We start from the raw sequence: 57,671 nt of genomic DNA, 5'->3' as shown, positions 1-57,671 counted from the left end.
GCAAGCTAATTAATAATGAGACCAGCCATCCAAAATGTGTTGTCAGGCCAAATACCGCTAAGCAGAGCGCTATGACATAACCCAACCAAGCAGGCATCTTAGGAATAGGTTTAACGGTAAGTCTCTGTCTATTAGAAGATAAATAGCTAGCAAAGCATCCAAGCCACAATAAAAAAACACTAACAAAAATCATAAAACGACCAAAGTTAATACAAATGATAATAATTTGTATTAATTATCGTAAATAGGTTATCAGATTACAAGATGATTATGTTAGCATCGCCGCAATTAAAAATAACAACCATTATCACTTGGACGATAAAACATGCGATCATCTAACTTAACCCCTATTGCCAGCGCAATTCGCTTTGGTTTACTTCTTCCGGCCTCACTAACCTGTTTATCTGCTGCAGCAGATAATGCTACCGATACCAGTAATATTGAGCGGATCATGGTTACTGGCCAGAAAATAGCCCGTACTGTGCAAGAGACCACAACCAGTGTTGCGGTGCTTACTGAGAAGCAGTTAGAACAAGAAAATATTAATGATTTTCGTGATGTAATAATCAATACCGCTAATGCTCAAGTCACAGGTAATCGTAGCTTTAGCATTCGTGGTATTGATGGTTTTAATGTATCTGGGGGTGGCAACAGCTTTTTGGCCAGTGTTTATGTAGATGGTGCACCTTTGCCTGAGCGTATGATTTATGGCGGCGGGTTTTCAACTTGGGACGCTAAGCAAGTTGAAATATTGCGTGGCCCACAATCGACATTGCAAGGCCGTAATGCGTTAGCTGGCGCGGTCATAATGACCACTCAAGCACCAACCCAAGACTGGCAAGGAAAGTACCAGCTAACTGTCGGCGAATACGGCCAACGAGAAATTGGCGTCGCCATTGGCGGTGGCCTTATTGAAGATGAGCTTTCATTCCGCTTTAGTGGTGAAAAGAAAGAGACTGACGGCTATATTGACAACTTAGTTCGCAATGAACCTGCCGATTATCGTGACGACGGCACTTATCGATTAAAGTTACTGTATCAACCATCGGCACTGCCTGAGTTTTCAGCTCAGCTTGGCTATACCCGCAGCAATAGTGATTATGGCCATACCGCGGTAGAAATTGCACAAGGTCAAAACCCATTTGAGAATCGCTATGTCTACAATAACGATGAAAGAAAAGAGACCGTCGATGCCGACATTCTGGTACTGGAGCTAAACTACGACTTAAACGATTATTGGTCGCTAGGCTCATATACAACTTGGTCTAGTGTCGATACTCGCTTTACTTGGGATTCTGACTTCTTAGAGATTGAAGGCAGTCAATTCCCTGAAGATACTGGCAGTATTTCTAACTACAAAAATACCACCGACTCACTAAGCCAAGAGCTAAGACTGACTTTTGAATACGATGACTTTAGCGGTATTATCGGCGCTTATTACTTCAATACTGATGTCGACGACCAGTCTAACGGCTTAAGTAATTTGAAGCTAAACCGTTTAGGCCTCACCAGTGATATATTGCAAGCAAGATACGGTCTCAGCCAACCTATTGCAGATTTAGTGGTTGGCCAATATGCCGAGTTTAATCCTGCTCACACAAGCGCATTAACCTCGTCACAGCAGACAATTTCAAGTTATGCGTTATTTGCCGATGCGGTTTGGAATATAACGGAAAAGTGGGACATTTTTGGTGGCATTCGCTTTGACCATGAAAAACAACAAACACAAAATGATGCGCAATACATCATCTTGAATGCAGATAAAATACCCGATCCAGCCAGTTATATTGGCACCCCTTATGAAGGTATCGCGCCGTTAATCGCAGGTATTAATCAGCAGTTTTATGATTTAGCCGCCAGTGCTTCATCAACCACCCCCAAGATTGAAAATGACTTTAATACTATCTTGCCTAAGCTAGGTGTGAGCTATCATTGGACAGAAGACTTCATCACTAGCTTTTCATACCAAAAAGGCTATCGCTCAGGTGGCGTAGGCATAAATAACGCTCGCGGTGATGTGTTTGAGTACGATCCTGAATACACTGATAACTATGAGCTATCGCTGCGCTCTACTTGGTTAGACGGCGACCTCGTTGCCAATGCTAACCTGTTTTATGTCGGCTGGCGTGACCAACAAGTGAACGTGCAACTCTCACCTAACCGTTATGACAATGAAACCGTCAATGCAGGTCAATCAACTGTGCAAGGTTTTGAGCTTGAGCTGAACTACCAAGTCACTGACGAACTCACCTTATATGCTGCTGTGGGGCAGTCAAAGACCGAGTTTACTGATTTTGTGATCACAATTCCTACTGAAACGACACCGATCGTTAATGACTTATCCGGCCGCCAATTTACCGCACCAGAGTGGACAGGTAATGTTGGCGCTACTTACAGCGCTGACAATGGTATTTTTGCTAACGTGAATGCCAACTATGCCCAAAGCGCACCGGTTAAGGTTGATCCATACCGCGAAGGTTACAAAGAGGGGGATGAACTATTTGACCCTTACAATGACAGCCGCACTCTGGTCAATATGCAGATTGGTTACGAGTGGCAAACAGTGGGAATTTACCTGCAAGGTAAGAACTTATTTGATGAAGAGTACATTACCAATAACTTTACCCGCACCCCGGCTTTAGGTGAACCAAGACACTTTGCCTTAACCTTACGTGGTGAATTTAGCCTATAAAACTACGCAATAAGGCCAGCTAGGCTGGCCTTATTTAATTAATTAAAAACTGGAGGCTGTTTTGCTAGCACTGGTAGGATTTACTGCGATTTTGTTTTTACTACTGCTAACCTTGTGGCAAGTGTTAGCTATTTTGCAGCAGACTGAATATTAACTAACTTGTCTGGGTAATATTCGCTAATCACACTCACTTTAACCTGATTTCTACCCGCCTTTTTAGCCGCGTAAAGCGCCATGTCAGCACGTTTTACCCACACTTCACTTGTTTCATTAGCGATTGACTGAGCAATACCTATACTGAGCGTAACTTCAGCGATTTGCGGACACTGTATAGCCAAGCCTGCAATGGTTTTATTACGAATATTTTGGGTAACTGTAAGCGCACTTTCTTGCTTGGTATTATCAAACAGCAATAAGAACTCATCGCCCCCTAAGCGAAATAGTAAATCTGTTTGACGACTATTACTGTTAACCAATTCAACCACAGATTTTATCACTTGGTCGCCAACATCATGACCATGTAAATCGTTCACCTTTTTAAAATAATCTATGTCGATAATCGCAATACAGGTTTGCTGACCAAGAGCCGCTTTACGAGTCGCAGCTTGTAGGCTGATCTCCATTTGATGCCGGTTTAGTGCCCCAGTTAATGAATCTCGAGTCGATAAATAACTGAGTTTAGACTGCAACTGACGCAGGGTTTCAACCACGCAGTGAGCAATAGAAACACTAAACAATAGCGCTAAAACAAAGCGTAGCGTCACCGTGGGCTCTTGGTGAGGGATAATCGTGAAAATACTACCCACAATAATCACGCCGTTGGTGATTAATGCCAGTTTTCGAGGAACTAAAAACACCACTGTGACCACCACAGGAAATACCCAGTAAGTACCTAAAGTGCCAAAGCTATCTACCGTCAGCACCATTGAGATACTCAAGAAAAACAATGACGGTTTATACCTCCAAAGGCTGTGCTTTAAGCGCAGCACCGCAATAATTTCAATCAGTAACACCAATTCGAAAGCGACCAAGAAACAGGCAAGTAACGTTTCACCAATCACGAAATTTTTGATGCTTAAAGGCAGAAATGTTATTAGCGACACAATGAGGATAAACTTCAACACTCGCTGGCGACTATTGATATCAAACAGCCCTTCGTCTTGGGGTTTTACAGAAAAATACTGTCTATCCATAAGCCGCCTTTGTCGTCGAATATTAGAGTAGCCTTACAATACCAAGCTACTTAGCTTAAAAATAAAATCAAGTAATTACTCTAACAAAACCGTAAAAACTGCTGTTAACGAATTTAAAATTGGTTGAATGTGACAATTTAATTATAGAGGATTTACAAGCAGCGTTATTTAGGATGGCTCTGCGATCATGAAAAAGGCTGCAAACTGCAGCCTTTGTGATGACAATCATTCAATCATGTCTAGATGTAACACCCAGCTCTCTTGTCAGAGGCTGATATCAACACCTATTTAAAGGGGAGATCTCAAAGCTATGGCTGACTAACCGCTTTACGCTTATTGTGCGCCATAATCAGTGCAATCAAACATACAATACCCACGGCGATGCCAACAGGTTGACTCAGTGATTGCGGTAACCCTAAGCCAATGCCTGCAGTGACGATATAAGATACCGTAACGCAAGTCCCCACAATAGCAGGTAAACTCACAATCCAATGGAAGGTGCCCCTGTCAAACAGGTACTTAGTCGCTAGCCACAATACGCTAGTTGAAAGCAGCATGTTTGAGAACGCGAAGTAGCGCCAGATTAACGAGAAATCAATCTTAGTCATAAAGTAAGCGATGATTAAAATTGGGATCGCTAAGAACAAGCGGTTTTTCAAACTTTGCGGGATCTTAAACGCATCAATAATCGTTAGACGTAAAGATCTAAAGGCTGTATCGCCAGAGGTAATAGGGAAAATCGCCACCGCAATAATCGCCATAATACCACCTGCAACACCAAGGTAAGTTGTCGCAACTTGGTTGACCACAAGCCCTGGGCCGCCCGCATCTAAAATGCTTTTCAGCTCAACATAACCACCTGGGAATGCTGCAATACCGGCTGTTGCCCACACACATGCCACGATGCCTTCAGACATCATTGCGCCATAATATACTGGACGAACATATTTCTCGTTAGTTAAACAGCGCGCCATAATAGGTGCTTGAGTTGAATGGAAACCACTAATTGCGCCACAGGTAATGGTGACAAATAATAAAGGCCACACAGGCAAACCGTCTGGGTTTGGCTCTAGCAAATCGTTGTTGTAATGACTATGGTCAAAGTAAGCAAATATATCGCCCATTTCAGGTAACTGCGGGGCGCTAATTAGCAGTGCAACTGCAATCGACACTGTCATAACAATCATTAATAAACCAAATATTGGGTAAAGCTTAGTAATGATCTTATCGATAGGCAGCATGGTTGCTAGGAAGTAGTAACCTAAAATCACCAATACCCAAAAGGTATTGTTGGCTAAGATTGTACCTTCAAAGTAATCAAGGTTACTCAGCAGCCCAGCTGGGCTCATAATGAATACCACACCAACAAAAAACAGTAGCATGGCAGTAAAAATCAACATCACCCCTTTAAAGTAAACGTTAAAATAATGCCCTGCGATTTCAGGCAAGCTTTTACCGTCTTCTTTAATACTCAACACACCAGAGAAGTAGTCGTGAACCGCCCCTCCAATGATGTTACCTAGGACAATCCACACCAGTGCAATTGGACCATATAACGCACCCAGAATTGGCCCAAAAATAGGCCCAACACCGGCAACATTAAGAAACTGAATTAAGTAAGCTTTAACCGGGTGAACTTCGACATAGTCGACACCGTCTTCAAATCTTGCTTGTGGGGTTTTTGCATTTGGATCTATTCCAGCTTGGCGTTCTACAAAGGGACTGTAGAACTTGTATGCTAGCAGTAATGCTGCAATACAAATTAAGAATATTAGCATTTTTATAATCATCCATATTTGTAGGGTATATGTTGAGCATAGAGTGTTGTTCACTAAAGGAATTTGGTCAAGTAACAACTTGTTATACCAAGGTCGGGCTTGCCTCCAGTTTTATCTTTATGCAAGGAAGACTTATGCCGCAGTATCGCTGTTGCCTCGCTCAAAATATGCGCCCCAAATCACAACCCTTAACAAACAACATAACAACATAACAACAGCGATAAAAGATATAACATCAAGCACACAACAAACCATACATAAACATGAGTAATGGATAAGATTTACATTCAAGCTGAGCAGACGAGTTGTAATCGTTAATAGCAGGAGTCTGGTAGAAAAAATATTTCCCTCATTGCCAGTGCAATGGGGAACGGTATCAGCATATAACTGCAAATAACCACAAATGAAATGAAAAACTTCCCTATCATGATGAAACTCCCTGATAACTTTAACCAATAACGACATCCATGCTAATTAAGCTTATCGTTATTACAAATTTACTCGCAAAACTAGTAGCAAGTCATAATCGGTAACCAACCTTTAGCTGCCAAATAACCATTTTACGCAATTGTTTCATCCATTAACCAACGGATTTAGTCTAACTAATAGCCAATGAGTGCAATTGGTTACTCTATTAAGGATTGCGTGACACCTTGCATATAGGCTTCATCTGCAAGGGCTAGCATGGCTAAGTCTTCTTTAGTATCGCCATAGGCGTATATGTAACTGTAATCTTTAAGATTAAAGCGCTCAGATACCTTAGACGCCTTAGCCTCACAACTGCAGTCGCCTGCAACATAGAATCCTGTGTAACGGCTATTTTTCGGTTCTTGATTTAGTTCTTGATTATGCGCTTGTATCTGTTCTTGTTTAGCCACTTGCTCGGTTGCCATTTCACTGCAAATCAGCTCTAACCCCATAATCTGACACCAAGGCTTAAGGTAGAGATCTAACGAGGCAGAAACCACAACGATGCTTGCGCCTTCAGCTTGATACTGTTTGAGGGTTTGTTGCATTTCAGGGCGCAGATAGCGTGGAATAATTTTTGTAGCGTATTCAACACCAAGCCGGTCAAGAGTCTGCTTGTCGCGACCAGCAAACGCACAGTAACTTACAAAAGGTCTAAGCTTGCGGGCTGGAATAACACCCATTTTGTAAAGCAGGTATAGCGGTGACATAAAGATAACACCCAACGCCAACCGCATAGGCGTGGCAGAGAAAAAGATAAACTTAGTGAACATATCTTTGTTGGTTAAGGTGCCATCAAAATCAAATAGAGCCAACTTCACGCTTATTTATTCAACCTATTAACTGAAAACCAGTATTGTATCAGCGCTAACAGTTGCTGTCGGCTACATCAATATTAAGCAATTTCTTCTTCAATTATGTCCACCAGCTTTAACTGCTCGTCGTGACCAAAAGGCGTTTGATCTGCATTAGAGACTAAAAATACATTTTCAGTGCTCTCGCCTAAGGTACTAATTTTAGCGGAATGAATACTGAGATTGCGCTCTGATAATAGATTACAGATCTGCTCTAAATACATAGGGTCGTCCAACGTATTAACTTTAAGCAGCGCGCGGTTTTTCTTGGTGGTGTGCAGCACTGTTACCACAGGTGGGTTATCGAAGTTTTTAAGTGCTCTATGTGGTAATAGTTTTCTCGGTTTATCTTTTTGATCGATGGCGCGATGAATACGCTTAACAATTTGCTCTAACCTTGGCTCATCATCAATTGGCTCATCTTTGTGATCCAATATTTTGATGATCTCTAACACCTGACCATTTTTGGTCTGCATCATCTGCGCATCCTTCACCTTAAGCTTAGAGCTAGCTAAGGTTTTAAATAGGTCGACAAACAGTTTTGGTCTGTCTTCGGTATACACAAAAATACTGGTAAAGCCGTTATCGCCGTTTTGCCCTATCAGCACCCGAGTCGTACCCGGCTCGCCTTTTAAAATGCCCGCGGTTATTTCGACAATATCTTCAACCGAATTACCGCTGAAGAAATTATTAGGCAAACTTTGCCAAAACTTAGTTAGCCGCTCGGCATCAACACCTGAGGCTAACAATGCGGCTCGCGCATCCGTTTGGTTTTCACGAATAACGGTGCGCACCTCAAAGATATTTTCAATCCCTTGTTTTAACGTTTCGCGAATAGCCATATAGAGTTGAGTTAATTGGCTTTCTTGCCAGTCATTCCAATAGCTTTCATTCGTGGCCATCATATCCGCGATGGTAAACAAAAATAGCGCATTAAGCTTACCTTGAGAGCCAATCAGCTTTGCCAAATGCTTAATTACATCAGGATCGTTAATATCCTGAGTTTGAATCGCGCTGATCAATACATCTTGGTTAGCCACCAACCAATAAATCAATGTAGTGGTTGAGCCTTTCAATAAATGTTCATCAGCCAACTCTTTAGCTTGAATCGCACTTAATTCGCTGTTCTCAATCGCCTGCTTACCTGACAAATGGTGACACAAGGTGGCAAACACTAAGGCAAAGCGATTGCCCAAGTTTTGATAGATACTGTAAGTGAGACTGTTTTTCTTATTTAGCGCAAAGCTATCAATGTACTGAATCGCTTTAAAGGTGTGCTCATCGACCGTAAACGCATTGTGCATATCAAACTGCATTTGCCCTTCGATCGCATGCCACTGTGAGCAGTATGCGGCTAACACACCATAGCGATGCATTAAGCCTAACGACTTACGCAGCCCCTTAGGGTGCGCCAAAATTGCCAAAAACTCTTCACGGCAACCTTGATAATCTTGTAACTCACCTAATAAACGACGCCTTGTTTGTCGCAGTAATCTAAGGGTTTGCGGCGCAATACCAATGATATTGTCGTTTTCTGCAATCAACCTAAACATGCGTATCACTTGGCGTTTATCAATAAAGGCCTGAGTAAATTTAACCTCAATTAAGCCATTACAAACACTAAAATATTTATCAAGAGACTGCAGATTTTCACGCTCGGTTTCATTAAGCGTATCGAGCTTGAAGGAGTCACAGATAATCTGGTTTAGCTCGCGCACTCGAGTCATAGCCCGAAACAGCTGACGCATCATACGTTCAATAGCTAACTGGCTATTATCACCTTGGCCAAACTGCATAAACTCAGCCACTGCCGCTTGGTGCTCAAACAATAATACATCTTGCGCCGATTGTGTGACGCAGTGTAGTGCCCAGCGAACACGACAAATAAAGTCATAAGCCTCTAACAGCTCGTACACTTCATCTTGCTGTAAAAAACCAATGGTTTTTAACGCATTGGCATTTGCTAGTGAGAAATGTTTTTGCGCTATCCACATAATGGTGTGCACATCGCGCAGGCCACCGGGATTATTTTTTAAATTGGGTTCTAAATACAGCGCAGTGTTCTGCGCTTTATTGTGCCTGAGATCTTGCTCTTCCATCTTGGCATCATAAAAAGACAGGCTAGTCCAAAGCTCATTTTGATAAAGCTGCTCTTTAATCACTTGCGAATGTTTTTTAGCGCCAACCAGACAACGAATATCGAGTAAATTGGTAGCAATGGTAATGTCTGTTGCGGCAGCGTCGATAGACTCAGGTAGGGTTCTAACGGTTTGGCCAATATCTAAGCCAAAGTCCCAAAGGCGGGTAAGGAAAAGCGATAATTGTTCTTGTTGTTGCGGGGTTAACTCTTGCTCAATGATGATGGCTAAATCAATGTCAGACCTAGGATGCAATGCCCTTCGGCCATAACCTCCAACAGCATTAAGCGACATGGGAGTTTTATGTAATTGGTAAGTCTTCCATAACGATACCAACATTTCGTCTATATGCTTAGCCCGCCTCTTTAATAGCGATTGCACTGGCAGCGTTAAAAACTGCGCATTAAGCTTTTCGTCGAAAGATTTGATATGAAACTTCAACTCCTCGAGAGAATTCAGTTCCAAAGTATTAGACATAATTTAGGGCTCTTTATCGCTAAACAACAGATTTACACTAGCTCGATTTCCAATATTAACGTACCCATTTCCATACTAGGTCGCCAAATTAGAGCATTTTAAATAGGGCAAAAGCTCTGCTCCTATCGACATAACCATAACAATCAAAAGACTTTTTTTCAACAAAACCCAAGACTAGCACTTAGTTACATAGCAGTTAGAACACTGCTTTCACTCAACTTTTAGCGTAAATATTGCAGGATATTTGCAGCCTTTAATGGCCCGCCTAAACCAGATAACAATCTTGAATAATAACAAGTTAGCGGTATTTAGCTTGAGTCTCTGCTAGAGTGTTGCTCAAGGTAAATTTAACTTAACTGTTTTTAACTAAATTCATCTTTCACTAATATGTAACTCATACCAGAGTTGCACGTGAGTTGAAGCAAGTTTTCTGTTTAAGGGCATTGAATGAAACAAAAAGTCGTATTTGTAAAAAGCTATTTCGCTAAAATTGAAACGGATAAACGCGAGCAGATGTGGGCAGCTAAGCCAAAAACATCAGAGTTTGAATACTCAACTTGTAAAATTGATAGCGAAAGACTTAATGCCGATCTTGAGCAAGCAATCACCGCCTTGAATCAGCAAGGCTATAAAGTTGTGCAAATTACCCCGGTGACCTCTGGTGATTTCGCCTTTAAAGATCACTTTAGCGACCCGCACTTATTAGGTAATGGCGTGAGCACTGAAGGCGGTTACGGCTATGGTTTTTCTTATACCGACAGTTTAATCGTGTTAGCCGAGCAAGTTACCCAGCCTGCTGCGGATACAGCAGATGATATCGAGCTGGAATCGAGTATTGCTAACGCTGAATAAGACCGCTAATTTAGACGACGAATAGGCTGAATTACTCTTTAATAAACAAGCCACTAATTTACGATTAGTGGCTTTATTTTGAGTGGATTAAAGAGTTGCAATTGCTAGAGGTAAACTGACTAATATTAACAAGCTAGATAACCCAAAAAGCATCATGCAGTTAAACATTTTGAAATAGCACTTCTAATGTAAAAGTGAATACGACTTGGTTAATTCGCTCAGAAAACTCATCTTCTTTACTCCAACGATATTCAGGAGTAATTGCAAAAAACAACCAATCTCGGGCAAAATTTTGTCTATAGGTCGCACTAATACTGGCCTTTTTAACATAGTGATAAGGCTCATCTACGCCATAAATACTCGCCTGATAGCTTATCGCCTGTTTATTATTAATGTATTGGTATAGCGTCGCGCTTGAACCAAACTCCCAGCCATTATCGCGACTCTCGTATTGCGCAACAGCACTCCAGCGGCCAACAAACTCTTCGCTAAATGCATGCTCGATATCGAACTCTGTAGACTCACCAGTAACCTTCTTCTCTTGATACAGCTTCTGCGTCAAACGGGTTACTGTGCGATCAGAAATTGGATAGGTATATCGCCATCTTGCCTCAACCTTAGGTTTGAAGTTGGCTTTAATATTAAAGCTGACTCTATCCTTAGCGTACCAGTCGTATCGCAAACCAATATCGCGCTCATTATCGTCACCTAAAGATTTGATAAATCCAAAGGGATCATCTTCGCCGGTTGAATCTAAAATGAGTTTTAGTTTTTTAGTCACCCCAGGTAAATTTAAACGCGCATTCAAGTTAGCTTTATATTGAAAGCCCTCTTTTTCATAGTAAGCGAAGTCGTTATATAGACGCACGACCGTCGCTGCATGGGCATCATCTTCAATTCTGTCGTCAACAAAAAAACTATCGAACCAGATAGCAGGCTGACAAAACTTGGTAGTGAGATAGTCATGCGCCTTGTCGATGGCGCTTTCCATTTGTGAATCACTGTAGCAAGGGTTTCGTTGTTGCTCTGTTTCTGCAGCTTTATTTGTTGGGGCTGTTGTATTCGCTGGAGTATTCGCTGAAGCAGTCTCTGTGGCGGTGTGCGTGGTACTGGATGTTGTGGCGGCAGCGGCATCAAAGCCTAAGCAAAATACCAAGCTAGAAATCAAACCTAGCAACAACATCTGATGTTTAAACAACAAGTTGACCACGCAATAAACAAAACCAGTAATGCCGCAATAGTATCATCTTTACAGCTGCACTACATAAAGATTACATCAAGATTGCAACCCAAAGTGCATCTCGCTTTACTCATTTAATCTGCAACTCTTTGAACGCTAAGCACCATCGTTAGTTAAAGCTGCTGACACGATGAAATACGCTAAAACAGCCTCCTCAGCCCTACGATGGCGACGCCCTGAAACGAGTACGCGTTTTATTAACATGCTTCGACATTAACTTCACATATGCCTCAGTAAGCTATTGCTAAAACGCCAAAGCTTTGTTTGCCAACCATACTCGCTCACCTATTGCAAAAGGCAAAAATAACAAAGTAAACCGCGATAAATCAGCAATAAAGGCCAAATGGATTAAGCAATCTGACTTAGTTCCCAATAGCCATTTTAATGAATTCAGGCAATGACCATATGACTCAGCATACAAGCTCCAATAATGAGCAAAACACTGACCAAAAGATTGACCCCAAAGTAGAGCTAACAGCACAAGACAGCAAACAAGATAGAAAAAAAACGCCCAAGCACAGTTTCGAAAGTGCGAGTAAATGGCCTGCGTTTTATATCGCGATGATAGGCATTATTGGCTGCACACTTATTGCTATGACCGCACCCGCTACCGCGGTAAAACCAGAGGTCAGCAACACGATCAATGTCAATACCATAAGCATTTACCCTACCAGCTTTACACCGAGCTATAACGCCTATGGCACTGTTATCGCAGACAACAAACTGACCCTAAGCGCTCAGGTTGACGGCCAACTTGATTACCTCAGCAGTAACATTGTTGAAGGTGGTGTAGTACTTAGCAACGAGCTTATTTACCAGCAAGATAGCAGCGATCTCAACGCACTTTTATCTCAACGCCAAGCTCAATGGCAAATAGCGTTAGCTCAGTTATCGCTAGAGCAAGGTGAACAACGAATCGCGCAAAAAGATTACCAAATGATGCAGCAAGATTTTAAAGATAATAATTGGCAAATTGATATCGACTTGCTATTGCGTCAACCACAGCTAAGTCGCGCTAAAGCTGAGCTTGATATCGCTAAAAATGCCTTGGCAATCGCAGAGCGAGACCTTGAGCGCAGCCGCTGGGTTAGCAAGCAGCACTACATTGTTGAGTCTAAAAATGCCACTCAAGGCGACTACCTCAATAAGGGCGACAAAATTGCCTCTTTAGTTGATATAAGCCAACTTAGAGTGCCATTTTATCTACCGCGAGATCTCGCGCAGCAATTACAACTAGGGCAGAAAATTACCCTTTCACAACCTGATACCAACCAAAGCTTTGAGGCCACTATCAGCCATATTGTGCCGTTTTTAGATGGCAGCTCGCAGCTGCAAAAAGTATTCGCTCACTATCAGCCATATTCATCAAAGCCCCATCTAGAGCAGGCTAAAGGGCTTATTATCGGCGACTTTGTCAAAGCCAAAGTCGACTTTAAGACGATACAAAACACCGTAAAGCTGCCTCTTGCTGCAATTGATGATGCAAAGGTTTGGTTGGTAACGCCCGCAAACACACTGCAAAGCAGAGCAGTGAATATTGTGCATCAAGATGAAGGCCACGCGATAATAGCCAATGTATTTACTCCGCAAGAGCGCATTGTTACCAGCAAGCTACACCGCCCACAAGTTGGCCTTAGCGTTAATGTTGTGGAGTCTTTCTAATGCAATATTTAGCCAATATCCCTAAGCCAATACCCAATGCTAGCAGCCAAACTGACTCCACTTTACAGCGGTTGCTCGCTTGGATGATTGATAACCCAATTGCAGTTAACTTGTTAACCTTGGTTTTTATTGCCATCGGCATTTATCGCTTCAATGACATTACCCAGCAAACTTCTCCAGCTTTCAAAGTCGATGAAATTGCCATAACAGCAAGCTTTCCTGGCGCAACAATTAAGGAGATGGAACAAGGTATTATTTTACCGATTGAGCATCGCTTGAAGGAAAATACCCGTATAGACCGTATGCACGCTAGCGCAACAATAGGCGAAGCCGTAATCACCCTAAGCCTTAATGATGGTGTTGATGTCAATAACATGCTTGCCGATGTGAAAAATGAAGTCGACAGCATTAGTGGCTTTCCAAGCGGAATGGAGCCAATGCAAATTAGTGTGGTTGAAGAGTTAGAGCCATTAATTGAACTGGGATTATATGGAGACTTAACTGAAACCGAGATAAAGACTGAAGCCATCAAGCTCAAGCATGATTTGCTATCCAGATTTGATATCGCACAAATCAAATTTGAGGGAACCAGAGACAGTGAAGTCGTTATTGAAGTCAGCCAAGATAAACTAATGCAGCACCAACTCACATTGGCACAAATTACCGAAAAGGTTGCGCAATCGGTTGATGACACCTCTGCAGGCAGCATTAGCACAAGCGCTGGTAATATCGTGATCCGCACGCTGGGCCGTAAACAGCAACTTGAACAATTTCGTGCGATAAATATTTATGCAGGGGCCTCCGGTGCTCAGTTAACCTTAGGGCAAATTGCCGAAGTGAATTGGGGATTCTCGCAACAAGAGCAGCCCTTTAATGTTAACGGCAAGCCTGCGGTTATGCTGGTTGTCTATCAGAACCAACAAGTTAAACCCATAGAGCTGAGCGCTGAGATCACTGATTACATCAACCAGTATCAAACGTTATTGCCTAACAATAGCCAATTAATTGTGCTCGATGATCAAGCCCAAGCCTATCAAACTCGCAGTAATTTGTTGCTCAATAATGGCTTAATCGGCATGGTTTTGGTGATCCTAACCTTGTCACTTTTACTCGATACTCGGTTGGCATTTTGGGTGTGCATGGGGATCCCTATAACCATTTTAGGTACGTTAGGCTTGATGCCTAGCCTGAATATTCCGTTGAATATGGTGACCCTATTTGCGTTTATTATCACTCTTGGGATCTTGGTGGACGATGCGGTAATTGTCGCTGAGAATATCTACCAAAAAGTCCATCAAGGTATGGAGGTCAACCAAGCATTAAAGCAAGGCGTACAAGAAATGGCGCTACCTGTATGTTTCTCGGTTGCGACCAACATTATCGCCTTTATGCCCTTATTATTTGTCAGTGGCGAGCTGGGCAATATGTATAAACCTATGGCACTGCTTATTTTTACTATTTTTGCGGTATCGCTTATTGAAGCCTTGTTTATTTTGCCTTACCACCTAAAGCAACTAGATAAACCTAAAAGGCTGACTCAACTGGCAATATTGCAGCAGCGTAGCTTTATGGCCTTTGAGTCTTTTCGAGACAATCGCTTCAAAGCTTTATTGGCAAGCTCACTCAAGCAACCTATGACAGTGATTGTGGTTTTTATCGCTGCCAATTTGTTAGTTTTTACTTGGGTAGGATCGGGCCGAATTGATAGCAGCTTTGTGCCTAAAGTTGAATCAGAGCGAATAGACGTTGAAGTTGAGTTTATTGCTGGTAGTTCTCTTGCAGATAAAAAGCGCATTATGCGGGCCATTGAAGCGGCTGGGGTGCGCGCTTTCATTGAACTCAATGAGCCAAATAACTTTAAGCACATTATGTTGTCCATCGAAGGCGGTTCAGGCTCTAGTACCTTTCAAATTCCAGCAGAAGAACTGCGCCAATATAGCGCACATCAGTTGGTCGATAGCTGGCGAACTGAGATTGGCGAGGTTGCTGGGGTAAAGTCACTTTTCTTTGATTTCGAAGTTGGCCCAGGTGGCGGAAAAGAGCTGGTTATAGAGCTAGCCTCAACTGACAGCAGCGCGCTTAGCCAGGCCAGTTACGCCTTGATGAACAAGCTACAAACACTACAGGGCGTAACAGATATAGATAGTGGTTTAATCGATGCGCAACGAGAGTTTGCTATTGAGGTTAATCAACGCGGCCTACAAATGGGCTTTACTAGCCAAAGCTTAGGTGACCTAGTACGTAACAGCTTATATGGCACCGAAGTCAGCCGCCAAATTCAGCAGAGTGAAGAGCTAAAAGTGCGGGTCATGCGCCATAAACGAGAGCAGTTTAAGGCCAATAATTTAGCAGCATTATTAGTAACCTCTCCCAGCGGTCAACAGGTACTGCTCGGTCAAATAGCCAATATAACCCCGCAGTATTCTGCGACCCAAATAGAGCGAGTAGACGGTGTTGAGCAGGTTGAAGTCAGCGCGAGCGTTATTCGCAGCCAAGCTAATGTATCGTTGATAGTAAACCAAATTGACGATGTTATTCTGCCTAGTATTACCCAGCAATATCCAGAAGTTGAACTGGAACTTGGCGGCAGTGCTCGCACTGAGCGTAAGGTAAATGACAACCTCCTTACCGGTATCGCTCTGGCGCTATTTTTAGTGTTTGCTTTTTTAGCGATTTACTTCAAAAACAGTCTCGATGCTTTGCTGATATTAAGTGTTATCCCTCTATGTTTAGCCGCCGCTATGCTCGGCCATATTATGCTTGGGCACAGCTTTAGCGTAATGAGCCTGTTTGGCATGATTGCGCTATCAGGTTTAGTTCTCAATGGATCATTTGTATTGCTACTGGAGCTGAAAAAGCAATTACGACTTGGTTTATCTATTGCTGATGCGGTAATGCAAGCAAGCCTTGCTCGTTTCAGGCCGGTAATTATCACCGCAGTCACTACTGCCATAGGCCTAGCTCCTCTGCTATTTGAAACTTCGGTGCAGGCGCAATACCTCATCCCAATGGCGATTAGCTTAAGTTTTGGTACGCTATTTTCTATCGCAACAATATTAGTTTATTGCCCCGCATTATTTTATTTGGCTGAGCAATGGCGTAGCTCAAAACCAGTGAGTAATGACATTTAACGAAAATAATTGAAATACTTCGTTGACCTGTCTATAGGTATAGGCTTGAAACTCCACGCTGTCGTCAAGGCTAGGAAGAAATATGTATACGGTTACTCAGCTCGCTAAGCGCGCCAATATCTCGCGAACCACTCTGCTCTATTATGAGAAAGAGGGACTGCTCACACCTGCATTACGAGCTGATAATGGGTATAGATATTATGGTGAAGCTGAAGATAAAAAGTTAGCTGCCATAGTGTCATACCGAGCTTACGGGTTATCTGTTGCCAATATTGCGACCTTGCTAAAAGAAGACAACGAACTCGCACAACCTCAATTGCTAAAGGAGCACTTTAATCAGCTCGAGCAAGAGGTTGCCAAACTTAGACAGCAACAGCGGGCTATAGTGATATTACTCAAAGCCCCTGAGTTATTGGAGAATGAAATGGTTAACAAACAACGTTGGGTAGAAATTATGCTTGAAGCGGGTTTTGATGAAGCAGCAATGCTACGCTGGCACCAAACCTTTGAAAAACTTGAACCTGAAGAGCATCAAAAGTTTTTAGAATCGTTAAGTATTGATGCTGAAGAGATCAAACGTATTCGCGCGCTTTAAGCTTCGGCTAAAACGCCTGCTGCAATGGCAGGCGTTTTTATCAACATGCAAAGTTTACAGACTCCCAATTCCTATTTACTAATGCTTACCAACTATTTCTTATCAATTGAAACTCGCTTCAGAACCAATATAACGCTGAATATAAAAGCTCTAGTATTAACTTGTAATTAATCTCACGGTTAGCTTTACTTACCCTAGCAACAATATTGTTCATTCACTATTTAGGGGTTGATATGTTAGGCGAAAACCACTCACTACTGCATGAGTTTCCTGAGTACCAAGATATTATTGTTAAGCTTTGTCAAGACGACGATGCTTTTGCAAAAGACACCAAACACTACAATGCGCTGGATAAAGAGATCCGTGAACTTGAATTACGGGGCGCACCTATTGATGATGAAGCAATGCATCAACTTAAGCATGACAGAGCAGTACTAAAAGATGCACTGTTTCATCGGTTAAACACACAATAACCGTACCTAGCAGTACCAAATTTAAAAGTGTAATCATTAATAAAAAAGGGAGCTAATGCTCCCTTTTGATGCTCTATCGAGCAGTATAGCTTTCTAAAAAGTTAGTTAGCTTGAATAATCGTCGCGCTGTTATTGCTACCTAAGACGTGTACAGAGGCAATGTTATTCGCATCATTTTGCGTAACAGACACTAAGTTACTAACGCCGCCTTCAACATATATCTCCGCTAATTGCATTTCACCAGTTTGCGCTAGGCTAATATCGTTTTCAGCACCTAACCAAGATTCAACAGATGCTTGGTTAAAGTCACCTTGCTGTGAAATATCAACTCTAGATTGATCTTGCGCAGCGTCAGCATAAAGTCTGTTGCCTTGGCCATTTTGCACAATGAAGAGTTGGTTATCAGAGCCATTAGTACCAGCGCCAACCAAACCACCATAATTACTCGGAGTATTACCACCGCCCATAACGACGTTGTCGCTACCTTGCTGAGTAATATCAACCGAGCTTCCATCACCTAAACGCGTGCCAGCAGCAGCAAAGTTACGCTCACCAACTTGATTGATATTAATTGTATTGCCAAAACTATTACTATCTTGATCTACGATAGCAATGTTCTGTTCACCCGCTTGGCTTATCACAGCTAAATCATTTTCACCTGCTTGGTTCACAGTCGCTTCATTGCCATTACCCAACGTACTGCCACTTTGAGTCAATATTAACTGGTTAGCTAAACCACTTTGATTCACATCAGCTTGGTTTGATGCATCCTCCTGAGTGATACTGGCGTTTTGAGATGCTCCCAACTGCACAACCACAGCAGTGTTAGCTTCGCCCTGCTGGTCTAGTACTAGTTGGCTTAAATCACTGGTCTGCGTCACAGCAGCGCTTTGACTGTCACCTTGTTGAGTCACTGACAGTTGATTTAAATCGCCTGTTTGCACTACTTGAGCAGCACTAAGAGAAGTGTCTGATTGCAAAACAGTCACTTGGTTTGCCGCTCCTGTTTGTGCCACATTCGCGTTATTGTTTAAGCTATTACCCGTTTGAGTCACTACAGCTTGGTTATCATCTCCCGACTGAGTAATCTCTGCGATATTATCTTGGCTTGTCGCAGCATTGGCGCTAGAAAGAAACATCGCAGCAGAAACTAGCGCTGCTAACTTAGTATATTTCATATCCCTTTTCCCTAAATGGATAGTCATCAGCCAACAGTCAATTCTGTTAACCCCCGTAAAGAACATCAGCAGCATGACTCATGTTCCAAAGGTATTCTGAATCGCATACTTTGGCCGATACAGCCAATGCAACGCTTAATATTCAGAAACCTACAAAGATTATGATGAGCCTCATCGCAACTAGAATCCGCCCTAAGTATTAAGCAAGCCAAGCCTAAAGTTGTATTGTAATCCACCCTATAGACTTAACTACTAACCCGATGAAATATTCCCCCCTCAAGCTAGTGTGTTAACAATCAAAAACAAACTTTAACCAGCCTCGGCAAACTAAAGCTACTCACAAAACACACAATTTGGCATCATTTTAAAAACAAACATTTCAACCATGTACAATTATTGCTATCTTTGCGGCGCATATTTAGAAAGGACATCAAAATGCTGCAAAAAAACTCAAAGTTTTCTCAACTTACAAAATCTCTGTCATTGGTAAAAATATTACCCATCGCGCTGCTCATCATCGCCATCTTTAATTCATATTTTATTGTGATTGAAGGTCATGTCGGTGTGGTAAAGCGTTTTGGTGAAGCTAAAGACCAACAAAATCCTGGACTTCACTTTAAAATTCCTTTCATTGAAACCGTTGAAATGATTGAAGTCCGCACCCGTAAAAATGCTGAAAAAATGGCATCAAGCACTAAAGAGCAGATGCCAGTTACCATTGAAGTCAGCGTAAACTGGACGGTAAACAAAGAGGCTGCGCTGGATCTATTTAAGCGCTATGGCGGGCTAACACAGTTTGAGCAACGTATTCTCGACCCACGCTTTCGTTCAGCCACTAAAGATACCATTCCACAGTTTGAAGCAGAACAGCTAATCCAAGATAGAGCAAGTGCCATTCAGGGCATTGAACGCCGCTTAGCTGACGAAATGGAAGGCTTCCCTGTGGTTGTTGATAACATTCAAATTGAAAATATTATCCTGCCGCAAAAGTACATTAACTCAATTGAGATCAAGCAAACTGAGAAGAACCTTGCTGCGGCTGAGGAGCACAAGCTTGAGCGTCAACGTTTAGAAGCCCTGCGTGCAGTAAACACTGCCGATGCCCGTGCTAAAGGTATTTTGAAAGTCGCAGAGGCAGAAGCCCAGTCTATTTTGCTAAAAGGTAAAGCTGAGGCACAAGCAATTGAAGCCAAAGCTAAAGCGCTTAAGAATAACCCATTAATTGTAAAGTTAACTGAAGCACAGGCTTGGGATGGAAAGCTGCCATCTACCATGATGGGCGACGGTGCAATGCCAATCATGGATCTTCGCGACGCAAGTAAATAAATCGGGTGCCAATTAAAATTGGCGCTTTATGTGCCAATTAAAATTGGCGCTTTATGCGCCAATTTTATTACCCACAGAATATTAGTTTTAATCACACTTTTCATCTGTTGAGCCATCATTATCTTTGGCTCCACCCAACAATTTTTGTTAGTTATTTACCAATATAGCCTCGGTAACAAACTCTTCAGTAGAATACTCTAATTGGATATACGCAGTATCTCGATCTTTAATCATAACCTCTAATACTGCTGACGTACCATCATTATGGTTAACTTCTAACTTTCTCCCTATACAGTTCCCTTGAAAAATACACTGATAAGAAGAAGTATTTCTAGGTGTGAATTTTGTGGTCTTAAAACCATTTTCTAATAATGAGTCTTCTAGTTCTGCATAGACCGAATCCAATTGTGCACTAAAAAGTGCATAGTCAAAGGTTTTCATTAAGACATTCATTAGACCGGCTTCAGGAGTGCCAACAAGTTGGTAGGACTCTGCAGTTAAATCATGCTTCGGTAATTCAACTGCCTTTACCTCTGTATAAATCCCTTTTTGTACGATTTCACCATAGAGTGAAAACTCCTCTCCCCACTCTAAACCAAATGGAGCAGCATTAACGGTTAAAGGAGCCATGAGCAAACATAATATAAACTTTTTCATTATCCATTCGTCAAAGTCAAAAAACTGGCGGATAATACTGACAAAGAAGAATAATGTATACACCTTACATCACACATCCAATTAAAACATAGATTTAGCATTGAAAATAAGGGGAGCAAAAAAAGACTTTTTTTTGACAAGGTTCATTCTTCACTCAAAAAGTCAGCACACTTATCATTGATAGTAAGCCTTATCTGTCTAGCCTTTCTTTGTTAATCCGCAGTCTCTGATGGAATCAAAAACGTAAAAGTGCTACAGCCATCACGCCTCTTTACACTTCTTTAATTGCAGTTGAAAGTGAGATTGATTACCATTTTCAACGATTTTTAACCCTATGGGTGACTTACTAAAAAACTCATAAAAATCAAAGCTAATATAATAATAAATTGACATTACGCCCCGATTTTAACAAGCCGGGTTTTGCCTCGACAAATTTGAGAATGTAAATATGAACGCAGTAGCTGCATTAAAATGGTTCCACAACTGGGTAGGTTTTTTTATCAGCATTACCATGCTGCTTGTGCTCACTACTGGTGTATACCTAGGTAGTGTCGACATGTATAAACGCCTCGATGATAAGGGACAGCAATATGCACCACTCTCTATCGAGCAAAAAGCCCAGACTGTAGAAGCGGTATTTGAACGTTACCCAGAAATGAGCACGGTTCGCTTTCCAACAGAACACACACCATACATTCAAGCAGCGACTCGCGGTAAAACTGTTGCCTTAGATAATGAACTTAATGAGCTGTCTGTTAGTTCTTTTGGAGACATTCCTGGTTACCGCACTATATTCTTCTTACACCGTAACTTTTTACTGGAAGACATTGGCGGCAAATACATTAATGCTTGGGCATCACTACTTGGCGGCGCTGTGACCTTAGTGGGTATTTACCTATGGTGGCGTGTACGTAAAGGCTTCAGATTAAAGCAAAGTATCCCAACTAATACACGTTCTAGCAGTCTAGTAAAAAGCCATATTCAGTTAGGTCTATTTATCTCGGTACCGCTATTTATTTTATGTATCAGTGGCTTTTTAATCACCTATAAAGGCTTATGGACTGGCGCATTAAAGCAGCCTAAATCTGAAATCAGCTACCCAGTGAGTCAAGCAAGTAACTGGCAAAATCAGCTACAAACAGCGCAAGACCTATGGCCTGAGGCTAATCTGGTTTCGGTGAGTAAACCACGTGTGAAAAAAGGCGAAGTTGTTACAGAGTTAAACTACAGCATTCGTTTTGATAGCCACAGCGGTGTATGGCTCCGTGAAGCAGACCGTATGACCATGAGCTTTGAAAAAGGCATTATTAAAGATGTCATTAAACATAGCGACAGACCGCTATCAGGCCAAGCTGCAGCGTTTGTTAGACCACTACACGACGCATTGAATATGCCATTTGGCTACGCATTGTTTATTACTTCGGTGTCACTCATCGGCAGCATTATTTTATTGTTCAGTGCAGTGACGTTTTATCGCCGCATATTCAAAAAAAGCAGTAAGAGCGTAAACAAAGCTGCAACCGCTTAAACCCATTATCTATTGCCACAAAATAGCAGCCTTAGGGCTGCTATTTTTTTATCTGTGCCTATTACTCTACTTCGCAATTTCTAGTCGTTCAGCTAGATAACTTATATTTTTTCACACCAGCAGCCATATTACGCACAGTAAGAATAAATTGGCCAAAAACTCACACGCAATTCAAAGGTTGACATTTTATGCCAATTCTAGAAGATAGAACGGTTAAAAATCATAATAATATTCGTTATAAACGATAAGAAATTGACAAGGAAGCAAGAATAAAAATGAAAAAATCATTAATTGCAATCGCCTTAGCGACCACGTTTTTAGCGGGCTGTGGCACATCAGATGTTAATACAGACACACAAACCGAAGTCACTAAAGCTGCAAACAATAAAGCAGAGCTAGGTAGCTTCGGTGTTGACTTAAGCGCACGTAATGAAGCGGTTAAGCCTGGTGATGACTTCTTTATGTATGCCAGCGGTACATGGTACGACAACTATGTTATGCCTGCTGATAAGACTCGCTTTGGCGCATTTACCGGCCTTGCTGAGCGCAGTGAAAAGCAAGTTAAAGAGATTATCGACGACATCGCTAGCCGCAGCGACCTAAACGCAGAAGAGCAGCTAATCGCTGACTTTTACCAAGCGTATATGGATACCGACACCATCAACAAGCTTGGCATCACCCCAATTCAAGGCACACTTGATCAAATCAATGCGATTAAATCGACTGACGATTTAACTAAAGTATTTGGTGCATCTTGGCTAACAGGCGCCAGCTCACCAATTGCTGGCGGCATGTGGTTTAACCGTTTAGACCCCAACCAGTACGAAATGTCGATTGGCGCAAGCGGCCTAGGCTTACCAGATCGTTCATACTACCTTGAAGATGCTGAGCGCTTTGTCAAAATCCGTGAAGCATACGTTAGCCATATTGCCGAAATGCTCACTTTCGCTGGCATTAAAGATGGCCAAGCTCGCGCCGAGGCGATTCTAGCGTTAGAAACTAAAATGGCAGAAGGCCAATGGCCACGCGAAAAACGTCGTAACCGCGACCTAACGCTAAACCAAGTGAAGCGTAGCGATCTTGCTAAAGAGTACCCAGGTTTCGATTGGGATGTGTATTTTGAGCAAACGGGCTACAAGGTTCCTCAGCTAAATATCTCACAACCTGATCCAGTTAAAGCCATGATTGAGTTGGTTAACAATGAATCATTAAAAGTTTGGCAGGACTACTTAACTTTCCATACGGTAAGCAACAATGCAGGTTTACTGTCTGAAGATATCTACGCCGCTAACTTTGGTTTTTACGGCAAAACCCTAAGTGGTCAGCAAGAGCCGCGTCCTCGTTGGAAGCGTGCAATCTCTGAAATGTCTGGTACCCAGTCTCTTGGCTTTGCAATTGGTAAAGTGTATGTAGCACGCTACTTCCCTGAGTCATCAAAGCAACAGATGGCTGAGCTAGTTGAAAACCTACGCACTGCAATGGGCGAGCGTATTGACGATTTAGATTGGATGGGCGCAGAAACTAAGGTTAACGCTCACGCTAAACTTGCGGCATTTAACCCAAAAATCGGTTACCCAGATGTATGGCAAGAGTTTGATGGCGTCGAGCTAACCAACAAAGATCTAGTAGGTAATATTCAAAATCTACGTCAGTTCTTCCATGCAGATAGCGTTGCTAAAGAGCTTAAAAAGACTGACCGTAATCGTTGGGGCATGACGCCACAGCGTGTTAACGCTTACTACAATAGCTCATTTAACGAGATTGTATTCCCAGCAGCGATTTTACAACCACCATTCTTCGATCCAAATGCTGACCCAGCTGTAAACTACGGCGGTATTGGTGCTGTTATTGGCCATGAAATGGGCCACGGGTTTGATGACCAAGGCTCAAAGTCTGACGCAAATGGTATTCAGCGTAACTGGTGGACAGACGCTGACCGCGCTGCATTTGAAGCCAAAGCCGATCAACTTGCCGCTCAATACAGCAAGTACGAACCAATCCCAGATAACTTTGTTAATGGCCGCAACAGCCTTGGCGAAAACATTGGTGACGTGGGTGGCCTAGCAATGGCATACCACGCGTACAAGCTAAGCCTAAACGGTAAAGAAGCACCAGTAATTGATGGCGTAACTGGCGATCAACGTTTCTTCCTAGCTTGGGCACAGGTTTGGAAAGAAAAGCGCACTGAACAAAGCATGTTAAACCAGTTACGTGCAGGTACTCATGCGCCGGGTCGTTACCGTGCACAAGCGCCGCGTAACCACGATGCTTGGTATAAAGCCTTTGACGTAAAACCAGGTGATGAACTGTATCTACCAGAAGATCAGCGCGTACGTATTTGGTAATAACGACACGCTGTTAAGCTAACCGAAAAATGCCAGTCAGATACCTGACTGGCATTTTTTATTGCTAATCTTTTATTTCTAATCTTTTTATTCCTAAGCCATCTCAATCAGATTAAAGGGTTATATTCATAAAAGTACTCAAGGGGTTTTAAAACCGATTTTCGACCCGATATCTATACTGTTAAGCCTAAACAATAAGCAAGCAGCTCAATATAAATAGACCGGACTAAAACCAATAGGATAAGACATGACAAACCAATACACACCAGCAAAAGTTTGGACCATGGATAATGAAAATGGTGGCCAATGGGCAAGTATCAATCGTCCTGATTCTGGGGCTAGGCATCAGCAAGCATTGCCCGTGGGCAAACACTCGCTGCAATTACACTCATTAGCCACGCCTAATGGCCAAAAGGTCACTATCATGTTGGAAGAGTTACTGGCTAAGGGCGTGACAGCAGCAGAATATGATGCTTATTTAATTAATATTGGCGAGGGAGATCAGTTCGGATCTGGTTTTGTCGATATCAACCCCAACTCAAAAATTCCAGCTCTACTAGATACCACAACCGATACGCCAACGCGTGTATTTGAATCTGGTAATATCCTGTTATATCTAGCAGAAAAATTTGGTCACTTCTTGCCATCAGACATTGCCGCTAAAACAGAAGTGATGAACTGGCTATTTTGGCTACAGGGCTCCGCACCCTACTTAGGTGGCGGTTTTGGTCACTTCTACGCTTATGCTCCTGAAAAATTTGAATATCCAATTAACCGTTTCAGCATGGAAGCTAAGCGTCAACTCGATGTGCTCGACAAGCAACTCGCAAACAACCAGTATATTGCTGGCGACGAATACAGCATTGCCGATATCGCCATCTGGCCTTGGTACGGCAGCTTAGTATTAGGAAACTTGTACAGCGCTGCCGAGTTTTTGGATGTAGCAAGCTACAAACATCTACAGCGCTGGGCAAAACAAATTGAACAACGTGAAGGCGTGCAACGTGGGCGTATCGTCAATCGCTCATGGGGCGAAGAATGGGAGCAACTTACCGAGCGCCATAGCGCTGCTGATATTGATGCCGTGCTCAACAAAAAGCCTTAAAACCAAGCCTAGACATTTAGTATAAGATAACGCCAGTCTTTACTGGCGTTATGCTTTAAAATTATTGCTTTGCTCGCTGATGCGATTGTGAGATCCACAATCAATTCCTTGGTCACTATGCTTACCAAGTATTTATATTTAAACAAAGCTGAACACACGATGAAGATTAGAACAGAAACAAGTAACGATATAGACAGTATCGCAACGCTCACTTACCAAGCCTTCGAAAACCACCCGCATCATGAGCCAGGTGCTAAGCCTACTGAGCACTTAATTGTTGAGCGCTTGCGTAATCAACAAGCGCTAAGCCTGTCTTTAGTCGCTGAAGATGAATCTGGCATTATTGGCCACATTGCCTTATCTCCAGTGATGATTAACGGTGAACAATCAAACTGGTTTGGTCTTGGTCCTGTTTCGGTCAAGCCTACTCGCCAAAATGAGGGCATAGGCAAACAGCTTATCAATCAAGCCATGGCAATGATGCTAGAACAAAATGCTGATGGTGTGGTACTCCTTGGCGAGCCTGAATACTATGGCCGTTTTGGCTTTAATGTTGACTCCAAGCTAACCTTGGCAGATGTCCCAGCAGAGTACTTTTTAGTGAAAAGACTTACTGATAATACAGACTGCGGCCAAGTGACTTATCATCCTGGCTTTTACGGCTAAGCTTAGGTATTTACCTAAAGATAAAAGCCAGCGTAAGCTGGCTTTTTCGTTATTAAGTAGCCTTAACCTTAGCTACCAACACCACAGCGACTTAAACGCTTAATCACTTCTTCATGCTGCGGATAATCTGTTAACAATGTCTCTTGGCTAAACAGCTCAAAATCATCAAAAGTAAAACCTGGCGACACCATACAGCCCACTAAAGAAAAGCCCGGCTTGTTCATGGCAGAGCCAAAAATGCAGCCCTTAGGCACTAAGAATTGTGGTCGCTCACCTGCAGCTAAATCAAGGCCAAGCTGCGCAGTGGTTAGCACGCCTTGCTCATCAATCATATAAATCGTCAATGACTCACCTGCGTGGAAATACCACATTTCATCAGCAGTTAAGCGATGAAAGTTAGACACTTCACCTGTACGCAATAAGAAGTAAATGCTAGTCCATAACGCACGAGTGTCGTCAAAGCTTTGATCTGAACGATAAGAAGAACGGAAATAACCACCTTCAACATGTTGTTCTAATTCAAGGTGTTCAATAAAGTATTCAGCGGTTTGCATTGCAATAACCTATTGTATTGGGTTAACAACATATTGTTGAAAACACTATTGTAGGGAAGTTTTTATCCACCAAGCTCATACCAATCGGTATTAGATAAAATACTGCGCAAGTGTAATCTAACAAAGCAATAAAGGCTGCAACCATGGTTAGAGTTTGTGATTTAAGCAAGCGCTAAAACACAATAAAAAAAGCCCAAGGCTATTGGCCTTGGGCTTTTTTATTCGAGTTTTACTTGTGGCAATCAGCTTAATGCTTACCCATTACGCCGTCGCGCACCATCTCTTTACCTGTGGCGAACACTTCATCAGTGATCCAACGAGCATGTAAAAGCTTATGATTAGCATCAAAAACCGCAATAAAGTGGCGACCATCTGCATTATTGGTTGCCATACCAACGCCTTCAACACCTTGAAGGCCCAAACCACCCGTTTCAACCGACACTAAAAAGCGTCTTAAATCATCTAGGTTATCGATTACGTTTTGATCGTTATTCATTTTTAAATCTCTTATTGCCTTATCTGCAACGCCTAACCATTGGCCATGCATTTTATGGGGCGTACTTTACAGATCATAGCCAAAAATTAACAGCCTGTCTTATTGATTGGCATTACAAAAATCCAAGCTAACATTTACTGATTGTATACGTACTTTGAATCTAACTTTGAATCTAACTTTGAATCAGTGTTTGGATCAGAGCTTGGATCAGCTGATTGAATGTAAAAATTGAGTTGCTAAATTCAGCAATAACTTATTTAGTCTATTAGCTAGTTCACAATTCATAGTTTATTTGCTTCATTTTCAAAGTGCTCATGTAATACTCCCGCCAATAATGCTCCCTACATAAAAAAGATGGATACACAAAGATGTCTGAGATTAAATTTGCGGTTCTAGGCCAGTATTTTCATTGCCCAATCAAAGGTGATTTTGAGTACGCGCAACAAGCATTAATTCAGGTTGATAATAACGGCACAATCGTATCGGTAATGACTGAAGCGGACGCTGACTTTCATACTCAAGTCAGCTTTTTTTCAAGTAAAAATCAGCTTATCGAACTCAGCTCAAGCCAGTACTTAATGCCGGGCATGGTTGATTTACACGTGCATGCGCCGCAATTTCCACAAGCAGGTAAAGGCTTAGATTTACCCCTTTACGATTGGCTACAAGATTACACTTTCCCATTAGAAGCCAAGTTTGCTGACATGGACTTTACTAAGCAAATATACCCAAGCTTGGTGAAGTCACTGCTTGCTAACGGCACCACCAGCGCGGTGTACTTTGCCACTATCCATAAAGACAGCTCTGTTGAGCTGGCTCGCGAATGTTTAAAGCAAGGTCAACGTGGCTTTGTCGGTAAAGTGAATATGGATGAAGCAAGCCAGTGCCCACCTTTCTATATTGAACATTCAACCGCCGACGCGCTCAAAGAAACGGAGCAATTCGTGCAAGAAGTGATTGGCCTTGAGGGTAACGAACAACAGTTGGTGTCACCCGTATTAACTCCACGCTTTGTACCAAGCTGCACTAGCGAAATGCTACAAGGCTTAGGCGAGCTTGCACAAAAATATCAATGCCATGTGCAAACCCACTGCTCTGAAAGTGACTGGGCAAGAGATTATAGTCAACAGATGTATGGCAAAACCGACGCCGAGATCTATCGTGACTTTGGCCTAATGACCAATAGAACCATCCTTGCGCACTCGATATTTTTAACTCCTGCTGATCACGCCATTATTAAAGAAACCGGCGCCAGCATTGCCCATTGTCCGTTATCAAACATGTACTTTGCCAATGCTGCGATGCAAAGCCGTGAAATTTTAGATAACGGGTTAAAATGTGGTTTAGGTAGCGACTTAGCTGGCGCGCCAATCCCATCAATCTTCCATACATGCTTAGATGCTGTTAATCACTCTCGCGTGCGAGAAGATGGTACTTCTACTTACTTACCTGCCGATACTCGCGGTGAAAGTGGTAGTCGCATTTCGTTCTTAGAGTCTTACTGGATGGCGACTGTTGGCGGCGGGCAGGCAATCGATGCCAAAGTGGGTTTGTTCCAACCAGGGTTTGAGTTTGATGCCTTAGTGGTTGATACCGCAGTTAGCGATAGTAATATCTTTATTATTGATGAGATGGACAGCGCCAAAGATAAACTAGAGAAGATCATTACCCTCAATAACCGTCAAAACATCTGTAAGGTATGGGTAAAGGGTCAATTAGTGATTAATAAGTAAATCACTTTAGCGTTAAAGCCGTTATAACGATAAAAAGAAGGGGTTGCCCTTCTTTTTATCACTGTCAGCCTTACCAAACAAAGCCCACGACTAACATAACGCCACCCGCTAAAATACTATATAAAGCAGGCCCTTTTAATTGCGGCAGCTGCAAGGTTATGACTACACCACTGATAATGCTAAAACTTAAACTCGCAGCAAACAAAATCGAAAACCATTTGAAAAATTGCCCAGCAAAACCTTTATGGATAATAAGCAGCTGCAACAACAGATCATGCTCTTTCACCACAAGCTTTGCAGTATCGCCAGCATCAGGCTTAATTAGAATCACTTCTTGTTTGTAGCCATACCAATCATGATTACCATGTTCAAAGTAGTAATCTTCAGGCAACGCTGCATGCGGTTTATCCAGTAAGAAGTCATTAACTAATGGCAATGCCTGTTTTTCCGCTTCTGGCCAGCCATTGGTTAGTGCCACGCTATACTCAAATTCATTATCGACTTTCCCCTTTATATCAAACATATAAAGCGTGCCAGTAACGATATACACTAAAGTGATAGGCAAGAAAAAACACGCCAGATACGCATGCAATTTCATCCATAACAGTCTTGTTTTTGCTTTCATATTTGCTCCATAAAACAAAACGGTAAGCAAAAACTTTGCTTACCGTTGCCTAAGCTAGGCTGATGTTTTTAGATATTGACTAAAACTGATAGCCAACTGAAATACGAATATCGCGACCCGCTTCATATAATCCGGCAACACCTTCCCAACCTGCAATATGGTTATAATCGCCCACACTTGAGTGATCGCGATATTGCTCATCAAACAGGTTTTGCACTGCAAGATTAATATTCAACGTCTCATCATTAAACGGTAGCCACTGCACATAAACATCATGTACTTGATAACTTGGCTTATCGATGAATTGCGTTTGATCTATCCAGCCGATTTCGACACCACGCTGCAATACTTCTATGTCGTTTAACGAGCTAACATAGTTTACATTCCAGCCCATTTGAATCGTGTCTGTTAGGGTATAATTAACATTTAAGCCAAAGGTGTCGCCACGAGCATTGGCTAAACCAATATGCTCATAACCTTCAACTGTTTCACCATTTAGCTCAGCATCATTATTGCTGTAGCTAGCTTGAACGCGCCAGTCTTGGTAAGAGAATAATCCCTTAAGTTCAAAACCTTTAGTTTCTAACTTACCAACGTTTTCAAAGTAAACGCCGCGTCCAAGCTGATCGTAAATAACATCATCAATATCTGACTGATAAACCGTTGCGGTTAACTGCCAATATTCATCGTGATAGGTTAAACCCACTTCGGTGTTATGCACTTCTTCAGCAGTTAACTCAGGGTCAATCGATGTCCATCCAGGTGCTTGCTCGAGCGTAAAGGCATCGCCAACTTCCTTACCACGCATAGCTTCTGCATACCCTGCGGTTAAGCGCCAGTTAGGATGAAAATCATAATTAAAACCGATATTAGGGCTCACACCGTCGCTATCTGTTTCATCGCCGTAAGTGATCTGCTCAAGGGAATACTCGTCATACCTAAGACCAAAGCTCAGCAATAGCTCATCGGTTACCTGCCAATGATCTTGAATATAAATCCCTTTAACTTCGCCCTCTTCCTTAAACTTTCCAACTTGAGGATCCCACGCCCAATTCTGCCAAACACTTGCTGGTGCCATATATTGGCTGGTGACTTCATCTTTGCGATACTCAATACCATAGGTCAGCGCATGTTGACCTAGCTGGCTCAGGTTACGGATATCAAACCCGTAAGTTGTCATGTCTGCGCCGTATTTGCCCCAACGGTCAAAACGGTCTTGTTCAACTGAAGATTCGGTGTGAAACAGCGTAGTTTCGAGATTAATATACTCATTCGCCAAAAACTGATGGTTAAGCACAAAGGTCTCACGCTCGCCATCCATAGGATAAAGCGTATCTCCCTCTAGAGTTGGCCAGTTAGGCCTTGCGCCATATTCACCTTGCTCGCTTCTATTTTCATAGCTAAACGTAAGGTTTTGCGTGTCGGTTAGCTCACCATCAACTTTAAAGAAACCGAGCTTCTGCTTTGCCGATGTACCATATAGTTCATTACCGTCACCATCTTCCATGTTGTTACGATCAACATAAACATAAGAGCCAAGTAAGCCCCAAGAGTCGGTTAATCTACCGTAGAAAGTACCACTGCCCTTGTAACCATCGTTGCTGAAGTAGCCAGCTTTTAAGCTGCCACCAAAACGCTCATCAGTATCAAGTAAGTCATTAACACTTTTGGTTTTAAAACGAATTGCACCACCAATCGCACCTGCGCCACTCGTCGCTTCACCCGCGCCTGCTTGTACCTCAACCTCTTTCAATAACTCAGGTTCAATAGCAACTCGGCCTATGTGGTGGAATAATGTTCCCGTTTGCGGCGCACCATCTACAGTCACATTAAATAAGGTATCTTCTAAGCCACGGATATAGACTTTCTGGGCAACGCCAAGTGAGCCCCCCACCGATACAGAAGGAATAAATCTAAAAATGTCAGCAAGATCATTTGCCTGATATTTTTCTAATTCTTCTGGGGTAATTTCTGTATTAGTGGTTTGCCCAACCACGACAACAGACTCAATATCGGCAAAATCGCTAGCTCCGCTAACGTCTGCTGCGTGAGCATTGCCAGCCATAAAAGCTAAACTGAGGGAGACAACAAGTGGGTGTAGTTTTTTTCCTGACAAGTAGGGAGCCATAATTTATCCATAACGGGCTTAATTCGTAGTGAGAATTATTATCATATGGATATAAAAAAACAGCTCTTTTACAATTGTTACATTTACAAACCGAACAAGATAAACTACTTCGGGATCATTATTGTCATACGCAGCCCAACGATGTTGCCATTAATCTCCTCGTTTGATGCCACTATTTGGCCACTTATTGCCGCAAGCTGCCTTTTAGCTAGGGCTAAGCCTAAGCCAAAACTACTCCCGTCTGCAGTTCTGGATTTATCAACTCTGAAAAATGGTTTAAAAATAGCAGTTAAGTATTGCTCAGGCACTCCAGGGCCTTGATCGAGAATATCAATTTGGTAATGGCTTTTAGTTTCTACCATTGTCAGTAAAACCACTTGCTGACTTGGGGTATAGCGCAGAGCATTACGCAAAACATTCTCAATAGCTTGCCCCGCCGCGCGGTGATTTGAATTTTTAACCACTGCGCTATTAGGTAACTGACAGGTAATTTTTCTATCCGGAAACTCAAACTTAGCATCGTCAATTAACACATCTAACAAGTCCACGAGTTCAACGGTTTCTTGGTTTAATAATGGTTGCTCATTCTCGAGCCAAGCAAGGATTAAAGTGTCTTCAACTAAACGACGAATATGCTTTGACTCCCTACCAATACGATTGAGTGATTCAGCTGCAATATCGGTTTCTTTAACGCTTTCAAGGGCAATATCAAGTCGAGTTAGTGGCGTGCGTAACTCATGGGATAAGTCAGCAATTAACTGCCTTTGAGTGATGATTTGCTCGCCGATGCGCTGCGCCATATTGTCAAATGCTAGGGCGAGATCTGAAAATTCATCGCTACGCTTGCCCATTAAAGCTTTAGCACTGATATCGAAGTGGCCCTTACTAAACTGACCCGTTGCGAGCTGTAATTGCAACAAGGGCTTCATAATGTGTCGATATAACACAAAAGATAGCAGCGCCAGTAATATAGCCGGCAAGATGATTTGGAAGGTAATTTCGATTTGGCGCCAATTATCACCGGGGCGCATTCGATCTGGAAGTTGGATTAAAAAACTCACTTGTTGATCAGCAAAAGGAAGCTCCATAATCGGGTTTTGTGCAAAATACAGATGAACTTTCCATTCAACGCTACGCCCTAGATTGTAGCCTTGGTTAAACCGGTTATTTAACTCATCGCCAGCTATATGATTAACCTCGTAGCTCGCCACTGCCACCCAAGTGCTTTCTTGGGCCCTAAGTTCAGTTAACCACTGATTGAGCGCCGCTTGATCACCATTTTTATATAAATTTTCCGCCGCTTGGCCCCAGGCTTTTAAGGTTTGTTGATCTTCTAATGCCAATAAACTCATTCCCTCTTCAGTACGAGAGATGAATAAACTAATGACATAAAATAGTGCTACTACACCAGTCGCAATAATCAGGCATAATTTCCAAAAAAGCTTGCGGCTCATATTAAGCAATACCCTTTGCCATGACTGGTTTGTAACCGCTCACCAGACCAATTGGCTTGGGTTAATTTGCGCCGTACTCGACTAAGATGCATATCCAAACTGCGGTCATATGCGCCGATATTTCGGTTGAGCACTCGCTGATATAAGTACGCTTTGCTAAGTACCTCGCCGCGATGCTGTAGCAGCTCCCACAATAATTTAAATTGAATCGGCGTAAACTCTAGCGCTTGTCCTGCAACGCTAACACTTTGAACTCGACTGTTAAGCAACAAACTATCTACCGATAACTCTTGAGGTTGATGTTCAGACTCTTGAGCACAACTGCGTCGTAAGATAGCTTCGATGCGTAAAATCAATTCTGCTGTACTAAACGGTTTAGCCACATAGTCGTCTGCACCTTGGCTAAAGCCTTGTACCCTTTCTTGCTCAGCACCTTTGGCTGTAACCATAATCACAGGCGTTTGGCAGCTTTTACGGAGTATTTTTAATAAGGAGAATCCATCGCGAACCGGCAGCATGACATCTAATAAAATCAGCTGATATTTACCCGTTGTGGCTTGCAGCAATCCAGCTTCACCATCAAAGCACTGATCAACGATATAGCCTTTTTGTTGCAGCATGGCGGTTAACTGATCGTTTAAAACTCCATCATCTTCAACGACCAGTATGTTAATCACTGTCATAACAATTATTTCACCAACATAAAACAAAACGGTCAGTGTAATCTGTTGCCGATATCATTCAACCTTCTTTACTTTTATCCAGCCTTGCCTGCGCCAAATTTTTGCCAAGTGGCCAAATGCTTATACTGATGGCTATAAATATCAAAAAGGCCCAGAAGTGTGCACTTCTGAGCCTTTTTACTCATATTTCTATTTATCGCTAGATGATGTTTATTGCTAGGCTACTAGATCCGCAATGATTAATGTCCATCTACAAATGCAAATTTGATGATAAACAGCAATGCAACGATAGCTACACCTGGGTGGATTTCACGCCAGCGGTTAGTACCTGCTTTTAGCACACAGTAAGTAATAAAGCCTGCTGCAACACCTTCAGTAATTGAGAAAGTAAACGGCATCATCACTGCTGTGATAAAAGCTGGAGCTGATTCAGTTAGGTCTTTACCATCGATTTTAGCTAGCTCAGAAGACATCAAAATGCCCACATAAACCAATGCGCCAGCAACCGCGTAACCCGGCACCATTGCCGCTAATGGCGAGAAGAAAATCACTAATATAAACAGAAGGCCTGCAACAATCGCAGTTAAACCAGTACGACCACCTGCAGCAACACCCGCAGAGCTTTCAATGTAAGCCGTTACCGTAGATGTGCCCATGTAAGCGCCGACAACAGAGGTTGCCGAATCTGTCATCAAGGCTTGCTTCATACGCGGGAAACGACCGCGTTTATCAGTAAAGCCGCATTTTTCGGTCACACCAATCATGGTGCCAGAGCTATCAAACAGGCTAACCAGTGCAAACGAGAAAATCACCCCCATTAGCGCGACATCAAGTGACCCAGCTAAGTCTAGCTCACCAAAGGTGTTGCTAATGCTTGGCGGCATAGACACTATGCCAGTGTACTCAATATCGCCCATCAAGGCGGCTATCGCAGTAACAACAGCAATTGAAATAAGCACAGCAGAATGAATACCACGTGAGGCTAATATCACGATAATAAAGAAGCCTAGCGCACCTAATACACATTCTAGTGAGCTTAAGTCACCCACAGTAATCATGGTTGCAGGACTTGCCACCACAATACCGGCGTTACTAAAGCCGACCATAGCGATAAGTAAACCAATACCACTTGGAATACCAATACGCAGACATTTTGGGATGTTAGTTAAAATCCAAGAGCGGATCCCAAGTAACGATACTATCGCAAAACAAACAGCGCCCCAGAAGATGGTACCCATACCTATTTGCCAGCTTACGCCCATCCCCACAACCACAGAGAAAGCGAAAAAGGCATTTAGACCCATTGCAGGAGCCAGTGCGATAGGTAAATTGGCAATTAAGCCCATGGCGATACAGCCAATGGCGCTGATCATACAGGTCACCACAAATACCGCGCTGGCATCCATTCCTGCTGCTGACAAAATTTGCGGATTAACAAAAACGATATACACCATGGTCATAAAGGTAGTGATACCCGCTATGATCTCGGTAGATACGTTGGTTTTATGGGCTGACAGTTTAAAAAAGCGCTCTAACACACCCGACTTAGCAGGGACTTCGCTAGAATTTGCTGCCGTATTAGCAGCTTTTACATCGCTGTGCGGTGTATTACTTGGCGTACTCATAACTAGATTATTTCCATCTTAACTTCACTATTGCCGCAGTAAAACTGGCTAATTTATCGCCATTTTTACGTTTGCGGCGCGCGCACTTAATCCCCAGAACTGCTGTTCTGAAGATAACGATTAAACAATTTCGATTTAGGTCACGAAAGGGGCGCTATTGTAGAGTACTGACGGCCTTAAACATGAGTGATTCTGATCACATATCTATCTATTAGGCATATTAAGTTCACTCTTTAACTAAATAAATGCGCGACATCTAAACTAGCTCAATATTTGCTCCAAATCTTCGAGCTTATGCTCAGTAAAACAAAACACTCATCACAAAATGAAAATTTATGGCATTGCTCGCTTAATTTCTGACGCCCTGAACTGAATATATAGGGAGGAGAAAAATAAAAGGTGAATTTAATGGCTTAAAAATCAAATTTATACCTCCAGTAGTACAAATTATATTTTTGTTTATTAAAGTGATTGAGAACAATAAAAATGACAACAAAGTTTGCTCGAAAATTTGCGACTGAAAAATTACAACAAGCCCCAGCCTGGTGGGAGGAACTACTCATTAGACTAAAGCCAAGTGGTGAGGAACTAGGAGGTACAGGCCTTAGGCTAGCTGTACGCGATGGCTATCTCAACTTTTATCATCAAGGTCAAGCGATTGCAAAAGTAGGCGTCACTCAAAATAACCTGCTGCGCTCAGAACAGCATGTTAAATATGTTTTTGAAAGCGCAACTAGTCAGAAATACACCAAATTAATCGGTGATGACAATTGCATCAAAAATCCAGAAAATGATGAAGAGTTTGCACGATACCTTGGCAGTGAAACATTAGATTTATGGATAGCACGTTCTAAGAAACACAAAGGTGAAGAAAAAACATTCGTAGAACAAGTTGTAGCCGCTAATGAAAATATTATTGATATGGAAATGGGCTTACCTGGCTCAGGCTACCGAATTGACCTTGTAACGATCGAAGAAGACCAAGGGCAAGCTAACGTTGTTCTATGGGAGGCAAAACTAACATCTGACACACGCTGTCGCTCAAGCATAGACCAACCTGAAGTTATTTATCAGATTAGCAAATATCGAGAATTTTTAACTGAAGAAAAAAACCAATTAGAAGTAATTAATGCTTATATTACAGCCTGTAAAGTTCAAACATATATTTGTCAGCTTGCCGGCAAACAGGTATCTAAAACCATTGAAGCTGTAGCCAACGGTACATTACAGCTTGGTTTAGACACTGAGCCAAGGCTACTCTTTTTACATAATCCCAAAAACACTCAAAAAGATAGCTGGTTACCTCATCAACAAAAACTTATTGATAACCAAATTAAGCTACAAGTCATGACTACCGATAGTCATCGAACGCTCCTTTCTGCTGCGGAGCTAGAGCAGTATCAAGCAAACCAACAACTGATTAATACTCAGGTTCATACGTCGGTAACGATATTGCGTGGAGCAGATACTATTGGCGGTAGCTGCATTAAAATCAATCACGGTAATGACGCTATCGTATTAGATTATGGCGCGCCAATTATGGATAACGCAGGAGCATCAATTGATCCTGAATATATTGCTGAGCCATCAATTAGCAACGGGATCCTATTAGATATTCAACAACAAGATCCCAATCCACCGCTAGCCTACATTTTATCTCATGCGCACCCTGACCACTATGGTTTGCTTGATACTTTACCTGACGATGCAAATATCTACCTTTCTAATGGAAGCTATTCGATGATGCATATAGGCAACGTATTTTACCCTCAAGCACTTAGATTTAATCAACTTGAGCGCTGCTCGCAATATTCACCGGGTAAGCCATTCCAGATAGGACCATTCAAAATAACGGCTTATATGATGGACCATTCAGCATTTGGAGCTTGCGGCTTGCTTGTCGAAGTAAATAATAAACAAATCTTTTATAGTGGCGACTTTCGCGGCCACGGCCGCAAAGCCAAAGTAAATGACTATTTATATGCAAATGTAAACCAACCAGATGTCATGCTACTTGAAGGTACCACTTTAGATGATAGACACTCGCAACAATTCCCAACAGAATCGAGCGTTGAAGAAGAGTTTATTCGTCTACTTTCACAAGAAAAGCGCCCTGCTTTCGTTAGCGCCTCTGGAAGCAACATAGATAGATTAGTCAGTTTATATAACGCTACAAAGCGTACAGGAAAAAAGCTCATTATCGACCTTTACCAACTATATCTACTTGTTGAATTGAAAAAACATGCTCCAGGATTGCCTCCTCACAAGGGCGATCATCTGAAAGTCATATTTCCGCACTCACAGTCTCAAGCAATAGAACAACGATTTGGTACCGACTTTTTCAAATACAGTCACCGTCATGTCAATATAGATAAATTGACTGGCTGTGATTACGTATTTCGAATTTCAACATCACAAATGCCAAAGTTTATTGATCACTTTATTAAGCAAGATATTCAGCCACAACTTATTTACTCAATGTGGCTAGGCTACAAGGAAAACCAACCCAGCTTTAATTTGATGGAAGAAAAGTATCAGTTAAAATGGCAATATGCGCATACCAGCGGCCACGCGTATTACGCACACTTGCAAAAGTTTGCTAATTCAATAAACGCCAAATGTTTAGTGCCAGTTCACACCCTCCACCCTGAAAAATTTACCGATCACTTTGCAAATGTAAAGATCCTTAACAATAACCAAAAACTAGATATTTAATTGGTTTGACTAAGACTGCTATGCTATCAAATTGGTAGCATAGCAAGCCTATTGGGTTAGATAATTAAACCTTTACTTTATGTTGAAGCCAATAGGTAGCGGTGCTAGTGTCTGCCTGTCACGTTTTATTTCAAGGAAAGACATATGCTTAAGAAACTTCTCGCCAGTGTTGGTATTGGCAAAGCCACCGTTGATACCATTTTACTTGATGAACAATTACGTGCCGGTGATACCTTTGCTATCGAAGTCGTTATTAAGGGTGGCGATGTTGAGCAACAGCTAATCGGTCTAGAGTTTGCCATTATGGCCGAAGCCAAAGCCGAACAAGAAATCGGTGACAATGAAGTTAAATACAACAAAAGCGTGGTGCTACAAAGCTGGCAACCTAGCCTAGATATCACTATTCAACCTGGCGAAACCATCACTCAGCAATTTGAGTTAGATCTTCACCCAGAGATCCCCGCCTCTAACTTATTTGGTCAGCGTATTGCAAAAGTATGGCTGCAAACTGGCTTAGATATTAAAAACGGTATCGACGGTAGTGATAAAGACCCGCTAACCATTGTGCCTTCAAATACTCAGCTTGCGGTTTTAGAGTTTATTGAAAATAGCGGTTACCGTTTATTTAAGTCAGATATTGAAGCTGGCTATGTGCGCGCACATAATTTCAGTTCACACTTACCTTGTTATCAAGAATACGAATTTAAACCTGAGTCACGCTCATTCTTTGGTGCTAAAGAGCTAGAGGTCACCTTTGTTGATAATGGCGCAGAGACCGGCGTGCTAATTGAAATAGATAGAGCATTTTCAGGCGATGGTTATCACAGCGTTTCTATCCCAAACCATTGTGACAGCGTAGCAAGCGTTAGACCTTATATTGAAAGATTACTGAGCTAATAAATTCAGTAACACTAATAAGCCAGCTATTACAGCTGGCTTTTTGCACTAAAAAGTCCCTTCCATGTCAAATCATGTTTGAAATTTGCGCAATCAAGACGTAAATATTTAGTTTTTGCGCAGTGCAGCATATATCACTATTTCCTTAGCCTACATACCTCTCAGCGCCATAAAAGCTGCTAGCGAGTTCAAATATAAATAAAGATTAATCTAAAACGCTCACTTTATCAGCAGCAAGAGATATCCCAGTGATAAATAAGTGTGGCAGTATAGCTCGCCCCCAAATAGGCATGACAATATAAAAATACCCCAACAAAAATAAAAACTTAGTAACAAAAACAAGGTTTTTTATAACGCCTTTATCTATTTTGCTAGGAGTCATATGAATACAGTCTTTACTATTGGCGAGCTAGAATCGTTTCTAGTCGCAATTTTAGTGCTATTTATCGGCCACATGGTCAATCGTTATGTCCCTGTTTTAAAAAAATATAATATTCCCGAACCCATCGTTGGCGGACTTATTATTGCTGCAGTGATCACCGCCCTACACTTCAACAATATTACCGTTGCCTTTAGCTTATCGATGCAAAACACTCTGATGCTGATGTTTTTCAGTACCGTTGGTCTCGCAGCGAATTATAAGTTATTGCTAAAAGGTGGCAGTAAGGTGTTTATCTTTTTAGGTGTCGCCTCCCTGTTCATCGTTATCCAAAACGTTGTAGGTGTCAGTCTGGCTAACCTATTAGGGCTTGAGTCCTTTATGGGCTTAATCGCAGGCTCTATTACCCTATCGGGTGGACATGGTACAGGCGCAGCCTGGGCAGATACCTTCCAGACTGAATACGGCATCAACACGCTTGAGTTTGCCATGGCAGCGGCTACTTTTGGTTTGGTAATGGGCGGCATTATCGGCGGCCCAGTTGCCCAGCGACTTATCAATAAGAATAATCTAGTCTCTAGCTATGGTATTGGTGGGAATCACCATACAGACCACCCAGATCTGGTTACCTATGATCAGCTTGAAGAAGATAGAGTGACAGCTAAAAGTGTATTAGAAGTCTTATTTATCATGCTGCTGTGTGTGGCGGGTGCTAAATGGACTAGCGCATTAATTGAAGCGGTCGGTGCTAGCTGGTTAAAGATGCCAGAATTTGTGTATGCACTGTTTATTGGTGTGATTATTACCAACTGCACAGAGCTGTCTCGCAGCTACAAAATTAACAGTGAGTGTGTTGATGTGCTGGGCTCCGTTTCGCTTGCCCTGTTCTTATCAATGGCGCTAATGAACCTCAAGCTATGGGAAATTTTTGACCTTGCTATCCCACTACTGATTATCTTAGTGGTGCAAACAGCGGTGCTGGCGTTATTTGCTTATTTCGTCACATTTAAGATTATGGGCAGCAATTACGACGCGGCAGTGATGGCTGGCGGTCACTGTGGTTTTGGCCTAGGTGCCACACCAACAGCGGTTATGAACATGGGCGCCTTGGTTTCAAGAACTGGCCCGTCACCACAAGCCTTTATGGTGGTGCCAATTGTAGGTGCATTCTTTGTCGATATCGTCAACGCGCTTATCTTAAAAGGCTTTATGATTTTTGTTGGCTAACTATCACTAGTTCCAAAAATTGTCTAAGCACACAGTAAAAAGCCAGCTAAATTAGCTGGCTTTTTTTAATCCATCTTTATGCTGATTGAGCTAACTCCATCTTTGCCAGCTCAGCCTTAGCATAACGTCTAGAGAGCTTGATATAGATAATCAAAGACAGAAAAATTACCCCGCCGCCCAGCAGCTTTTGCGGCTCTAAGTTTTCACCAAGCACGCTAATACTTAGTAATAAAGTCCAGATAGGCTCTAAAATCATTAATAGCGCCGCGGTTTCCATGCTGACTTTATACTGCCCCATGGTTTGTAATAAATAACGCACTGAAGTTGCAATAACGGTTGATAACACGAACCACACTAGCAATTGGTTAGAAAACTGCACTGCATCAGGCTCTGTGTATAGCGTGTATAACAAGCCGACTAAGCCAACAACAAACAACTGCAAACAAATAGAGACTAACGGCTTAAGGTTGCCGCTAATACGCTTGTTCATAACAAAGTGTACCGACAACAATGCCGATGCGAGCAAGAACAATAACTGGCTTGGCTCCATCTTCCAGCCATTGGTTAAGCTCATTAACATCATGCCGCTAACGCTGACAGGCAGTGCGATCCAAAAAGCCCGATTGGGCTTAACTTGAAACAGTAACCAAGCCGTTAGCGGGGCAATAATCATCGCTAGACTCATGATAAATGCGCCCTCAGATAAGCCATCACTTATCGATACCGCATAAATCCATACTTGTAATGCTAAGCCTAAAAACACCCCGACTCCGCAAGCCGACAACACTTGCTTAGCGCTTAACTTAAGCAAACTTTTATAGCAAAAAGGCACTAAAATCAGGCTTGCGAGTATAAATCTGCTCGCAATAAACATTTCTCCCGCCATCGATTGCACCACAACTTTTGAGGCAATCCAGCCCATTGCGGCCAATAAGGTGGCGATAAAAAGATACAACACTCCGCGCATTCTGAGCACTCTTAAAAAGAAGATAGATACGTTATTTTGATATGGAGAGAAGTGACGACATCAAAATAGTCAGCATAAAAACAAAATAGCAATCCACATGGGATTGCTATTACTGACTATTTTAAATTAGGAAGTGTAGCTAATGCTACTGATTATATTCACTGTAATCAGTTAAGCCTTTTTCGCCACCACCAAACAAGGTCGCAGGGTCGTGCGTAGCAAGCTCAAATCCATGCTTAATGCGATTAGGTAGATCAGGGTTTGCCACAAACGGACGCCCAAAACCAATCATATCGGCTAAACCATCTGCGACAGTTTGCGCCGCTTTATCAGCATCATATTTACCGGCGTAAATGAGTACACCATCAAATGCATCACGTACTGCACGTTTAAAAGTTGCAGGAGTTTCAGGCGCATCGTCCCAGTCCACTTCTGCAAGATGCAGGTACACAATGTTATGCTTGTTAAGTAATGCCGCCGCTGCGGTGTAAGTCTGTTCAGGAGTGGCATCAACTGTGCCATTTAGCGAGGTAAATGGCGCTAAACGCACACCGACTTTGTCGCTGCCAATCGCATCAACCATAGTCGCAACCACCTCATCTAGAAAACGTAAACGGTTTTCAATGCTGCCACCGTATTCGTCAGTGCGGTTATTCGCTTCTGAATCAATAAACTGATTTACCAAATAGCCGTTAGCTGCGTGCAGTTCAATGCCATCAAAGCCAGCTTCAATTGCATTTAGCGCGGCTTGACGATACTGAGCAATCACCATTTCAATATCGGCTTTAGTCATTTCACGCGGCTCAACCACTTCAACGAAACCTGGCTCATCAGTGCCATTATCGATAAATACTTTTACGCCTTGCGCTTTTAATGCCGATGATGAAATTGGTTGCTCACCGCCAATATTATCAGGATGTGTTACGCGGCCAACGTGCCATAGCTGAGCAAATATAACCCCGCCTTTTGCATGCACTGCGTCAGTGGTTTTCTTCCAACCGGCAATTTGTGATGGGCTGTAAATACCAGGTGTCCACGCATAGCCTTGGCCCATTGGTGAAATTTGCGTGCCTTCGGCAACAATTAGCCCAGCCGATGCTCGCTGAGCGTAATAAGTCGCCATCATGTCGTTAGCTTCATTACCTGGTTGAGTTGCACGTGAACGCGTCATTGGTGGCATAACGATACGATTATTAAGTGTGTGGCGACCTAATTTTACTGGTTGAAATAATGCGTTTTTCATTTTCAATTCCTCTTTGCTTCTACTCAGCCTATAAGAACATAAGCCTGCTGCTAGCAGCTGAGTAGGAAAAATATTGATGTGGGTAATGAGCTCGTAACGATAAAGTATCGCAATCAACTAGCTAAGTTGGATCAGCTCAATTTGATAGCCATCAGGATCGGTAATAAACGCAATATGAGTTGAGCCGCCTTTCACCGGGCCGGGTTCACGTGTCACGTTACCGCCAAGCGCTTTAATCTTGTCGCAAGCGCTATAAATGTCATCGACACCTAACGCCAAGTGACCAAATGCAGTACCTTTTTCATAACTGTTTGTATCCCAGTTATAGGTCAATTCGATTGTCGTGCCACCAGCTTCATAGCCAACAAACACTAAGGTATAGCGATACTCAGTATTTTCGGTTCTTTCAAGTACGCTCATGCCCAACACTTTGCTGTAAAACTCAATTGATTTGTCTAAATCGACAACACGCAACATAGTATGTAAAAACTTCATCTTTAGCTCCAAAACACATTCGCTGTTCTTGCTACAAGGAGTAGCTATCACTCGAGCGTTAGCAATCTATGGCCGCTATATTAAGGCAATCAAACTCAGATAAATAATTATGATATTTTCTTATAATTATAATTTTTTGTTATCAATAGAAACAAAAAAGCGAACCGTTTAATTAACAACGGTTCGCTTTAATCGGACTAAATTTGATTATTTAGCGTGCAGCTGAGTACCTACTTTGCAGCAGCCTTAGCGCGGGCGCTATGCAACTTCTTGTAGCTTTCAATTAAACGTAAGTGTGGCTCAATCCCTTCAAGGGCCATACTGGTTTTAGTTAAGCCGTAGAAACGCACTTCGCCGCTTACTGAGCCGACTACATTTTGCATGACATCGATGCCGAACATACGGTTAAAGTTATAGATGAAGTGCTCAAGCTCAAGCTCTTCGTCTAATTCAACTTCAAGTACCGCACTAATGGCTTGATAGAATAAGCCACGCTCAACCGTGTTATCGTTGTATTGTAAAAAATCACCCACTAGCTCTAGTGCTTCTTCTGCTGCGCCCAGTGCTAGATAGATTAAGATCTTAAGTTCAATAATGGTGAGCTGACCCCACACTGTGTTTTCATCAAACACGATACCTATCATGGTGCGGATGTCAGTATAGTTATCTAGCTGGCTTTCTTCTAAACGGTTAACTAAATCCACTAACTCTTCATCAGATAATGAATGTAGATTTAAAATGTCTTCACGGTATTCCAGCGCCTTGTTGGTGTTATCCCAAATCAAGTCATCAACTGGGTACACTTCAGAAAAATCTGGCACCAACATACGACATGCTGATGCACCGAGTTGATCAAACTCAGCGGTATAAACCTCTTTACCCAAGTCAGCCAAAATGCCAAATAAGCTGTCTGCTTCTTCTTGGTTGGTACCAGAGAAATCCCACTCACAGAATTCATAATCAGCATTGCTGCTAAAGAAGCGCCATGAAATCACACCGGTTGAGTCAATAAAATGCTCAACAAAGTTTTCAGGCTCAGTGACAGCCATGCTGTTAAAGGTTGGCTTTGGCACATCGTTTAAGCCTTCAAAACTGCGGCCTTGTAGAAGCTCTGTTAAGCTACGCTCTAATGCCACTTCAAAGCTTGGGTGCGCGCCAAATGAAGCAAATACACCGCCAGTTTTCGGGTTCATTAAAGTCACGCACATTACTGGGAACTGGCCACCTAGTGATGCATCTTTAACTACAACTGGGAAGCCTTGCTCTTCAAGACCGTTAATGCCAGCAAGAATGCTTGGGTACTTTTCAAGTACGCTCATTGGCACTTCAGGCAGGATGATTTCTTGCTCGATGATTTGGCGCTTAATCGCGCGCTCAAAGATCTCCGACAAGCATTGAACCTGCGCTTCTTGGATGTTGTTACCCGCGCTCATACCGTTACTTAAGAACAGGTTCTCAATCAGGTTTGACGGGAAGTACACGGTTTCGCCGTCAGAATGGCGAGTATAAGGAATACTACAAATACCGCGGTCGATATTGCCCGAGTTAGTATCAATCAGATTTGAACCAGCAAGCTCACCTTCTGGGTTGTAGATCTCAAGGCAGTATTCATCAAGAATGCCAGCTGGCAATGAGTCATCGTCAGTTAACGCAAACCATTTCTCGTTCGGGTAATGTACAAATTCACTGTTGGCAATCTCTTCACCAAAGAACTGATCATTGTAGAAGAAGTTACAGTTTAGACGCTCGATAAACTCGCCAAGTGCCGAGCACAGTGCGCTCTCTTTAGTTGCGCCTTTACCGTTAGTAAAACACATAGGTGATGCTGCATCACGAATATGTAGCGACCACACGTTTGGCACGATATTGCGCCATGAAGAGATCTCAATCTTCATGCCTAGATCAGCCAGCATGCCAGTCATGTTAGCAATGGTTTGCTCAAGCGGTAAATCTTTACCTAATATGTAAGTGCTAGCATCGCTGTCATCTTGACCCATTAGCATCGCATTAGCGTCTGCATCTAGATTCTCAACAGTTTCAATCTTAAATTCTGGGCCCGTTTGCACCACTTTTTTCACGGTACAACGCTCGATTGAACGCAAAATGCCTTGGCGATCTTTATCAGAAATATCGTCTGGCAATTCAACTTGGATTTGGAAGATTTGGTTATATCGATCTTCTGGATCAACGATATTGTTTTGCGACAAACGAATGTTTTCAGTCGGAATGTCACGCGCTTTACAATACACCTTAATAAAGTAAGCCGCACACAAAGCAGATGATGCTAAAAAGTAATCAAATGGACTCGGTGCAGAGCCATCGCCTTTGTAACGGATTGGCTGATCAGCGGTGACGGTAAAGTCATCGAACTTGGCTTCTAATCTCAAATTATCGAGAAAGTTAACTTTGATTTCCATTAGATATGATTTCCACTTTGTTGCGAGCGTGCCTAAAGAACAAGTCTAGTGTATGAGTTGTTTGCTCAATAATGAGCATGTTACTCAACAAGTGTTTAGGCTAAATAAACGTATTGGGGAATTATCGGTGTTTTTTGCGCATTAGTCTTGGGTTAATTAACTAAAAGCGCAGATTACGGTAAATTAACGCCCTACAAACGAGCTAATTAAGAATACTTTATTGAAGATAGCTTATTGAGAATAAACTATTGCTGTTGTTCTGATTCACGTTTAACTAAAACAAAAGTCAGATACATTTTGGTCGGCAGCGACAACACCATGCCAAAGGCCACACATACAGCGCTAATGACAATACCGCTAACGCCCATGGCATGAATTGTGTCGTTAAAATTATGTAGGTAGATCCCCAGTAAAATTAAGCAGAAAACAAGCCCGTTGAATGAACTAAAAGCTATCAGCTATCTATCGAAAGAGTCACTAAAGCTTTGTCAGGTTTAGCGTAACTTAAACGCGCTAGCCTTTGAGTATGGTGATAACTATCAAGCCCAGAAACAGCCACGGTCCCCAGCGCTTCAATATCCACATAACCGTCTGCCTTTAGGCCTGATTCATCGACAATAATATGCTTAATCTCACCTATCACTAAAATAGTACCGTTAATTGCCAGTGGCATTACCTCGCGCAAATCAAGGGAAAACTTTAACAAGCTCTGAGCCACAAACGGCGCCTCAATACCTGCGACCAGTTCAGCAGAAAGCCCCACTTTATCGAACTCTGACACCTCTGGCGCATAGCGCGCAGATGTTTGGTGCGCCTGCCGATAAATATTGGCTGATACATGATTAATGGTATAGCAGCCCATTTGTTCAATATTGCTTAATGTGTCGCGGGGCACGCTATCTGGGCGAATGACCATGCCCATTAATGCAGGGCTAGCCCCAAGATGAAAACATGAGCTAATAATCGCCACATTATTACGCCCATCCTCACTGCAGGTGGCGACTAAATTTGCGCTTTTAAATCCAGACAAGCTATTAATCAAGCGTGCCCGATTACGTTGTTCCATCTGCTCAATATCAGCAAAATTAATATGTTTCATTTATCAATATCCTTATAAATTATCGATATTTCGAATCAAAAACTCTGCACGTTGCAAAATAAGTTGCTGTGCTTCAGGCGGCTTTTTTAGCCAGTTGGCGTAAACCATACGCGTGCGTGGATTGGCTTTAAAATCGTCAATATGTTGCTGCATAAAGTGCCAGTACAGTGCATTCAGCGGACAAGCATTATCACTGTGACTTTGCTTAACCTCGTACTGACAACCGCTGCAGTAATCGCTCATTTTGTTAATATAATTACCGCTCGCTGCGTAAGCTTTGGAGCCAACGATGCCGCCATCGGCAAACTGACTCATACCACGGGTGTTAGGCATTTCAACCCACTCGATAGCATCGATGTAAATCCCCAGGTACCAAGCATCGACTTCATCAGGGTCAATACCAGCGATTAAGCAAAAGTTACCGGTAACCATTAACCGCTGGATGTGGTGTGCATAAGCATAATCAAGGGATTGCTTAATGGCCTGCTGCATACAGTTCATGTTGGTATTACCGCTCCAAAACCAACTTGGTAACTCACGCTTAGCGCCAAGATGATTCAAGCAGGCATACTCAGGCATATTGGCCCAATAAACTCCTCTGATAAATTCACGCCAGCCTAGAATTTGCCTTACAAAACCCTCAATTTGCGCCAATGTAATCGCGCCATCTGCTTGCTGATAAGTCGCGATAGCGGTATCAACGACGTGCTGCGGGCTGAGTATTTTGGCATTGAGGGCAAACGACAATCGCGAGTGATACAGGCTCCACTGCTTTTTGTATTCTGGAGTCGTGACTTGTTCAACTTTGGCGTCTGAGGCAGGCGCTAGCGCTAATTCGCCATTAACAGGCGCTGCGAGCATGTCTAACTCATGGGTCATTGCATCTTGAAAACGTCCAAAGTTAGCTAAACAGTGACGACAAAAATATTGCAGTAATTCATTAGCTTGATGACGTGTGATAGGCCACAACAGCGAGCTATGAGCAAGGCCAATGGTTTTAACATTGTGGCGCTTAAGCCGGGTTAAAATATCGCTGACATCGTTAGTAAACATTAGTGGTGCAGGTACAACTGCAAAATCCGTAGCTTTGAGCTTTTGCCGATTTTCAGCATCATAATTCCACTGACCACCAGCAGGTTCATCCCCCTGCATTAATAGCTTAAACCGACAACGTAACTTGCGATAGAAATGCTCTAAGCGATGCTTTTTGCCCTCAAAGAAGTAATCCTTTAACTCAGAGTCTGATAAATAGAAATGCTCAGTTTCAAACGCCATAGCAGGAATTGATAGCTCGCGACAAAACAAGGATAGCTGCTGACGCAGCCGATATTCATCAGGTAACTGATAGTGAAACTCGCGAACCTGATATTGACTCATTAAGCCAGTTAACAAAGCAGGTAAATCTTGATATTTTGCGGTGTCATCTAAAGTTAAGTGCAATACCCTGTGCCCTGCATTACGCAAGGCGTTGGCAAAGGCCTGCATAGCCGCAAAAAAAGCACATACTTTTTGCACATGATGTTTTACATAGTCAGTTTCTTGCTTGAGCTCTGCAAGCACATACAAGGTATCGTCATCTTGCTGTTGATACCAAGAGTGAGCAGCATTGAGTTGGTCGCCCAATATTAGCCGCAATCTTTTAGCAGGCTGGTGCTCACTCATTCCCTCTCCTTATCAGGCTCAGTGTTAATCGCTCTATCTTTCTGACCTGCACAGCGCTTAGAGCAATACTTAACTTGCTCCCAATCTTTACGCCATTTTTTACGCCAATTAAACGGCCGTAAACACACAAGGCATACTTTGGACTCCAGCTTTGAGTGACTCAACTAGGCCTCCGATTTAGCTGGTAGCGTGTCAGATTGCAGCGGCCAATCAGCTGCATCAACTGAGTCTAGCGCTTGGCTGCTATTCACCTCTCCCTGCCACTTAGCGATAAATTCGCCATCAGGATCATAAATCTCTGTTTGTTTTTGTAGATTAAAATGGCGACCGCCGCGGGGGTCGACACCAACGCCAGCTATGTATTGCCAATTACCCCAATTAGACGCCACATCATAATCAACCAATTGCTGCTCGAAATAAGCTGCGCCATAGCGCCAATCAAGACCAAGTTCGTGCACCAAACAACTGGCGACAATCTGCCGTCCTCGATTAGACATATAACCAGTGGCATTAAGTTGTTTCATGCAAGCATTAACTAACGGATAAGGCGTACAACCTAAACACCACTTGGTAAAGCGCTCAGGGAAATAGCTGGTTAACGGCGCAGTAGCAGCTAAACCTTTAAACTGAAATAGCGCTTTACCCAAACGCAGCGCTAACCAATGAAAATACTCGCGCCATAGCAGTTCAAAGCCTATCCAATAGCTTGAATCACTTGGCCCTTGCTCCAATTCAAAGTGTTTCAGTGCGCTCCATATTTGCCGAGCTGACAAATTTCCATGAGCAAGATATGGGCTAAATTTGGTGGAATTGTCAAAGCCATCTAGAGCATTACGAGTCGCTTTATAGCTGTGAGGCAGTGAGGTTAAAAAGTATTGAGTTAAATGTGCTTGCGCTGCTTGCTCACCTGCTTTAAAAAATGTGCCTGTCGGCGCACTATTATCTGATAGCCAAACGTCACTTACTTTAAAGCGCTGTGATGCCAAAGATAAATCCAACGCCTGCACGGGCCGCTGCGGCCAAGTTTCACAAGGCATAGCAACGGTTAACAATGACTTTTCTAGCTTGCGACGAAAACAAGAAAAGCTGCTAAACGCATCAACAAGCGAGCTTATTTGCTCAGCGCTAAATAGACTATTGTTCCAGTTGGCAAGAAAACTAACTTTGCTATTACTGTTTTCAGCCCCGCTCCATGCAGATGTTAACTTATGCCAACGACTTTGCTCCTCAGCTCCCACTGAAGCAGTGTATCCCAACAGACTGAAACCTTCGTTGTTAATTAGCTCCGACAATACCGTTACAGGCTCACCAAATAAGATGTGTAACTGGTGACCTTTTGCGTGTAATTGCTGCTGAAGATCAAGCAAGCTATGAATAATAAAACTAAGGCGATGCTTTCCTAGCGAAGCGTGATGATAGCGCTGAGCAATAAAATCCTGTGGATTGAAGATATAGACCAAAGCTACAGACTTACATTGCTGCAGCACATAATTTAGCGCTTGGTTATCGCTTAACCTTAAATCATTGCTGAAGCAAAAGAGTGCTTTTTGATGCTGTAACATGCGCTTGCCTGTAAAACGACTAGGTAAGCGCTAATACGTACCAACCTAACATTTAGATTAGTCTTTTAAACAATATGACTAGTTATGTTTATTGACTATTGATTATTGCGGCTGACTAAGCTGCCTAAAGCGATTATCTACCAGCGAGTTGAAGTCATTGTAGGTCAGACGTTTTTGATACTCATAAGCAAAGCGGCCATGAAAAAACAGCGTCATGACGAGATCTTTGTAACCCAAATAGCAGGTATAACCGTCAAGATCATGCCATGCACTTAAACCATCACAGTAATATTTACCGTCTCGATTGATACCATTAGTGATGACATAATTAAAAACAAAAAGATGCTTTGATAAAGACATAAATAGCTCATCTGTTTATTAACTATTGCTGCAAAGCAATCGCTATGAATTGCTAGACAACTGTAGTTTTTTCTAAGACACAATCGGCCTTTACCATTTGCAATACGACAACTTAGTGCCATTAGTTCAATTCAGGGATGACTTACATTCACGCCAATGAGCAATTTTAGTTGTTATAGTTTAATAAGGGCGTGATGAGAACCTTTTAAAAGGATGGCTATCCCTTAAAACTAGCCGCTTAAATCCGAGGGAAGGATTGAGCTGTCATCGAAAGTTAACCGGAGAAATTAGCGGAAAGTGATAGCCTAAATAACTCAAATTAATCTAGAGTTTACGGCTAATGTGTTCAAATATAGGTATTTATACAAGTAATGCACAGAAGATAAACCCGCTAGCCTAATTACAGGTTTATCCCTACTAAATATGACTCTAGAACATAAGCTAAGCTAACTCGGCCGTTAAATGACTCGGTTTCAAGCCAGCCTCTGACATTGCGCCAGCTAATATGTCGATTAGCTCATGGTGCTCATAATCAAAGACTAAATCCATTGCAGTTGAATTATGCATATTCGCGTGATTGATAGTCTCTACGGCACCATTAGCAAGCAGCAGTTCAACAATCGCTTTGCGTTCACTATAGCGAGCCATAACCGCATGAATAAGCGCTGTATTGCCATTTTCACTAAGTGCATTAATATCTGCCCCAGCTTGCAGTAATACCGCCACAACCTCTGCAGTGCTATTTCCTGCTGCCGCCATCAGCGAGCTTTCACCTTCATCCACTGTACCGTTTACATCAGCGCCCTTAGATAACAATTGCCTAATCGTCGACAACATACCGTTATAGCTAGCAATATAAAGCGCTGTGGTTCCGTAGCTGCCCACTTGGTTTGGATTAGCACCCGCCTCAAGTAGCAAACTCACAATCTCGGGCGTACTACTTTTAACTGCATGATTAAGCGGTGTGTTGTTATACCAGTCAAGCTTGTTCACATCCTCACCAGCAAGGAGCTGACGTCTAACGGCGGCGCAATCGTCATCTAAAATGGCTTGAATAAGCGCGGTAAAACCGCTTTCATTGAAACCCTTTTCATCGAAGCCATTTTCATCAAAACGATCGTCGTCATCGTCATCAAAATCATCGTCCTCGTCGCTCTCATCATAGTGATAGCTAATATCAGCGCCAAAATCAGGATCTCGTCCTTCAACATAGGCGCTCAAACCAGGCCAATTGCTGCGGTCGCTAAAATCATTAAACTCTACAGCCGACTCACTAGGTGATTTATCAATTAACTCTTCTAACAGCTGTGTTGACCACTTAAAGGTATCAATCGGAGTTCCTAAGCAGTTGTGATGAAAAACTGCGATTTGCGCGATAACATCATTCTCAGCAAAGGCGCTAAGTAAGATATTGGCAAGTGATTTGACCTCGTCAACTTCACATTCAAGACTGAGTAATAACAGCTGTTTATCTAGTTTAAAGGCGTATATATCATCATCTAGATGATCAAGTTTGGGGATCAGCATTTTTATCGCGCTTTCGCTGCAGATATTTAGCTTGATACTGATAAAATAGGGCTCGTCATAATCATCTAATCCAGCAAGATATTCACGTAAAACATCTTCTAGTTCCAATCCATCGAAAATATTACTGCTAAGCATGTAAACCTCATTTTCTTATTTCTGCCTGGTTAGTATCAAAGCAAGCGTAAAAACCTGTAAACATTAGCAAAATCACTGCGAGCCTATGGCTCAAACTCGAACGAGCTAAGAGTATTCCTTTGCATATTTGAGTTCAAGCAGGCTTTTTATCACAAGCAATTGAGCAATAGCAGGAGATGAATAAACGCACAAATATTGTGCAAAAGTGCTGGAGTTGAGCTTTAAAACATTAAAAATGGTGTCATTGACTACAAGGAGCGACAGTTTTTATACAAAACGCTAAAAACTCCTTTTAAAACCCAGACAGATAGAGATTTGTGTCGAAGAATGCGACTCAAAAACTCATTAACTTTGTAGCTATTGATTTAGATCAATGAGTACCTAACGCTTTTAAGGTCATATAAAGGTGAGCCTGATCACGCAATTAAAATTCAGCTTTCAAAGCGAGTTCACAAAAGGCCGTTTTATCCCAATAAGAAAATAATGAAACCTAAAATATAAAGGTGCCCTATGGAACTGCTACCAAATTGTTATACCGATCTTTGCGTTAATGGAAAATGGTTTCACTATGACCACGGTGAAAGCTCTGTTTTTATGCTTAATGGCAGTAAGCCACTGACCTTTGAGCTTGAATCTTTACCGACAACTGAAGATGAGCTTGAACAGCATTTATCGCATATTTCTAGCAAGTTACTTTAAGTGTTAATCCCGCTACTCAGGTTGATTGCTTTAGATTAATTTAATACCAATCAGCTAAAAAATAGGCCTGCTACAGGCCTATTTAAATCGTAAGTTTGGGAGCTCTTGCTTCACCCGCTGAACATCAATTATTAATCATTAATCCAACCAATAATGATCCACGGCTGTCAGTTACTTCAGAGCAAGGTGAGCAACAACTGATCAAACAAAAGCCACGCTTACTTGTTGATGATTACGCCATGCTCAAGCAAGCACTTATTGATGGTTTAGGTGTAGGAATATTGCCAGCGTATCTATGCAAAACAGCTGTAGAGACAGGCAAACTAGTGCAAGTGCTACCGCAGTGGGGATTAAAGGGAGTTGATGTTTATGCGCTATACCCAAAGAGTCGCGCCAAAATCCCAAAAGTAAGAGCGTTTATTGAGTTTGTGACCGAACTCTATGCCGATATACTGAACTAAAAGCTGCAAAACCAAATGCTCCTCAAGTCTCAATAATAAAAGGATTGTTCTAAAGACACTACCAAGAGTCAGCATCAAATCGCGCAGCCCTTGCCTCACTTAAACTGCAATCAGTTAAATGCATCAATTCAGCTAAAGTGATATTAGGATTAGCCGTTATCAATCGAACCAGCTTCGCAGCTAAGGGCTCTAATTTATCAGCATGACCAAGTAATGCGGTATCGACTTTTTGAATTAAATAAGTCAGTTTTTGCGGGCTCAACGTCAGGTTATCTGCTGTATTGTTCTGCGGGGAGGTTAAGCATACCTGCTTCAGCTCTGCGCTAAATTGCTGCACAGCCATCGGCACTCCTGTTAGCGCCCAGTTTCGCGAGCGACGCACCCGCTTTAACTCACAGCGGTACTGCTTTGCAATAAGTTGCGCATGCTTTACTGGCTCACGACCTATTCTGTGAATTAATGAAGGCAGTGCAATGCTAATGTTGTCGCTCAATGTTTACCTGCCTTCTATATAAATACAAACTAACTACAAACTTGGTTACGGCCTTTTTTCTTTGCCTTATATAAGGCTTGATCTGAACGCTTCATGGTTTGCTCAAAGGTTTCACCATTTTCATGTTCGGCAACCCCAATGGATATAGTAACACTTACCGTTTTAAATTGATTTCGACTCTGGTCTTTACTTCGAGTCGCTTTAGACTGGCTCTTACGTTGTTCATCTCGAAGCACAATGTCATAGTCTTCAACAGCTTCTCGCACTGCTTCAAGGTGCTCTAATACCGACTGCACATCTTTACGAGAAAATATAATGGTGAACTCCTCACCACCATATCTAAATGCCTTACCACCGCCGCGAACCGCCGCGATTTTGCTCGCCACTAATTTCAATACTTGATCGCCAACATCGTGACCATAGGTATCGTTAAACTTCTTAAAATGATCAATATCGACCATAGCCACACTATACTTTCGCCCTAATGACAGCACCAAATTAAATAATGCTCGGCGCGATGCTAATCCTGTTAACTCATCTCGATAAGCCAAGAAATAAGAGTCACTCAGCACGGTTAATATATACAGAGCGGCCAATAGGGTCATCGATATCGAGAGTGCCACTAGCTCTGGTGCTAGGAAGTGCGCCCCCCATAAAATCAAACTAATAAAAATGGAGGTATGAACTAAGTTTGCCCGCCACAAGCCAAGGATCCACACTAGCGAAACACATAAATACAAAGGCAACAAGACTCGAAAGTTAATCTGGCCATTGGCAGGTAAATAATCATCCAATTGTTGTTGGTATTCGGTATTAAACCAAACCCAGAAAAAACTGGCAGCCATGCATACGGTAATGCCAATTAGGCGTATAAAGAAGTGCGGCGACAACACGCCTCTATCTTTAATAAATGCAAACCAGCTAATCACTAAGCCACCGCCAAGCAGAATTTGTTGCCAGTACAACTGTTGCTCTGCACTGCTAGCAAGCTCAGTGCTATAGAAATAGTATCCCAGTAGTAATAGTGCCAAATACCCTAAGCGACTGCGATTAAATTGCAATGCGATAATGATGGCTGCAGTTAACAGCCAATAAGGAAGTTGATCGATGATCTGCTGCCACTGCTGCAAATTGACTTGATAAAAAGAGATGGCAGCCAATGCTCCAGCCACAAATAAAACCGGCAAAAGGAAGTAGCGACAACTATGGTAAAAAGCAGACAAAGTAAACCTCAATATAAACCGAATTAAATGCATAACACTGCGCTGCAGTGCTAAATATTCAGCTCAACACCCTTTGTCGAATATGGGGATGAGTAAACAGCAGTAATTTGTAACTCTATACTAAGACGACATTTTTAGCACAAGATGAAATGCAGTTCAGCATAAAAACGACACCACCACTGATTGCCTTTATCAGAAACAGCATAAACCAACTAACCTTATACCAATCAGTATAAGAATTTGATCTACTCAGAGCGATTTTTGGCAAACTAATTCAAGGCGAATAGCTGCAAGAATGGTTGTTCCCTTATAAAGCTAATCAACGCAGAAGTAGGCAGCCCAAAACGCTCCAAAATGGCGAGTTTTAGCGATTCTGATGCCGTGTTAACGAGCTTGAACGTAGAACAACTATGCCCTTTACTCGTTGCCTTGCCTCAAAACCGCTAAACTCTCGCTGAGTGACTAAATGTTTATACTGATTGGTATTAATACTGATTCGCCTAGTTATTAACTAATGGCGCGCTTGTGCCTGTAGGAGTTAAGGTGAGAATATTCGCTCTGATATTTTTGTGTGTCACATTGTCAATTTTCACTGTGACTAGCATGGCAAACTCCAGTCTCGAATTCGCCTATGGAGTTGTTCCAGCCAAAGAAAGTGGCTCTAATCGAGGTGATACTTGGCGACTTTCTTACTCTCATGATTTAACCATACTTGATGACTTTTTAAAGCCATATAACATAGGGTTAAGATTAGAAACCTCAATACAGCGCTGGGGTGATGTTGGTCATCAAGCCAATCATGTCGTCAGCTTGAATCCTGTTTTTCATTATTTATGGCATTTTGAACCCATGTCAATTTTCATTGAACTGGGTATTGGCGCGGCTTACGTTGAAAACTCGATTTACCTTGACCGCAATTTAGGCTCAAATTGGTTATTTGAAGATAAAATAGGTGTTGGTGTCATAGTCAATGAACAGCACAAAATTGGTTTGTTCTTTATGCATTATTCAAATGCCGATCTGGCAAGTCATAACGATGGTGCCGACTCGATAGGACTAAGCTACGGCTATATTTGGTAGGCTTACTAGTGCGAGCGTATAACGAAAAATGCCTTTACTGGATAAACCTAAATTATCTTCCAGCAAAGGCATGTTTTATTGTTAATTTAAGCTTACTTACCAAGCAATTGCGCCGGTGCTTGATAACTAATGTGCTGATGGAAGCGAACGATTAAGTCTTCACGCGACTTATCAAACTCAAGCTCTGCAATAAAGCTTTTCAGTGCTTCTTCAACGCGGTTTAAGTAACGGCCTAAACCGCCCTCTTTTGAATCCTTAACCTCTGCAGCAATCGTGAAGCTGACCATTTCAACTAGGCGATTACCGTCCCAATGGCGAATAAACTGTTGCTGCTCAACATTAGGATCAAAACCAAGCATTTGCACTTCATCGGTGCCATCTACCTGATCGTACTTACTGTTACGAACAAGCGGTGTTAAGCCATTGGCAACCATAGCAATATGCTTCAGCTGTTTACCTGCAGTCGCCGCAATAAAGCTGTCTTCGAGCTTTTGATATAAAGGCGTGAAGTCATCGGTGTCGGCTGCCAGCAAGGCGTTTTTAAGTTTACGACCTAAAGGCAACTTTACGGTCACATAGCATAAAGAGCCATGCCCTTCAGGCAATGGGCATTCACGTGCCTGATAGCGGTTGCTGATTGAACGTAACTTATAACCGTAACTTTCTTTATTGCCTTTAGATTTAGCAAAGAGATCATAAGACAGATGCTGGTGATCACGGATCTTAACCTTAAGCTCACTTTCAGGCAGTTGTGGCATTAGCGCTGATAAAAATGACTGCACCTTAATGTGGAAATTTGCAGAGTTACTGCGAATATCTTCACCCGTTGCCAAGAATACGATTCTTATCTTACGGGCGCGATAATCATCTTTGCTGTGTAAGGTTTGCGCCTGATGGTATTCAGGATTGTAAAAAAAGATAATCTGCTCTGCAGTTGGAAAACTGTATGCTTCTGTGTGAAAACGTACAACTGGCAACTTGTCGTTAGTTATAACGTGCACGTTATAAATCTCTTGCTGCTCTGCCAACTTAAAAATACTGCGGCTTAGGGTCTGATAACAGGTTTTATAATCAGGATAATGTGCCAACAGAGCATCAGTTACTAGAATTTCTGCGGTGATATATTGATTACTACGAACGTCCTTGGGTATATACACTTTTTGCTGATGACTTAGGGCCATAAATACTCCTTGTAATAAGTTACCTTGCATAGCGGCTGCTTATATTAGCGACAAACTATGACGAAAATCCTGCGATAGAACTCACTTTTATCTGCTGGCTATATAATACGCTGTGAATATGATTTTATTCTTAAAACCCTATAAAAAATGCGTGATTTAAGCAGAAATTTTAAGCATCAATTAACCGAGCTTA

At 42.3% G+C, this 57,671-nt stretch carries 47 protein-coding genes; 18 read left to right on the top strand and 29 right to left on the bottom strand.

Going from position 1 to position 57,671, the window contains the following annotated elements; all coding sequences use genetic code 11:
- Window positions 1-325 precede the first annotated feature (325 nt).
- Complete coding sequence (locus L2740_RS05015; protein WP_248949021.1) at window positions 326-2,692, top strand: TonB-dependent receptor; 2,367 nt, start codon at window positions 326-328, stop codon at window positions 2,690-2,692.
- A gap of 128 nt (window positions 2,693-2,820) precedes the next feature.
- Here L2740_RS05015 and L2740_RS05010 read toward each other — a convergent pair whose 3' ends face one another.
- From L2740_RS05010 to glnD, 4 genes are all read right to left on the bottom strand, one after another.
- Entirely contained in the window at window positions 2,821-3,885 is a 1,065-nt protein-coding gene (locus L2740_RS05010; RefSeq protein ID WP_248949020.1) for a GGDEF domain-containing protein, read from the bottom strand.
- Between the two features lie 308 nt (window positions 3,886-4,193).
- On the bottom strand, window positions 4,194-5,663 hold the full coding sequence (locus tag L2740_RS05005) for a carbon starvation CstA family protein (protein ID WP_248949019.1): 1,470 nt from the start codon (window positions 5,661-5,663) through the stop codon (window positions 4,194-4,196).
- Between the two features lie 626 nt (window positions 5,664-6,289).
- Window positions 6,290-6,952, bottom strand: a complete 663-nt coding sequence (locus L2740_RS05000; protein ID WP_248949018.1) for an HAD-IB family phosphatase — start codon at window positions 6,950-6,952, stop codon at window positions 6,290-6,292.
- A 74-nt stretch (window positions 6,953-7,026) separates the two neighbouring features.
- A complete protein-coding gene (gene glnD, locus L2740_RS04995; RefSeq protein WP_248949017.1) occupies window positions 7,027-9,600 on the bottom strand; it encodes a [protein-PII] uridylyltransferase in 2,574 nt (857 codons plus the stop codon).
- A 447-nt stretch (window positions 9,601-10,047) separates the two neighbouring features.
- Here glnD and L2740_RS04990 point away from each other — a divergent pair, with 447 nt between their 5' ends.
- On the top strand, window positions 10,048-10,452 hold the full coding sequence (locus L2740_RS04990) for a hypothetical protein (RefSeq protein ID WP_248949016.1): 405 nt from the start codon (window positions 10,048-10,050) through the stop codon (window positions 10,450-10,452).
- A gap of 160 nt (window positions 10,453-10,612) precedes the next feature.
- On the opposite strand, the gene L2740_RS04985 is transcribed toward L2740_RS04990, so the two are convergent.
- The gene (locus tag L2740_RS04985) at window positions 10,613-11,650 is read right to left on the bottom strand and encodes a hypothetical protein (RefSeq protein ID WP_248949015.1); all 1,038 of its coding nucleotides are present in this window, start codon (window positions 11,648-11,650) and stop codon (window positions 10,613-10,615) included.
- 447 nt (window positions 11,651-12,097) lie between these two features.
- Between L2740_RS04985 and L2740_RS04980 the strand changes: the two genes are divergently transcribed.
- The 4 genes from L2740_RS04980 to L2740_RS04965 all read left to right on the top strand — a co-directional run bounded on the left by L2740_RS04980 (window position 12,098) and on the right by L2740_RS04965 (window position 17,553).
- Window positions 12,098-13,354, top strand: coding sequence for an efflux RND transporter periplasmic adaptor subunit (locus L2740_RS04980; protein ID WP_248949014.1), 1,257 nt, complete (start codon window positions 12,098-12,100; stop codon window positions 13,352-13,354).
- Window positions 13,354-16,485: an efflux RND transporter permease subunit gene (locus L2740_RS04975; protein WP_248949013.1), complete on the top strand. Its 3,132-nt coding sequence runs from the start codon at window positions 13,354-13,356 to the stop codon at window positions 16,483-16,485. The genes L2740_RS04980 and L2740_RS04975 overlap by 1 nt, the downstream gene beginning before the upstream one ends.
- An 82-nt stretch (window positions 16,486-16,567) precedes the next feature.
- The gene (locus tag L2740_RS04970) at window positions 16,568-17,080 is read left to right on the top strand and encodes a MerR family transcriptional regulator (protein WP_248949012.1); all 513 of its coding nucleotides are present in this window, start codon (window positions 16,568-16,570) and stop codon (window positions 17,078-17,080) included.
- Window positions 17,081-17,313: 233 nt separating this feature from the next.
- Complete coding sequence (locus L2740_RS04965; RefSeq protein ID WP_248949011.1) at window positions 17,314-17,553, top strand: HP1242/YdcH family protein; 240 nt, start codon at window positions 17,314-17,316, stop codon at window positions 17,551-17,553.
- Between the two features lie 101 nt (window positions 17,554-17,654).
- Here the strand turns inward: L2740_RS04965 and L2740_RS04960 are convergent, their stop codons facing one another.
- Window positions 17,655-18,731, bottom strand: coding sequence for a hypothetical protein (locus tag L2740_RS04960; protein WP_248949010.1), 1,077 nt, complete (start codon window positions 18,729-18,731; stop codon window positions 17,655-17,657).
- A 435-nt stretch (window positions 18,732-19,166) separates the two neighbouring features.
- Between L2740_RS04960 and L2740_RS04955 the strand changes: the two genes are divergently transcribed.
- Window positions 19,167-20,057 carry a prohibitin family protein gene (locus L2740_RS04955; protein WP_248949009.1) on the top strand — a complete coding sequence of 297 codons (891 nt, stop codon included), beginning with the start codon at window positions 19,167-19,169 and terminating at the stop codon, window positions 20,055-20,057.
- A gap of 147 nt (window positions 20,058-20,204) precedes the next feature.
- Here the strand turns inward: L2740_RS04955 and L2740_RS04950 are convergent, their stop codons facing one another.
- Window positions 20,205-20,714 (bottom strand): hypothetical protein, encoded by a 510-nt coding sequence (locus L2740_RS04950; RefSeq protein ID WP_248949008.1) that lies wholly within the window; start codon window positions 20,712-20,714, stop codon window positions 20,205-20,207.
- A 448-nt stretch (window positions 20,715-21,162) separates the two neighbouring features.
- On the opposite strand from L2740_RS04950, the gene L2740_RS04945 reads away from it, so the two are divergent.
- The 4 genes from L2740_RS04945 (at window position 21,163) to L2740_RS04930 (ending at window position 26,358) form a co-directional block, all read left to right on the top strand.
- Window positions 21,163-22,242: a PepSY-associated TM helix domain-containing protein gene (locus L2740_RS04945; protein WP_248949007.1), complete on the top strand. Its 1,080-nt coding sequence runs from the start codon at window positions 21,163-21,165 to the stop codon at window positions 22,240-22,242.
- Window positions 22,243-22,517: 275 nt separating this feature from the next.
- On the top strand, window positions 22,518-24,587 hold the full coding sequence (locus L2740_RS04940) for a M13 family metallopeptidase (protein WP_248949006.1): 2,070 nt from the start codon (window positions 22,518-22,520) through the stop codon (window positions 24,585-24,587).
- 247 nt (window positions 24,588-24,834) lie between these two features.
- Window positions 24,835-25,692 carry a glutathione-dependent disulfide-bond oxidoreductase gene (gene yghU, locus L2740_RS04935; protein WP_248949005.1) on the top strand — a complete coding sequence of 286 codons (858 nt, stop codon included), beginning with the start codon at window positions 24,835-24,837 and terminating at the stop codon, window positions 25,690-25,692.
- Window positions 25,693-25,851: 159 nt separating this feature from the next.
- Entirely contained in the window at window positions 25,852-26,358 is a 507-nt protein-coding gene (locus L2740_RS04930; protein ID WP_248949004.1) for a GNAT family N-acetyltransferase, read from the top strand.
- 68 nt (window positions 26,359-26,426) lie between these two features.
- On the opposite strand, the gene L2740_RS04925 is transcribed toward L2740_RS04930, so the two are convergent.
- Both L2740_RS04925 and L2740_RS04920 read right to left on the bottom strand, forming a co-directional pair.
- Entirely contained in the window at window positions 26,427-26,912 is a 486-nt protein-coding gene (locus tag L2740_RS04925; RefSeq protein ID WP_248949003.1) for a cupin domain-containing protein, read from the bottom strand.
- A gap of 247 nt (window positions 26,913-27,159) precedes the next feature.
- Window positions 27,160-27,408 carry a hypothetical protein gene (locus L2740_RS04920; protein WP_248949002.1) on the bottom strand — a complete coding sequence of 83 codons (249 nt, stop codon included), beginning with the start codon at window positions 27,406-27,408 and terminating at the stop codon, window positions 27,160-27,162.
- A 368-nt stretch (window positions 27,409-27,776) separates the two neighbouring features.
- Here L2740_RS04920 and guaD point away from each other — a divergent pair, with 368 nt between their 5' ends.
- Window positions 27,777-29,141: a guanine deaminase gene (guaD, locus tag L2740_RS04915; protein WP_248949001.1), complete on the top strand. Its 1,365-nt coding sequence runs from the start codon at window positions 27,777-27,779 to the stop codon at window positions 29,139-29,141.
- Window positions 29,142-29,211: 70 nt separating this feature from the next.
- On the opposite strand, the gene L2740_RS04910 is transcribed toward guaD, so the two are convergent.
- The 5 genes from L2740_RS04910 to L2740_RS04890 form a co-directional block, all read right to left on the bottom strand.
- Window positions 29,212-29,766: a PepSY domain-containing protein gene (locus L2740_RS04910; RefSeq protein ID WP_248949000.1), complete on the bottom strand. Its 555-nt coding sequence runs from the start codon at window positions 29,764-29,766 to the stop codon at window positions 29,212-29,214.
- 79 nt (window positions 29,767-29,845) lie between these two features.
- Entirely contained in the window at window positions 29,846-31,894 is a 2,049-nt protein-coding gene (locus L2740_RS04905) for a TonB-dependent receptor (RefSeq protein ID WP_248948999.1), read from the bottom strand.
- Window positions 31,895-31,998: 104 nt separating this feature from the next.
- The gene (locus tag L2740_RS04900; protein ID WP_248948998.1) at window positions 31,999-33,348 is read right to left on the bottom strand and encodes a sensor histidine kinase; all 1,350 of its coding nucleotides are present in this window, start codon (window positions 33,346-33,348) and stop codon (window positions 31,999-32,001) included.
- Window positions 33,345-34,031 (bottom strand): response regulator transcription factor, encoded by a 687-nt coding sequence (locus L2740_RS04895; protein WP_248948997.1) that lies wholly within the window; start codon window positions 34,029-34,031, stop codon window positions 33,345-33,347. The genes L2740_RS04900 and L2740_RS04895 overlap by 4 nt, the downstream gene beginning before the upstream one ends.
- Window positions 34,032-34,270: 239 nt before the next feature.
- Entirely contained in the window at window positions 34,271-35,569 is a 1,299-nt protein-coding gene (locus tag L2740_RS04890) for an NCS2 family permease (RefSeq protein WP_248949084.1), read from the bottom strand.
- 573 nt (window positions 35,570-36,142) lie between these two features.
- On the opposite strand from L2740_RS04890, the gene L2740_RS04885 reads away from it, so the two are divergent.
- Both L2740_RS04885 and L2740_RS04880 read left to right on the top strand, forming a co-directional pair.
- Window positions 36,143-38,371: an MBL fold metallo-hydrolase gene (locus tag L2740_RS04885; protein ID WP_248948996.1), complete on the top strand. Its 2,229-nt coding sequence runs from the start codon at window positions 36,143-36,145 to the stop codon at window positions 38,369-38,371.
- A gap of 144 nt (window positions 38,372-38,515) precedes the next feature.
- Window positions 38,516-39,268 carry a sporulation protein gene (locus tag L2740_RS04880; protein WP_248948995.1) on the top strand — a complete coding sequence of 251 codons (753 nt, stop codon included), beginning with the start codon at window positions 38,516-38,518 and terminating at the stop codon, window positions 39,266-39,268.
- A gap of 205 nt (window positions 39,269-39,473) precedes the next feature.
- On the opposite strand, the gene L2740_RS04875 is transcribed toward L2740_RS04880, so the two are convergent.
- Window positions 39,474-39,650, bottom strand: a complete 177-nt coding sequence (locus L2740_RS04875) for a hypothetical protein (RefSeq protein WP_248948994.1) — start codon at window positions 39,648-39,650, stop codon at window positions 39,474-39,476.
- Between L2740_RS04875 and gltS the strand changes: the two genes are divergently transcribed.
- A complete protein-coding gene (gene gltS, locus L2740_RS04870) occupies window positions 39,651-40,874 on the top strand; it encodes a sodium/glutamate symporter (protein ID WP_248948993.1) in 1,224 nt (407 codons plus the stop codon).
- A 76-nt stretch (window positions 40,875-40,950) separates the two neighbouring features.
- Here the strand turns inward: gltS and L2740_RS04865 are convergent, their stop codons facing one another.
- The 11 genes from L2740_RS04865 to L2740_RS04815 form a co-directional block, all read right to left on the bottom strand.
- Window positions 40,951-41,841 (bottom strand): DMT family transporter, encoded by an 891-nt coding sequence (locus L2740_RS04865; protein ID WP_248948992.1) that lies wholly within the window; start codon window positions 41,839-41,841, stop codon window positions 40,951-40,953.
- Between the two features lie 145 nt (window positions 41,842-41,986).
- Complete coding sequence (locus L2740_RS04860) at window positions 41,987-43,084, bottom strand: alkene reductase (RefSeq protein WP_248948991.1); 1,098 nt, start codon at window positions 43,082-43,084, stop codon at window positions 41,987-41,989.
- 117 nt (window positions 43,085-43,201) lie between these two features.
- Window positions 43,202-43,579, bottom strand: a complete 378-nt coding sequence (gloA, locus tag L2740_RS04855) for a lactoylglutathione lyase (RefSeq protein WP_248948990.1) — start codon at window positions 43,577-43,579, stop codon at window positions 43,202-43,204.
- 230 nt (window positions 43,580-43,809) lie between these two features.
- Window positions 43,810-45,996 (bottom strand): OsmC domain/YcaO domain-containing protein, encoded by a 2,187-nt coding sequence (locus L2740_RS04850; protein WP_248948989.1) that lies wholly within the window; start codon window positions 45,994-45,996, stop codon window positions 43,810-43,812.
- 245 nt (window positions 45,997-46,241) lie between these two features.
- Window positions 46,242-46,454 carry a hypothetical protein gene (locus L2740_RS04845; protein WP_248949083.1) on the bottom strand — a complete coding sequence of 71 codons (213 nt, stop codon included), beginning with the start codon at window positions 46,452-46,454 and terminating at the stop codon, window positions 46,242-46,244.
- Complete coding sequence (locus L2740_RS04840; RefSeq protein ID WP_248948988.1) at window positions 46,451-47,095, bottom strand: flavin reductase family protein; 645 nt, start codon at window positions 47,093-47,095, stop codon at window positions 46,451-46,453. Before L2740_RS04840 ends, L2740_RS04845 begins: the two co-directional genes overlap by 4 nt.
- Window positions 47,096-47,107: 12 nt before the next feature.
- Complete coding sequence (locus tag L2740_RS04835) at window positions 47,108-48,757, bottom strand: cryptochrome/photolyase family protein (RefSeq protein WP_248948987.1); 1,650 nt, start codon at window positions 48,755-48,757, stop codon at window positions 47,108-47,110.
- Window positions 48,754-48,921: a DUF2256 domain-containing protein gene (locus L2740_RS04830; protein WP_248948986.1), complete on the bottom strand. Its 168-nt coding sequence runs from the start codon at window positions 48,919-48,921 to the stop codon at window positions 48,754-48,756. The genes L2740_RS04835 and L2740_RS04830 overlap by 4 nt, the downstream gene beginning before the upstream one ends.
- A complete protein-coding gene (locus L2740_RS04825) occupies window positions 48,922-50,319 on the bottom strand; it encodes a DASH family cryptochrome (protein ID WP_248948985.1) in 1,398 nt (465 codons plus the stop codon). It abuts the gene before it with no gap.
- Between the two features lie 102 nt (window positions 50,320-50,421).
- Entirely contained in the window at window positions 50,422-50,679 is a 258-nt protein-coding gene (locus L2740_RS04820) for a DUF3081 family protein (RefSeq protein WP_248948984.1), read from the bottom strand.
- A 441-nt stretch (window positions 50,680-51,120) separates the two neighbouring features.
- Window positions 51,121-52,341, bottom strand: coding sequence for an ankyrin repeat domain-containing protein (locus L2740_RS04815; protein WP_248948983.1), 1,221 nt, complete (start codon window positions 52,339-52,341; stop codon window positions 51,121-51,123).
- Window positions 52,342-52,851: 510 nt separating this feature from the next.
- Between L2740_RS04815 and L2740_RS04810 the strand changes: the two genes are divergently transcribed.
- Window positions 52,852-53,040, top strand: coding sequence for a hypothetical protein (locus L2740_RS04810; RefSeq protein ID WP_248948982.1), 189 nt, complete (start codon window positions 52,852-52,854; stop codon window positions 53,038-53,040).
- Between the two features lie 95 nt (window positions 53,041-53,135).
- Complete coding sequence (locus tag L2740_RS04805) at window positions 53,136-53,501, top strand: LysR substrate-binding domain-containing protein (protein ID WP_248948981.1); 366 nt, start codon at window positions 53,136-53,138, stop codon at window positions 53,499-53,501.
- Between the two features lie 58 nt (window positions 53,502-53,559).
- Here L2740_RS04805 and L2740_RS04800 read toward each other — a convergent pair whose 3' ends face one another.
- Window positions 53,560-53,994, bottom strand: coding sequence for a ribosome recycling factor family protein (locus tag L2740_RS04800; RefSeq protein ID WP_248948980.1), 435 nt, complete (start codon window positions 53,992-53,994; stop codon window positions 53,560-53,562).
- A 29-nt stretch (window positions 53,995-54,023) separates the two neighbouring features.
- On the bottom strand, window positions 54,024-55,166 hold the full coding sequence (locus L2740_RS04795) for a GGDEF domain-containing protein (protein WP_338056231.1): 1,143 nt from the start codon (window positions 55,164-55,166) through the stop codon (window positions 54,024-54,026).
- Window positions 55,167-55,820: 654 nt separating this feature from the next.
- Here L2740_RS04795 and L2740_RS04790 point away from each other — a divergent pair.
- On the top strand, window positions 55,821-56,297 hold the full coding sequence (locus L2740_RS04790) for an acyloxyacyl hydrolase (RefSeq protein WP_248948978.1): 477 nt from the start codon (window positions 55,821-55,823) through the stop codon (window positions 56,295-56,297).
- 92 nt (window positions 56,298-56,389) lie between these two features.
- Here L2740_RS04790 and L2740_RS04785 read toward each other — a convergent pair whose 3' ends face one another.
- Entirely contained in the window at window positions 56,390-57,478 is a 1,089-nt protein-coding gene (locus L2740_RS04785; protein ID WP_248948977.1) for a DUF3083 family protein, read from the bottom strand.
- Window positions 57,479-57,671: the final 193 nt, after the last annotated feature.

The sequence above is a fragment of the Shewanella pneumatophori genome, from assembly GCF_023283895.1.
Classification (GTDB): domain Bacteria; phylum Pseudomonadota; class Gammaproteobacteria; order Enterobacterales; family Shewanellaceae; genus Shewanella; species Shewanella pneumatophori.
The sequence above is the reverse complement of the archived record's forward strand: the minus strand, read 5'-3'. Positions and strand labels throughout refer to the sequence as shown.

Coding starts and splice junctions, on each gene's coding strand:
- L2740_RS04820 (WP_248948984.1), bottom strand. CDS start 50,679: ATGTCTTTATCAAAGCATCTTTTTGTTTTTAATTATGTCATCACTAAT.
- L2740_RS04965 (WP_248949011.1), top strand. CDS start 17,314: ATGTTAGGCGAAAACCACTCACTACTGCATGAGTTTCCTGAGTACCAA.
- L2740_RS04885 (WP_248948996.1), top strand. CDS start 36,143: ATGACAACAAAGTTTGCTCGAAAATTTGCGACTGAAAAATTACAACAA.
- L2740_RS04900 (WP_248948998.1), bottom strand. CDS start 33,348: ATGAGCCGCAAGCTTTTTTGGAAATTATGCCTGATTATTGCGACTGGT.
- L2740_RS04865 (WP_248948992.1), bottom strand. CDS start 41,841: ATGCGCGGAGTGTTGTATCTTTTTATCGCCACCTTATTGGCCGCAATG.
- L2740_RS04950 (WP_248949008.1), bottom strand. CDS start 20,714: ATGAAAAAGTTTATATTATGTTTGCTCATGGCTCCTTTAACCGTTAAT.
- L2740_RS04825 (WP_248948985.1), bottom strand. CDS start 50,319: ATGTTACAGCATCAAAAAGCACTCTTTTGCTTCAGCAATGATTTAAGG.
- L2740_RS04910 (WP_248949000.1), bottom strand. CDS start 29,766: ATGAAAGCAAAAACAAGACTGTTATGGATGAAATTGCATGCGTATCTG.
- L2740_RS04815 (WP_248948983.1), bottom strand. CDS start 52,341: ATGCTTAGCAGTAATATTTTCGATGGATTGGAACTAGAAGATGTTTTA.
- L2740_RS04940 (WP_248949006.1), top strand. CDS start 22,518: ATGAAAAAATCATTAATTGCAATCGCCTTAGCGACCACGTTTTTAGCG.
- L2740_RS04975 (WP_248949013.1), top strand. CDS start 13,354: ATGCAATATTTAGCCAATATCCCTAAGCCAATACCCAATGCTAGCAGC.
- L2740_RS04955 (WP_248949009.1), top strand. CDS start 19,167: ATGCTGCAAAAAAACTCAAAGTTTTCTCAACTTACAAAATCTCTGTCA.
- L2740_RS04840 (WP_248948988.1), bottom strand. CDS start 47,095: ATGAAACATATTAATTTTGCTGATATTGAGCAGATGGAACAACGTAAT.
- L2740_RS04810 (WP_248948982.1), top strand. CDS start 52,852: ATGGAACTGCTACCAAATTGTTATACCGATCTTTGCGTTAATGGAAAA.
- L2740_RS04835 (WP_248948987.1), bottom strand. CDS start 48,757: ATGAGTGAGCACCAGCCTGCTAAAAGATTGCGGCTAATATTGGGCGAC.
- L2740_RS04920 (WP_248949002.1), bottom strand. CDS start 27,408: ATGAATAACGATCAAAACGTAATCGATAACCTAGATGATTTAAGACGC.
- gloA (WP_248948990.1), bottom strand. CDS start 43,579: ATGAAGTTTTTACATACTATGTTGCGTGTTGTCGATTTAGACAAATCA.
- L2740_RS04925 (WP_248949003.1), bottom strand. CDS start 26,912: ATGCAAACCGCTGAATACTTTATTGAACACCTTGAATTAGAACAACAT.
- L2740_RS05015 (WP_248949021.1), top strand. CDS start 326: ATGCGATCATCTAACTTAACCCCTATTGCCAGCGCAATTCGCTTTGGT.
- gltS (WP_248948993.1), top strand. CDS start 39,651: ATGAATACAGTCTTTACTATTGGCGAGCTAGAATCGTTTCTAGTCGCA.
- L2740_RS05010 (WP_248949020.1), bottom strand. CDS start 3,885: ATGGATAGACAGTATTTTTCTGTAAAACCCCAAGACGAAGGGCTGTTT.
- L2740_RS04785 (WP_248948977.1), bottom strand. CDS start 57,478: ATGGCCCTAAGTCATCAGCAAAAAGTGTATATACCCAAGGACGTTCGT.
- L2740_RS04875 (WP_248948994.1), bottom strand. CDS start 39,650: ATGACTCCTAGCAAAATAGATAAAGGCGTTATAAAAAACCTTGTTTTT.
- L2740_RS04960 (WP_248949010.1), bottom strand. CDS start 18,731: ATGAAATATACTAAGTTAGCAGCGCTAGTTTCTGCTGCGATGTTTCTT.
- glnD (WP_248949017.1), bottom strand. CDS start 9,600: ATGTCTAATACTTTGGAACTGAATTCTCTCGAGGAGTTGAAGTTTCAT.
- L2740_RS04880 (WP_248948995.1), top strand. CDS start 38,516: ATGCTTAAGAAACTTCTCGCCAGTGTTGGTATTGGCAAAGCCACCGTT.
- L2740_RS04930 (WP_248949004.1), top strand. CDS start 25,852: ATGAAGATTAGAACAGAAACAAGTAACGATATAGACAGTATCGCAACG.
- L2740_RS04860 (WP_248948991.1), bottom strand. CDS start 43,084: ATGAAAAACGCATTATTTCAACCAGTAAAATTAGGTCGCCACACACTT.
- L2740_RS04970 (WP_248949012.1), top strand. CDS start 16,568: ATGTATACGGTTACTCAGCTCGCTAAGCGCGCCAATATCTCGCGAACC.
- yghU (WP_248949005.1), top strand. CDS start 24,835: ATGACAAACCAATACACACCAGCAAAAGTTTGGACCATGGATAATGAA.
- L2740_RS04990 (WP_248949016.1), top strand. CDS start 10,048: ATGAAACAAAAAGTCGTATTTGTAAAAAGCTATTTCGCTAAAATTGAA.
- L2740_RS04905 (WP_248948999.1), bottom strand. CDS start 31,894: ATGGCTCCCTACTTGTCAGGAAAAAAACTACACCCACTTGTTGTCTCC.
- guaD (WP_248949001.1), top strand. CDS start 27,777: ATGTCTGAGATTAAATTTGCGGTTCTAGGCCAGTATTTTCATTGCCCA.
- L2740_RS04895 (WP_248948997.1), bottom strand. CDS start 34,031: ATGACAGTGATTAACATACTGGTCGTTGAAGATGATGGAGTTTTAAAC.
- L2740_RS04850 (WP_248948989.1), bottom strand. CDS start 45,996: ATGGAAATCAAAGTTAACTTTCTCGATAATTTGAGATTAGAAGCCAAG.
- L2740_RS04945 (WP_248949007.1), top strand. CDS start 21,163: ATGAACGCAGTAGCTGCATTAAAATGGTTCCACAACTGGGTAGGTTTT.
- L2740_RS04790 (WP_248948978.1), top strand. CDS start 55,821: ATGGCAAACTCCAGTCTCGAATTCGCCTATGGAGTTGTTCCAGCCAAA.
- L2740_RS04980 (WP_248949014.1), top strand. CDS start 12,098: ATGACTCAGCATACAAGCTCCAATAATGAGCAAAACACTGACCAAAAG.
- L2740_RS05005 (WP_248949019.1), bottom strand. CDS start 5,663: ATGCTAATATTCTTAATTTGTATTGCAGCATTACTGCTAGCATACAAG.